Raw genomic sequence first — 57,671 nt, forward strand, 5'->3', positions numbered from 1 at the left:
CGCTTTCGTGTCATCCACTGCTTGGGCAGGGATGTGGCTTTTGGCCAAACGTAAGCTGGAAAACTGGATTTGCCTCAATATCTCCAATCTCGTTGCAATTCCTTTGCTGTATTCCAAGCAATTGTACATGTTCTCATTTTTAACCCTTTTTCTCTTTATCGTCGCTGTTTTTGGCTACTTGGATTGGAGAAAAGAACTCGATAGCAAGGATGAAACGCTCCGATCTGTTTGATTCAAGCCATGCCAAAGCCTCCGAAAAGATGGGGCGCCTTTCAGATGAGTGGCTAGAAGTCATTTATGAAAAGAAATGGTTCAAGCTCTTCGTTCCAAAAGAACTGAAAGGATTGGGTCTGGATTTGACAGAAGCGCTTCGTCTCGAGGAGAAGCTGGCTGAACTGGACGGGAGTTTGGGCTGGACGGTGACTCTTTGCGCCGGAGCAGCTTGGTTTGTTGGGTTTTTGGACAAGGAGCTGCCCCAAGAGGTTTTTTCGGATCCCAGGGTTTGTCTTGCCGGAAGCGGCTTCGTGGGAGGGAAGGCAGATTTGGTGGATGGAAAATGGCGGATCTCCGGCAACTGGACTTACGCTTCCGGAGCTTTGCATGCCACACATTTCACGGCTAATTGTGAGATCCTTGAAAACGGCGTTCCACTTTTGGACAATAAGGGAAACCCGGCGGTCAAGGCATTTATCCTCAAAAAAGAAGAGATTGAGATCCTCGACGGCTGGAACTATATGGGGATGATCGCGACAGGAAGCCACGCTTTCAAGGCTGACGGAATTTCTATCCCTAATAATAGGGTTTTTGAGATCCATCCCGATCAAGCTGTACTTGCTGATCCGGTTTTTCGCTATCCTTTTTTACAGTTTGCTGAAGCGACGCTGGCGGTGAATATCTTGGGAATCACACAGCATTTGGCAAGGCTTATCGAGCAGTCTTTTTGGAAGAGGCACGAGTACAGAAAGTACAGCAAAAAGCAGTTGATGTATTTTCAGAAAACTCTGGAAAAGCAGTCTAGAAAGCGCGAGAAATTCAAAAAGGAATTTTATGCCCTAGTCAAGGGATCCTGCGACGAACTGGAGTCAAAAAGAGAAATTTCCAAGTCGCTGCTCAAAAAGATCAGCCAGATCAGCCGAAAGCTGACCCAATTCTGCCGCGAAAGCAATGGTAAACTCTATCCTTTCGCAGGCTTGGAAGCTGCCAAAACCCATACCGAACTCAACCGGGTGTGGCGGGATTTCAATACCGTGAGTCAGCATACGCTTTTGATTTTTCCTTTTTGAAATAGTCAGTTCCCCTTTTTTCGACAATTCTCGTCACATGTTTTTGATTTTCAAATCGTTCTGTTAATATAATAGGAGAGGATTTGACAATTTTATTGACATGGAAGGGGATTATTTCAAAGGGCGGGGAGCGCAGATTCAGTCGGGCAACCGTTTTTTGGGGAGCAGGGTCGTAGCAGAGCATATCGAAGGCTTGGACGAGGAGCTTTTGATTTCTCCCAAAACTGAGGTCCGCGTAGAACACGCCAAGACGATCGTAAATCCAGTGAAAAGTCCGGACCTCGGCTTGATGTTTTCCTTAAATCCCTATCAGGGCTGCGAACATGGGTGCATCTATTGCTATGCCCGAAACTCCCACGAGTACTATGGTTATACAGCGGGCTTGGATTTTGAGACCAAGCTGATGGTCAAACCCAACGCGCCGAGTTTGTTGGAAAAGCACCTGCTGAATCCCAACTGGAAAGTAGCCCCGATCTCGGTGTCGGGAAATACAGACTGCTATCAGCCGCTTGAGAAGGAAAAGGAAATCACCCGAGGGCTGCTGACGGTATTTGCAAAATATCGCCATCCGGTGGGTTTGATCACCAAAAATAGCCTAGTTCTGCGTGATTTGGATTTGCTGCGGGATCTGGCGCAAGACAGACTGGTGCAGGTATACATTTCTATTACCACTCTGGATGAAAGTCTGAGGAGAAAAATGGAGCCAAGGACGGCGAGCGCGGTGAAGCGCTTAAAAACCATTGAAGCTTTGGCAAAGGCTGGAGTGCCTGTCGCGGTTATGAATGCCCCGATTATTCCTGGATTGAATAATCAGGAAATACCCGCGATCCTAAAAGCTGCAGCGGATCACGGTGCGCTGAGCGCCGGGATGACAGTCGTTCGTCTCAACGGTAAGCTGGAAGAGATCTTTTCCGATTGGCTAGAGAAAAACTTCCCGGACCGTTTTCAGAAAATCATGCACCAAATAGCCGAAGTTCACGGGGGACAGGTCAACGACAGCCAGTTTGGAAGGAGGATGAAGGGTGCCGGAGTACTTGCGGAAAGCATCCAGAATCTCTTTCGTTTTGCGCGGAAAACGCATTTTGTCGGGCGCGCCATGCCTCCTTTTGACTTGGCGAAATTCCGGCGTGGGGGCAATCTGAACTTGGAATTTTGAGTTCTCTAAGCGATTGATTGGTCGGAGATATGCTCTTTTTTATACAAGCCATCGAATATTTCGGCCACTTCCTCGGCGGCAAGAGTGGGCAAGAGTGAGGTGTCCGAAATGCCGGAGACTACGCGGGTAATGTCATGGTCCACCTTCCCTTTTTCACTCCATAGGGCCACGGGCGCAGCAGTAATGTACGCGGAAAAAGCATGATGGCCTGAGCCGGGTCTCTCCCCGATGACGTGGATGATACCTTTTTTCTGTTTGGGATCTTTCAGGTTTCCAAAGAGTTCTTCCCCAGTGGCATAGCCCGCCCTGACCCTGCCGTGGGTGAACACGGCATGCTGTGGGGCTAGCCGATAGCCTTTGGATTTGAGCTGGGTGCTAAGATTTTCCAAAAATGGAAACAGATGACCTTCATCTGTCAGCGCCAGCGCGTTTAGTCCGTCGGAGATCACGATCTGAACGTCAGGAGCGTCGTTTTCCCATCCCGCTTGCATGGCTTTTAGCTGTTCTGTCGTCTTTGCGCTTAGCTTTTCGCCTGTCTCAGGATGGTATACGTAGTCCTTGCGGTCTTTGCTTTGGGTGATCAAGGGTAACGCTGCAGGAATTGCTTGGACAAAAGTACTTGGCATTTCTGCCCAGAGACTCACCTTGGCATCCTCATAAAGCTCATGGATTTTCTTGTCCAGTTCGGGGTGCAGATCCCAGACATTCTCGCCAAAGCCCTGCGCAATAGGCACGCCTCTCGCTTCGATTTCTGCGATGGTTTTTCGTCCTTCTGCCAAAATCTCTTCTTTGGTTCGAAGGTCTTTTTTCGCAAGTCGGTATTGATAGTAAACCCATGTCGGATCCCCGAAGTGCTCGGTGGGCCGATTGTCTGCACCGATGACTTCGATCTTTTTGAAAAAGTCCCACATCGCGTCGTTGATCTTGTAGCCAAACTGCTCGCGAATTTTGACGTGGTTATAAAAACCTGTAGTGAGATAGCTCAGCATGGGGTCATTTTTGGTTGGCAAAGCCATTAAATAGGCTGGGTTTGCCGGCATTATCTGTTCTATGCACCAGTCCAACTCATCAAGTGATACGTCCATATGGAGGGTGGAGCAGACATCCAATCCGATGGTAAGTCCGTGAAGTTTTCCCATGACGGTGTCTTCCAGGCAACACCTGACTAATTGTTCTTTGGTTTTGAAAACTTCCGGGCCAATAAAGCCCGCTACGTCATTTACATGCACCCAGGGAGCTTCCTCGGGACTTTTTCCCCGGGAAAGCTGGCTTTGAAGCGCACGTACGAAGCCGTACTTCCTTGACTCGTGCACGAGCATGTCAAAGCCTTCACCGTGTCCATTGGTGAAGTCGGCTCCTTGTCCAGTTTCTGCATACAAACCAAACTGGCCCGTGCGGCTTTCCATGTGGGCTTGCATTTTTGGGATCGAGACGTCAAAGGTTTGGTTGGCCTTGACTGTGCCCGCGATGCTTTGGAACCAGATGCCCGTGGTACCCGGGTGGATTTTCTCCGCCTCGGCTTGCACGTCGATATGGGAAAGCACACAGTTGGAGATGGTTTTTTCCAAGCCAAAAGTTGTGATTAGATCGTAAAGTGCTTTTTCGATCTCAGCCACCGACTTGGGATCACTGGAGACGGGATTGGTGCCCAGGACCAAGTCTCCGACCCCATAGGACCATGCGTCGAAAACCTGCCAGACGATGTCCGTCGGGTTATCGGTTGGAGAGTTGGGTTGAACTCGGGCGCTTAGATATCCTTTGCTGCCGATTTGCGTACCCGGAATTGGGTTGAAGACTTTTTGTCCAACTTGGATCAGTTCTTCGTTGCTCATCATCTTGACCAGACAAGCGATCACGTCGCTGCTCAGCGCGGGCATGATCGCTTTGATTTCTGCCTCGGGCTGGCTTAGAACGAATTCTTTCAGTTCTCCCAAAGTCCAAGTATCCAGTTCCTCGTTTTGTGCTGTATTCTCCGCAATCAGCTCGTAGATCTCATCGGTAAATAGGCTGTGTGACTTCAAGTCCCTAATCCGGGTATTTGCCAGAAGCGCCCTGGCGTTTATCCTGGATTGCTCGGATTCGGCAGCAATGCCTAGCGTGAGATCGCCTTCTTTAAATTCATTGGCTGCGCCGACGATTTGCCTATAGAGTGTCAGATCGTGATCGCCGTGTTTCCTCTTGATATAGGCGAAAATATCCTCCGAGTCGGCAGGTTCTGCAATGACCGGGCTGACGCCCATGACTCCTTTGTTGGCGGACTTGAAATCGCAGGCTTGAAACAGGAATGCGGAAGTGCCCAATACGCCCACTTGGGTTAAAAATTCCTTTCGGCTGATCTTTTGGAGCATGGTGATTTCTGAGGGTTTGTTTCTGAAATCTTGGGTCTATTGCCGATATGCGGTTTTGTTCAGGCTTAAGTTAAGGGAAATTTGCCATGATTTTTCGCAATGTGGGTATGTAGGTTGCTTTTGACTAATAATTTTTTAGCGCTTTAAAACCGGATAGGGGACAAACTCCTCCTCGTCGCCAGGTACTTTTTCAAACCCGCCCGCGATCCATCTTTCCTTGGCTGCTTCGATAAGTTCTTTGCTGGAGGAGACGAAGTTCCAGTCTATGAACCGCTCTTCGGGGAAAGCATCGCCTCCAAAAATGTAGATTGTGCTGTTGGCTTGGATCGTAAATTCGCAGAGCGTGCTGTCCTTGGCTACTAGGATTTGTTTTGGGCCGAAGGTGTTTCCTTCGCTTTCGATCCCACCCTCCAAAATGTACAATCCACTTTCGCCAAACAGCTGCTTTCCGATGCTGAGATTTTGTTTTTCGCTGCTTTTGATCTCCAGCATATAGAGTTTGCTGTAGACGGGGACAGGTGATCTGTGTCCCAAGACCTCACCAGCCACCAATTTGAAGTCCACACTTCCTTCGGTCCAAGCAGGGAGCTTTTCAGCTTCGACGTGGAAAAACTCTGGGTCCATTTGCTCCAATTTTTTTGGCAAGGCCACCCAGATCTGCAGTCCATGCATGAATTTGTCTTCGTGACGCATGTGATCTGGAGTGCGCTCGGAGTGAACGATTCCCTTTCCTGCCGTCATCCAATTGACCGCTCCAGGGTTGATTTGAATTTCGTTTCCAAGCGTGTCTCGGTGCATGATGCTGCCTTCGAAAAGGAAAGTGAGCGTGGAGAGTCCAATGTGCGGATGGGGTCGGATGTCCATCTGCTCGCGCTCGTTGAGTTTGACCGGTCCCATGTGGTCGAGGTAGATGAAAGGGCCGATCATCCGTTTTTGGCGAAAGGGTAGTAGTCGGCCCACCAGGAATTTGCCAATATCGGCGGCGCGTTCTTCGATGATGAGGTTGATGTTTGACATGGAAATGGTAGTTGTACCCTTTTGGGAAACGCTGAAAGTCGACAGGAATTTAATGGATATTTGCCGTAAGGACTAGCCAGGAATCTATGAAAAGGGAAGAGGCTGTCTCATAACTGATGTTTGTCACATTGAGCGAAGTCGAAATGCGGCTGTATTCAATTTAAATGGCCTTCGATACGCTACTCCCGTAGCTCCAGTGCTCAGCCTGACACAATCAGGCTTTTTGAGACAGCCTCATTTGCTCAGTTTGTATTTGGGATATTATTCTATCGGAATTCTTTTCGCATTTTTCTTTAGCCATTCTTCGAAGGATTGCAAGTCTGGATTGAGCTCTTTGGCGGCGGCAATGTCCCGCGCGTCCGTAAATTCTTTCTCAAAGACCTCGTAGTACTGAAACATGTTTCCAAGGTCTTCCGCGCCAGGAAATCCAAAACTTCGGAAGACTTCGGCGGGAATGGCATTGTATCTGACTTCTTCCCCCAGGGCTTTGGTCAGCGCTTTGGCCATGTCCTCGCAGGTGATGTGCTCTCCGGCAATTCCGACGGTTTTCCCGACCATCTCCTTTCCTTTCTTGAATATGCCGTAGGCGCATTTGCCGATATCTTCTGCGGCAATGCCGCTCAGTTTATTGCCTCCCATTGGAAAAGTGATCGCCAAAACTCCGTCTTCCCCACGCTTGGGTCCCATGCCGAAATAAATGAGGTTTTCCCAGTAAAACGTGGTGAGCAGGAAAGTCGTCGGCACACCCGCCTCAATGAAAAATTTGTTGGATTCACCCTTTGCGTCAAAATGGGGCACTTTATATTTTCCCATAAGCGTGGGCATGGTGTCGTCGTGCAGCGGTACGAGCAGACGCGTATCTTCCAATGTGGACCAGATGACATGCTGCACACCAGCTGCATTGGCAGCTTCAGCCATGCAATTAGCCTCATCGGCTTCTTTTTCGGGCGAAAAGTGGTCCCAGAAAAAAGTAACGCAAAATGCTCCATAAGCACCTTCCATAGCGGCACGTACCGTTGCAGGATGGGCGAGATCCGCTTCAACTACTTCTGCTCCCAGCTTTTCCAGGGCCTTTGCCTTTTCGGAAGTTTTGTCACGGGTGACGGCCCTGACCGAAAAATCGCTGCCGGGATCGTTCAGGATAGCTCTTGCCAATCCCCCTCCCTGAGCGCCTGTTGCTCCAAACACGGTAATAATCTTTTTTTCAGACATGGATAGTTTATTTATAGGTTAAAAGTTGTTTTTGATTGGACGGGGTAGAGAGTCGATATCCAATTTTTCGGCCTTGGCTTTTTCCTCTTAGTGTAAACTTGCAAAACCCCGTTTGGTTCTTAATGGACTTCCAGTTTCAATGCATGAACAGACAATTTCGCCTAAGTGGCAGATCTCTATGTCGGCTCATCATTTTCATAGTTGAAGTTTTCGATGATCTTGGATCCAGTCAGCAGCCTTTCTTCGGTGAATTTCACTTGGACGAATTCCCTGCCTTCTTTGCAAAATTTGCTTGTCACCAGATACTCTTGCAAAGATTCGCGCTTGCCTTTGATACAGCTCCAAGATCGATCGGGGTTAACGCGGTACCATACTTCGACCAGAAACTCGATATGCTTCTCGCTATTGGAGACACATTCTTTTTCCCAAACCGGATCATACACTTCATCCCAACAGCGCTCAAGGTAAGTGACTTTGAAAAGGCCCTCATTGGGATCGAAGACCGTGCTCACCGCTCCGCCATAAACTACCCTGCTGAACCCCTCTGCTGAGAGCCATTCCTCCGGCGTACTAGAACTGTCCTTGACGGTATTCATGGGTTTGTTTGTTTTTTGTAAAGCCAAGCTGAAGCGAAAGAACAGACCTCTTCTATCCAGGAATCACCTCTACCAAAATTTCATTGCCTGATCTGTCAAAATAGGTGCAAGTCATTTCATCCAGAAACACCGTCCATTTTTCGATGCCTGATCTTGCCGCATCGTAGCAAAAGGTAGCATAGTCTGTTTCTCCCTCTTGGTGCGCTTTTAGATCTATCTCAAATTGGGATTTGTCGGGTGCATTTGCTACGGTGATGGTTTCGTACTGCGCCGGGGTGGAGATGCGGTATTGGTTTGCGCCGAAATAGATCGTATGTCCATCTGCCACAGCCGTCTCATAGTGGCTGACTCCAAGTTCAATCAAGTCTTGGATAAATGCCGGGAAGTCAGCCCCGGACTTTACTTTGTTGTGGGCGGCTTTGATTTGGTTGAGGGAGAACATCGTTGTTTTGGGTTGAAATGGAATGACTCGCTGGCAAAAGTGACTAAACCGGACGATTGAGAATCTCCGCCTCGTACCCTCCTTCCTCATATCTGAGAACCATCCTTTTAAATTCGAAGCTGACGGTTTCCCGCTCGCTAAGATCGGGCATGTCCGTCGAGGCCATTATCTGCTCGATCCTGACGATGCTGGCATCGAAAAGTTCTACTGAGTAGTCAAGCGCAAACACGCCCGAAGATTTGGGTCTGTAGTAGCCCAATTTAAACTGGCTGATTCTATCGTTGAGCCTCCAGCAGAGAAAAAGCATGGGGCTGGTTTTGTCTATTTTTTTGTGGATGACAAACGGACCAACCGAAAATGCGGACCGCGACCTTCCTGTGCTGGCCTGCACTTTTTCCACTTCATGATGGGTGCTGTTGATGGGGATTTGGTCTTCGAAACCTCTTTGCTTAGCCGTCCCCGGAAATTCTCCGTGACTGGCCGAGCTTAGTTTTAGATAGATGTGGCTGGACATTCCTGGGATGTTTAAAGTGTGAAAAAATCTTAGGAATATAAAGAAAATCAAGGTGTTTAGCCAGCGTTTTTCTGCCTCGACACTTCTCTATTTTGGGATTACATAAGAAACGATGGCCTTCACTTTTCTAGATCCCGCACTTGTAAACTCATAGAAGTCCGCAAATCCATAGTTTTTTCCATCCTGCATTTTCATCGCCCCGTGCACCGCGACAAACTTCCCATGGCTGAGGATCTGATATATCCTAAGTTCTTCGGCCTTGTTGTCGCTCATCTCGCCGAGGGTTAACAGAAATTGGTCTTTTCCAGCGATGGGAGTGTCGCCTACCAGCGTCCAGACTACATCCTCAGCCAAATGCTTTCCTATTTCATCTAGATCATAGGATGCAAAAGCTTTGGTGAGGCTTAGAACCAACTCCTTTTTGGGTGCGTTTCCGCTGTCAGATGGGGCAAAAGTTTTCATGGTATTTGACTTTTTTGATTTTCAATCGTCAATGGCTTCGATGCCTTGCTCATTAAGTCGCTGCAGGTGATCCTTCATGGCTTGAAGTTTATCGGGAGCATGACCTTGCCATTCTTCGACTTCCCCAACTACCTTCAATGCTTCCCGCGTACGGTAAGATTTGGTGGGATTGCCTGGGAATTTTTTGTCGGTGAGATTGGGATCATCTTCAAATTTTCCCTTGGGTTCCACGATATAGATTCGTTCCCTTCCTTCCCCTTGAGCCAATTCTGCTCCCCAAGTTGCGGCGTCTAGCGTGGCGGAGAAATAAACAAACTTGGCTTTGCGTTGCGAACCGTAATTGGATGAGAAGCCTGGCTCGATAAGGCTTCCGATCTCCAAATCCACTTTGGTTCCATGGTAAAAGACCGTCTCTATTTGGTCGGTATCCTCTTTCATCCTCATATCAAGTTTGAAATTAATCAATACAAATTGCTCAAAGTGCCCGAGAAAACACAGCGAAAGCCTTTTTCTTCATGCTTTATACTCGGGTAATTACCAAGGCGCCGGGCAATTCTTGTGATCGTGGGAGTGGTGTCAAAAGCTCCTCCCCGGAGCACCTTTCGAGTGCCAGCCTCAGGGCCTTTGGGGTTGATCGAAAGACTGTCTGTTGGGTAGCTTTCACTGTACCAATCGTCGCACCATTCCAGTACATTTCCCGCCATGTCATACAGCCCAAAGGCGTTAGGAGGATAGGCTTTGGCCGGCGATGCGGTAGCGTATCCGTCACTATACTGATCGAATCCATGGAAATTTGGATGGTCATAGTATCTCGATTCCAAAAATGTTTTGTCGGCAAGGTTGGCGATAGACGTGGAGGGAAGTTGGTCGCCCCAAGTGAACACGGTGCGTGGATTTCCTCTCAAGCCGGTATTCCCAGCTCTTGCGGCATATTCCCATTCCGCTTCTGTAGGAAGTCTACCACCTTGGCACTCACAGTAAAAGCTAGCTTCCTCCCATGTGACATTTACGATCGGATTGTCATCTTTCCAACCGTAGGAAGGAGGCTCAGGTAAAGAAAAGTTTTTGGATTGGGCGAAAGCGCGATACTGGGCTACACTCACCAAAGTGCTATACATCCAAAATCCATCCAAACGAACCCGATGCGCGGGTCGCTCTGATCGGGTAAAGTCCAGTTCCTCAGGGTTCCAGTCAAATTTTTTCCAGATTTGCGCCAGTTCGGCTGAGTCACTACCCATGATAAATTCTCCGGATGGAATGTAGACCAGCTCGGTGCTATCCAGTGGATTGAAACGGATCACGCTTGGGGATTTGTCCTGAGCTCCAGCCTCCATGACTACGAAACAAGTCAATGTCAACAACCACGAGATAAACGTCCAGTTGCGAATTTGTGGATTGCTTGAAAACTCAGAGTATAGGCGCATGGGTTTAGTTTTCTTGGGTCGAGTCCTGCCAAGTCCTTCTCAATTTGATTACATTCTGAAAATCCAAAGCTGGTTGATTTTCAGAAACGCGAGAAATGAAAAGGTACAGACAGTTCCTCCTAAGCTAATAAGGTTGACATATTTGCAGATCTTTTCCCTGTTTTTAAACACAGATACCGTCCCTTTAAATATTGTCCAGCCGATTATTCCTCCGAGGGAATTGTTGATGATGTCTGTGACATCAAAAGCGCCAATTCCCAAAATGTACTGGGTCGCTTCCAAAATAAAACTGCTAAGGATAAAAAGCGCAAGAGCTTTTGAAAAGCCCCATTTTTCAAAAAGTGTGGCCAAATAAAGTCCGAATGGAATGAATATCAGAACGTTCAAGAGGATTTCGCCATAGCTCACTTTACCATTCAAAACCAAGGGTCTTTGGTAGGGGATTAGATTGAACTCATCACGCTGTTCGGTGTAAGTGATCTCGATGCCAAACTTGAAAACGATGATCCAAACCAAGGCTGCTGCATAAACCGCAAAAAGGGCAAGCGTAAGATGCTTTGACTCAAAAAAAGACGAAACAGGGACTGGTTTTTCGGAGCTATATTTTCTCATATTGAAGCAAAATAATGCCGCTTGGGAAAGTGATGGACGTGATCAGCTTTAGTCGTTGCCAGTCGACCAGATTATCAAAAAGAGCAGTGCCATGCCCGATGGCAATGGGATTGATGTAGAGGTGAAACTCATCCACCAATCCAGCCTTGACCAGATTGGCTACGAAGGAACTTCCACCATACACGATCATGTCTTTGCCTTCTTGCTGTTTCAATTGCCTGACCTCTTCTGCAAGGTCGCCCTTTGCCAAAGTCGTGCTTTCCCAGATTGACTCATCTTTGGTCTGTGTAAAAACCACTTTCTTTTGGTCGGCCTTGATCTCCGCAGCCTCGTACATAGGGGAATCTGGCTGGGAGAGAACGTTTTTCCAAAAGGGCAAGTAGTCTTCCGCCAGACTTCTTCCAATCAGCTCCGTATCGCAGGAACGCGCCAGATCCAACACATGGGATTTGATCTCATCCCAGGCCCACGTCACCCATTGTTGTTCATCATTGGGACCGGTGGAATTAAATCCATCAAGGGAAAGCTGCATTTGAAGTTTTAGTTTTCTCATTGGGCGAGTTTTGGGACTTAGTCACAAGAGGTGTTGTGTCCTATTCGGATGATATGACCATCAGGGCATTCTACAAGCATTTCCCGCATATTCCACTCTTTGCTGTCCGGTTGGCTTAGGATATTGGCGCCAGAGTCTTTGATGAGTTCGTAGTATTCATCCACGTTGTCTACCACCAGGGAAATCCACGTGCGGGGATTGCCTTGGTCTTGCTTGCAAAAGAAAATTTCCACTCCATCCCGATAGACGCCTCCAAAGGTCGGCGGACTATCCCATTCCCATTTATTTTCGAATTTTAGTTGCTCGGTAAAATAGGCGATGCTTTTGGCCACATCCGTGGAATAAAGAATCGGGATGGCTTTGTCGATTTTCATGACAGGGACATTTTGGGAGGGATTTATAGTCCTGATTTAGGACGGCTTAGATTCGAGTTTATTTCATTATTCTTTTATTTCCAAAAAACTGGATGAATCAGCGTGCCGCGATTTCACCTTTCGTTCAAGAGGAATATAAGGGTTTTGAAGCTGCCTTTTTAAAAAATCAACAGGGGCGGTTTCCGTAGTTTTCTCATTCCCTGAAAAAGAAAAAGGCGGAGAATCTAGCTCTCCGCCTTTGGTGTGACAAACACTTGCTAGCCCTGGATTAGGAGACAAAGCTCGTGACGGTTTCGGCCATCGGTGTGGTAGGCCTTCCGATCAAGCTGGAAAGCTGTTTGCCATCGTCAAAAAGATCACCCTTGGAAGCAGAAACATCCCATCCGGCAATAGCTGCTGCCAATCCTTCTGGCAGACCAAATTGAGTCAGGGCTTTTGCATACTCCGCTTCTGGAAGGTCCTTGTAAGGGACGCTTTTCCCGCTCTGCTTGCTCACTTCTGCCGCCAAATCTTGGAGGGTATAGGATTCGTCTCCGGCAAGTTCATAGACGTTTCCTTTGTGCTTTTCATCCAAAAGCACCACAGCGGCAGCTTCCGCAAAGTCGGCTCGGGCCGCGGAAGAAATTTTGCCGTCTCTCGCACTTCCTATCATAGCTCCCGCTCCCAGGGCTCCCGGGATGGATCCCGCGTAGTTTTCTGTGTACCATCCATTTCTCAAAATGGTATACTCGATTCCGGATTCTTTCAGGATTTTTTCGGTTGCCAGATGCTCTCCCGCTAAGCTGAGGCTCGAGCGGTCTGCATGAAGCAAACTGGTGTAGATGATCCATTTGACTCCCGCAGACTTGGCAGCATCTATGACATTCCCGTGCTGAATAGCTCTCTTTCCCACTTCAGAACTGGAGATCAAAAGCAGTGTGTCGATACCTTGAAGACTTTTGGCTAGCATATCAGCATTGCTGTAGTCAAACTCCCGGGCTTCGACGCCCAGTTCCGAGGCTTTTTCGACATTCCGAGCCAAGGCTACGACTTGATCGGTAACTCCTCTTTTTTTCAATTCATTTAAAACGATACGTCCCAATTGGCCAGTGGCGCCACTTACTCCGATTTTCATGTAGTTAAACTTTTGGTTATTAAATAATTGGTTGTGTGTTTTTTTGATTATCCGATCTTCACGGAAGTCATGGTCAGCGACCCCCCAAGGGGCTCGTCATTGAAGAGGCTTACGTCTTCTCCCTTGCCCTGTAGGCCTAAGGTGTAGAGCAAAGGGAGGTAATGCTCTGGAGTCGGAATTGCCAGGTCGAAGGCGCGTCCGAGCTGCCGGAAGTTGATCAAGTCCTTATGATTTCCGTTCAGGATATTTTCCTTGATTTTGGTATTGGCTTCGATGGCCCAGTCGTAGCCATAGGGCTCGTTGAGCTTTTGCCAATGGACCATGCGAAGGTTGTGCACGACATTGCCGCTGCCGACGATCAAAATGCCTTTTTCTCTGAGCTTGACTAATTCCCTGGCCAAGTCATAGTGCTCACGTGGCGACTTGCGATAGTCCAAACTAAGCTGGACCACCGGGATATTCGCTTCGGGATACATGTGACGGATGACTGTCCATGCCCCATGGTCCAGTCCCCACTGCTCGTCAAGGTGCACTTCCATGGATTGAACTGTTTGATGTATTTCTTTGGCCAGCTCGGGACTGCCAGGTGCAGGGTATTGAACCTCGAAAAGCGCCTTTGGAAAGCCTCCGAAATCATGGATTGTCGGAGGATTTTGCATGGCGGTCACGCGCGTGCCAGACGTTTCCCAGTGGGCCGACACTACCAAAATGGCCTTCGGAACTTCGATTTCCGTGGAGATTTGTCTGAATCCTCTGACGAATTGGTTGTCCTCGATAGCATTCATGGGACTGCCATGGCCGAGGAATAAAACGGGCATCTTTGGCGTATTTTCCAAAGGTCCCAAAATCGAGTTTAACGTGTTTAGATTCATTGCTCCATAGATTGAAGTTCCCCCAATTCCCAGAATAGAGAGGAAGGATCTTCGGTTCATAGCATAAAGGAAATCGCCCAATTCACAGTTCCTTTTTTGGTCGGATGTCACTTTCTCTGGTTGACGGAACAAAGTTACCGCCGCGAATTGGGGCAAATACTTGATGTATGTTAAGAAAGCTGGGAGCGACGAGCTTGGAGTTGGGGCTATTCCAAAATTCAGCTTTTTTTCTTCCTGATGCGGCTGAGACTTTCGGGAGTGATTCCCAAATAGGAAGCGATATAGGCTTGCGGGACGCGCTGCAGTATGTCGCAGTTTTCCTTAACCATATCCTGGTAGCGTTCTTCCGCGGTCGTCCACATCGTGGAATTCAAACGCTGTAGGGCGTTGATGTAGGCCTTTTGGAACAAAATCCGAAAGTAACGCTCCAACTTGGGAACCTCGGCATAAAGCTGCTCCAGCCTTCCGTTCGAGATCTGTAGGACTAAAGAGGCTTCAAGCGTCTCGATGTAGAATTTCGCAGGATTCTGAGAGAAAAAACTCTCCAAATCACCGATCCAGCCGTTTTCAAGCCGGATCTGGTAAATGTGCTCCACTCCTTTTTCATCTACAAAATACGACCTCAATACGCCCTTCACTATAAAATAGATATGCTTGGATATTTCCCCGGGCTTGAGGACGAGCTTTTTCTTTTCCAATTCCACGGGCTCAAAGGCGCTGAGGATCTTCTCTTCCTCTTCTGGCAAAAGATCGACCCATTTCTGGATATAGGGAATCAGCTTGTGTTCGGGGATTTGCATGGGTGAAATACGCGGGATTATAGAATAATTGGTTTGTACCAACAAAATTTAGCCGGGGCAAGGTTCGGATATCTTCGACTTTTACACAAATAGCCGTCCCAATTGTGATTTTTGCCTTACTTTCCAATCCCAAAAGTACAGATCACCGGTATTTTTGATTTTAGTACTTATTCCAATCCCTATAACTTATGAAGAAAACATTGACGTTTTTTCCGGCTTTGCTTTTTGCCGGAATGCTTATGGCCCAAGAGACCATAGACTTGGCCGCCATCGAAAAAATCAAAAAAGAAGGTCTCGAAAACTCCAAGGTTGAAGAGATTGCCTTTGAGCTGGTGGACAGAGTGGGCCCGAGACTCAGCAATTCTGAAGGCTACGAGCGAGCGACGGAATACACCGTCAAGCAACTGAGCGACTGGGGACTTTCCAATGCCAAAACCGAAGCCTGGGGAGAATTTGGCCGAGGCTGGGAGATGGAGAAAAGCTACGTCGCCATGACCAAACCCTATTACATGCCCTTTATTGCCATCCCAAGGGCCTGGACCGAAAGTACTTTTGGAGAGGTAAAAGGCAAAGTCATATTTCTCGATGTACAGAAAGAGGAGGATTTGGAACAGTACAGGGGCAAACTCAAAGGAGCTATCATCGGGATCAAGCCTACAGGGTCCCAGGCGCCGACCTATCAGGCCGATGCCTTGCGCTTTACCGCGGAGCAGCTGCATGGCATGGAGAATCCCACTCCACAACAAAGCAGCTTTACGCCCGAGATGAGGGCGCAGTTTATGGCAGCAAGGGCTTTGGCGGAAAAGGTCAATGCCTTTCTGGTGAGTGAAGGTGCTGCGCTGATCATCAAAGGGGTGAATGGCCGTCACGGAACCCTTTTCACCTCTAGCCCAAGAGGCTATTTGAAAGATTCGCCAGTTGGAATTCCTGAGTTGGAAACCGCCCCAGAGAACGTCAACCTTCTGGCAAGATTGGCTGAAAACGGAGTTGAGGTGGAAGTCGAGGCCGAGATCCAAGCGAGGTATATCACCGATGACCTGCAAGGCTACAATGTGATTGCCGAAATCCCTGGCACAGATCCAAACCTAAAATCGGAAGTGGTCATGCTCGGTGGCCACTTGGATTCTTGGCACGGAGCCAATGGCGCCACTGACAACGCCGCAGGATGTATCGTGATGATGGAGGCTGTCAGAATACTGAAAGCTACCGATCTACAGCCAAAAAGAACAATCCGAATTGCGCTTTGGGGTGGGGAAGAACAAGGTCTCCACGGCTCTAGAGGCTATGTGAAAAACCATTTTGGCGACCGGGAAACCATGAAAATGACGCCGGAGCATGAAAAAATCTCGGCCTATTACAACATCGACAACGGAACCGGCAAAATCCGTGGGATTTATCTTCAGGGAAATGCAGCGGTAGAACCTATCTTCAATGCATGGTTTGCACCGCTTGACGCGATTGTTCCGGATCGCACCATCACGATCAGCAATACCGGAGGCACCGATCACCAAAGCTTCGACGCGCTTGGGATTCCAGGATTCCAGTTTATCCAAGATCCGATCGAGTATCGCAGTAGAACCCACCATACCAACATGGATACCTTTGAGCGCTTGGAGATGGACGACCTTAAGCAGATGGCCGTGGTGGTGGCCTCTTTTGTGTACAATACCGCCCAGAGAGCGGAAAAACTCCCAAGGAAAGGGCCTGCCAAAACGAATTAATCAGGCTTCACTTTTACAATGAAAGGCTTGCGAATTCCGCGAGCCTTTTTTTATGGCCAGTTCAGATGCTGTGCCTCAGTTTTTAAAAGTGGATTTACTTCGTCTTTTCCCTAATCGGAATCCAGATTTCCTCCTCCGATTCAGGATCGTTGTTTCGGTACTTGCTTCCCAAGACTTCAAAATGAGGTCGCTGATCCAATTCAAAATCGGATTGGGGAAGCCAGCTGCCAAATATATATTGATAGATGGAAGTGTCTGTGGAGGAACCTTTGTACTGAAATACCGCATATTTTCCTCCCGGAAGCCACAAGATCTCCAGACCGTCGGGTATGTTTTCCCAATCGGAGACTTCCACGGATGCCCATTTTTCAAAGCTCCTATTCGGATCGAAATGCCCAAAGTGCTCTGGCTGATAGATGGCTAGGGAGATCGCGTCGGAGTTTACCGGATTTTCGATAGACTTTCTCAAAGGCCTAAAGGCCTGCCAAAGTTGTACGAGCTCAAACTTGGCAAAGCTCATCGTTCGGCACAGACCTACCAGTTTCCGCTCGGTAATCGTTTCTATTCTTGGGATCAGGATTGAATGGTTCAATGGCGTTTCGGTTTTCAGAGTGAAAAAGATATAAATGTTGGGCTACAAAATTTTCTTTTTTGCTATTGCCGCCCGGCCGGGGTGTTTTCCAAAATCAAAACGCTGGGAATTTCCTCTATGCCTTGAATGCGAAGCTTGGTGTATTCCAGTGTGTTGTGCAGATAGGCCCCAAGGACGATATCCGGATCTCCATCCCCGTCCAAATCCCCGATATCCATGGTGAGCCATTTTCCCATGGCTGCTTCCGAAAGGTATTTTGGTGCGAAATTCAGGTTGCCTTGATTTTCAAAAAGCAAGAATTGTTGCTCGGGATTTTGGAGCTCGTCGTAGAAGGCGATTGTCGCCAGATCCAAATCCCCATCCCCATCAAAGTCCAGGGCCATGGCTTTGGCGGCCCCATATTGGGGATAAAACCAGGCTTCTTTAAACCTGCCGTCGCCCTCGTTTTCATAAATGCGAAAGCCATGGTAGGGCTTGCTGACCGATGAATAGTCCCAGTTGTCCCCATTGCTGACCAATAGATCCAGCTTGCCGTCCCCGTTCATGTCCCGCATTTCAAAATAGCTGGAGCCCATGAGCGGAGAAAACCTCAGAAGGATTTTTTCGGAATCGAATTCCCCATTGCCCTTGTTGTAGAAAATTGACAGGCGCTCATTGCCCTGGCAAAACAGCGCGATGATATCCGGCTTACCGTCCCCATTGAGGTCTTGTATTTCCATTTTCCTTGCCCCGGCTCCCCCGAGCTGGATCGGGGTTATGCCTAGGATACCGTCTCGATAGACAGATAGGTTGCCGCCATGGTGGCCATAGTTGCTGATCAGCAGGTCGGGTTTTCCGTCCAGCTCCAGGTCTTCCCAGATTGCATCAACCGGCCTTGGAAGTTGATCCAAAATCTCACTCCAAGAGCTGGAATTCAGGTCCATTTCATAGAGCGCACCTTGGGAGAGGTCACTCGGAGCGATGGAGCCTACGGTGAGGAAATCGTAGACGTTGACTGCCCTTTTCACAAAATGTACCGCGGGACTGCCGATGGGAGGGAGTGTAAACAGCTCGTCGTTGATGTCCTTGGCGTAGAGCTGATTGGTGCTGGCGTCGGAGATCAGGAGCTCAGCCCGTTCTTCGTTTATCGCTACAAGGCTGGTTTTTGGGCTTTGTATCCCTTCAATGAAAAGCCTTTTTGGGCTAAAGCCGACAAGGGGCTGAGGTGCTTCTTTTGTATTCTGGTCAGGAAGCGCTGACGGAGCTTCCGCGGCATAAAAGTCCACGATGGACTTGAAGTCTACCTCGGAGATTTGGCTGGTAGTGGGGTAGACGTTTAGCCTTTTCAGGATGGCGATCTCTGCGGCGCTTTTTTCTTCCCAGACACCCAGACTGTCTTGGGCCTCCTTGACTCCCATGTAGGCAGCCATCTGGGGCAGGACTTTTTTAGTCCAAATTTCCTTGGGCAAAAGGGAAGGAGCCGGGTAGGCGTGGCAGGAGCCACAGTAGCTTTCGGCGATTGTTTTTCCTTTCAATGCGCTTTGGGCATTCGCAAAAAGGCAAACCAGGCTCGCTAGACTGAAAAGAAGGATGGGCTTAAAGTGGTATGACATTAGGCTCCAGGTGAATAATTCTGCCATGAAATCGATCCAAAGCTATGGCATTTCCAGCGCCAAATTTCCTCAAAAATTCCATAGGATAGACAGGTTTGGTGTTTTCGTTTTTTGAATCACAGCTTGGCCTATTTCTGCACCGAAAACAATTCCATCGCCTCATCTTTTCCCCTCAGGTCGTTGAAGCCTTTGGATATTACTTTAAACTCCCCACTTGGCTTAAGCAACTGGAGTAAGTCCGCGGAAATCAGCAGATCTGCTCCATAGGAGTTGCAAAGTCCCTGGATGCGGGCGCAGGTATTGAGTACGTCTCCAGTGAAAAGGATCTCTTTTTTGATGATGCCGATCTCTCCGGCGGTGACTTTGCCGCAATGTATCCCGGCTTTGAAGGCCGGAACTTCCCCATAGAGGTTTTGATAGAAATCCTGCTTCCTTCCCAAGGCTTCCTTCATCCAAAAAAAGCAATGCAGACAGGTCTGGTCTTTTACGCCCTTGTTCAATGGCCAAGACACGATCACCTCATCCCCGGCATACTGGTACACTTCTCCAGCGCTCCGCAAAATAGGGGCAGAGAGATCCTCGTAGTACTTTCGAAGCATGGCAAAATAGCGGCTATGCCCTAGCCTTTCGGCGATACTGGTGGAGGACCGCATATCTAGAAACATAAACACCCGCTCTTCCACAACTGGCTGATGATATTTTCCCGTGAGAAAATGGCTTAGCGCTTTGGGGCCAATGTAGTCGCTGATTTCGAAGTAAAACAGGGAAAGCAGCAAGGAAAAAGAAAGCTGGACCATGGTACTTAGATGGGTAACGCTGGCTAGGTAAGCAGCAAATTTGCTCCAGACCTCGGCGCTGAAAATCGGCTGCCCCAGTTCTATGCCCGCCGCGATGGGAAAGCTGATCAGGATGATGAGGTGAAAGATCAGGCTATAGGCCAGCAGTTTGAAAATGATCCTGAGCACAAAGCGCTGACGGCGGAATAGCCGACTCAAAAAGCGGATCTCCACCCAGCCGGTGAGCAGGCCGAAGACAAACACGGCAAGGCTGGCCATGAGGAATACTGGGAAAGTCACCCGAATGGCAGTGTCGGGTTGATTTTCGAAATTTCCGGTGACAGCGGCTTCCGAAAGCAGAAATACCCAACCCGTGACTAGCCAGATCAGCCCAAACGGGAGCATGTGGCCCCAGATTCTTTTGTTGGCCGGGGAGAGCATCTAGGGGAGAGTTGGATGGAGAGATCTGCGAAAAAGACGGGGAGATCCCTGATTTGGCTTGCGCTGCATGGCAGGATAAGGACCATTCTTTCCCCAACTTAGGCATCCTGTCCGAAAAAGTAAAGGAATAGCGGATAAATGGACTGAGGCTGGGATTGTTGATTGGAGAGCGAACTCCAAAGTATTCTGATCCCTCAGAAGAGCATCATTTCACCTCAGAGCTGAAATTCTTTACTCCGGAGCCAAACTGATTGAGGTCTAGGTTGGCTCAATTCCAGATTGCGTTGCTTTTGGTCAGGATGATCGGTTCACGGTCGGTGATCAGAATGGTGTGCTCGTGCTGAGCCATAAAACCCCCACGGTTACCCACCAAAGTCCAGCCGTCAGCCAGGGTGTCTGCATAGGTTGAATCGGTGGCGATAAAGGTCTCGATGGCTACGACGGAGTTTTTGCGAAATCTCCGCTGATCGTATTTGTTGCGATAATTGAGCAACTCGTCAGGCTGTTCGTGTAGGCTGCGGCCGATGCCATGCCCGCCCAGGTTTTTGATGACTCGATATCCCCGCTTTTTGGCTTCCGTCTCCATCAGATGGCCGACATCGGAGATTTTCACCCCGCCTTTGAGCTGTGCCAAAGTTTTCTTTAGGATCTCCTTGGACGCTTCCACCAAAGGGCGATGTCCGTGAATGTCCTCACCGATGACAAAAGAACCACCATTGTCCGCCCAAAACCCATCCAACTCCGCGGAGACGTCGATATTGATCAGGTCGCCTTCTTGTAAAATCCGCTTGTCCGAGGGGATGCCGTGGCAAAACTCCTCATTGACGCTGATGCAGGTCCAGCCCGGAAAGCCATAAGTCAGAAAAGGGGCTGACTTGGCTCCAAAATCCGCCAAAATCTGGGCGCCGAATAGGTCGAGGTCCTTGGTGCTGATTCCCGGTTTGGCATATCGGGTCATTTCTTTGAGGGCGATGGCCACGGCTTCGCTGGCTTTTTGCATTCCTATCAACTCGGATTCTTTGGAAATGGACATGGTGAAAAGGATAATGTTGAGAGTCTAACTTGGAGAAGGGGAAAGTAGTTCCGGGCTTAAGTATGGAGCAACAATCGGAATTCCAAATTCCTGAAAATATTAGGGTGGAATTACAAACTTCGCCCAGTTGAAAGTTTATTCTGAACTCAGTGGGATGAGTTATGTTACAAACCCAACTGAAAACGATTCGGTCAAAAGCTCTTTGACGGAATCAAATTCCAGTAGAGCGATATTTATTTCTTCCTCTCCATCACCATCACCACCCGATTGGGGATATAGAGATGCAGGTGATGATTGGCATCGGTGGGGTAGTCTATGGATTTGTCCAGTCGCTCGAAACCTCCGAAGTCCTTTTCGTCGGAGTGGAGTAGGATTCGATAGTTGCCTTCTTGGTCGATGTGTATGGGAAATCCGAAAAAGGACTCACTGGGATGAAAGGAAAACACGAAAATAAGTCCGCCCCGCTCATACGCCAGTATTTTCTTGTCTGGATCCAAGTGGAGCTGCTGGGCAGGTGCTGCCGATAGGAGGCGGTACTGGATAGCTAGGTGAATCATCGCCTCGTCCCACGCGCCCATTTGTCGGTAGCGGAGGAGTGGATCGTCCACGAGAGACCACTGCCGACGGGCGTATTGGTAGCTCCAGTCGTTGCCCAGACGGGGGAAGTCCACCCACTCTGGATGCCCAAATTCATTGCCGATAAAGTTCAGGTAGCCTTCCCCGCCTAAGCTCAGCGTGATCATGCGGATCATCTTGTGCAGGGCGATGCCGCGGTCCACCACGAGGTTTTGCTCCAGGACGGTCATCGAAAAATACATCTCCTTGTCCATTAGCCAAAAGGCGATGCTTTTGTCTCCGACCAGTGCCTGGTCGTGACTTTCCGCATAGGCGATGGATTTTTCCTGGGCTGGCCGGTTGGTCAGCTCATGCCAAAGCTCAAACATGTCCCATTGCTCGTCGGGCTTGTGTTTGAGTGTTTTGATCCAGAAGTCGGGAATCCCCATAGCCAGGCGGAAGTCAAAGCCTATCCCCCCGTCTGACACCGTGCGGCTCAGCCCCGGCATCCCACTGACTTCCTCCGCGATGGACAGAGCATTTGGTTTGAAAGAGTGGATCAGCGTATTGGCCAGTTGGAAGTAGAGGAGCGCTTCCTCGTCCACTCCGGCGTCAAAGTATTTCTCGGCGGAGTCAAACGACACATGACCATGGTGGTGGTAGAGCATGGAGGTTGCACCGTCGAACCGGAAGCCATCGAAATGAAATTCTTCCAACCAATAGCGGATGTTGGAGAGCAGGAACTGCTGTACTTCCCATTTGCCGTAGTTGAAGAGCTTGGAGTCCCAACCCTCATGATAGCCCCGGTCTCCGGAATGGAAGTATTGGTCATCCGTCCCGTCAAATTCGTTCAGCCCTTCGTTGACGTTTTTGACCGCGTGGGAGTGGACAATGTCCATAATCACCGCGATGCCCATCCGATGGGCGGCATTGATCAGGGACTTCAGCTCCTCCGGCGTCCCAAATCGGGAAGATGGCGCAAAGAAATTGGAGACGTGATAGCCGAAGGAGCCGTAATAGGGATGCTCCATCACGGCCATCAGTTGGATTGCATTGTAGCCTCCGGCTTTGATACGGGGGAGTATGTTTTCTTCGAATTCTTTGTAGGTGCCGACTCCGAGTTTTTCCTGCGCCATGCCCACATGACATTCGTAAATCAGTGGCATTTCGAAGGTTTTTTGAAGAGAAAAATTCTGGTCAGTCCAGTTGAATTTTTCCTCCGGAAACCAAAGTTGCCCAGAAAAGTCGTGGGTCTCTTCGTCTTGGACTACCCGGGTGATATGGGCTGGAATGCGGTCCAGATCTGTGTCGTTGGCGCCGATGATGCGAACTTTGATCCGGCTTTGGTGGACGAAGTTGTCTTTATAATCAGCATAGGGCAGAAAGATCTCCCAGTCACCCCGGTGGTTTTTGCGCAAGGGATGGGAATTGCGGTCCCACCAGTTGAAGTCTCCCGTGAGGAAAAGCCCCTTGGCCTCAGGCGCCCATTCCCGATAGATCCAGCCATTTCGGAATTTGTCGAAATGGACCCCATAATACTCGTGCATCCGGGCAAACTCCAGGATGTTTCCCGAGAAATCATTGATCGCGTGGAGGGTTGAGCGAAACCTTTCATATCGAGCCTCGATCACCGGGGCGAAGGGTTCGAGCCAGGTGTTGTCCTGAATGAGGGGTAGAGGCTGTTGAGTCACAAAAAGTCAGGTTTTGGAATAGTTGAAATTAGGGAAAAATGGGAGTTCGGCAAGCTCACCCGCCGGAGTTCGACAAGCTCACCCGCCCGAGTTCGACAAGCTGGCCTAGATAAGCTCGGCCACCGGTGAAACTATTTTTACTTTTACTCAGCTTACTTAAAAGATCAAAATCACCATTTATCAATGCATCTTTTTTTGCGTGGGACCAATTTTGAACTTGCTTTTCCCTGAAGAAAGCCTCGTCAATGCGACTGAATTTTTCAAAATAAACCAGCACTACGGGAAGGTGCTTTTTGGTGAAATTAGCACCTTCTCCTTCCTGATGTTGGGTCAATCTTCGATCAAGATCTTTGGTGCTTCCGGTATAATACTGCCCATTGGCGCAAATCAGAATATACATGAAGGCTTCCATACAAAAAATAAGAGTTCAAAAATTGACCTCGGCAAGCTCGGTCACCCAATCACGGCCACCGAGCTTGTCGAAGCTAGTGTTTCTCATACACCATCTCCGGTTCAAGGACTTCTACATTGCCAAAATCATTGATTTGGTCCAATTGAACCACTTTCAACTCATTGATGAGCATGGGGTCATACTTCGCCGCGACGCGGATATAGTTTTCGGTGAAGCCGTGCATTTTGCCATTTTCCACGTCTTCTTCGAAGAGGACGGTGAAGGTCTTTCCTAGATTTTCTTCGTAAAATTTCCTTCTCTTTTTCTCGGAAAGGATGCGCAGCATCTTGGAGCGCTCGTTACGCTTTTTCATCGGCACGACACCATCCATTTCAACTGCACGGGTGTTTGCCCGCTCGGAGTAGGTAAATACGTGTAGGTAGGAGATTTCCAAGTCATTCAGGAAATTGTAGGTTTCCAGAAACAGCTCGTCGGTCTCGCCCGGAAATCCCACGATGACATCCACTCCGATACATGCATGAGGCATAAGCGTCTTGATCTTGGATACGCGGTCTTCATAAAGCTCCCGAAGGTATCGTCGGCCCATTTTTCTCAGGATTGTATTGGAGCCGGATTGAAGTGGAATATGGAAGTGGGGGACAAACCGCTTAGACCTAGAGGCAAATTCGATGATCTCGTTCGTCAAAAGGTTGGGTTCGATGGACGAAATACGGAAGCGGTCAATGCCATCTACTTCATCCAGCGCGAAAACGAGGTCTGCAAAACGTTCGTTTCTTTTTCCGTCGACAATCCCAAAGTCACCGATATTCACTCCGGTAAGGACGATTTCCTTGACATCCGTTGCCGCGATCTCCCTTGCCGAGGCCAAAACGGACTCGATGGTATTGCTTCGGCTTTTTCCCCTTGCCAAGGGAATGGTACAGAAAGCACAGCCGTAGTTGCATCCATCCTGGACTTTGAGAAAAGTCCGGGTTCTGTCGTTGATGGAATAAGCGTTGTTGAAGGATTTGGCTTCGGTGATCTCGCTTGCCAGAACTTTTGTCTCCTGTACTTTGGCAAAATCATCCAAAAGCTCAATCAAACGGAATTTTTCGGCTGCGCCGAGAACGGCATCGACTCCTTCTATCTCCGAGATTTCGGTTGGTTTGAGCTGTGCGTAACAGCCGATGATGGCTACATAAGAATCCGGAGAGATCTTTTTGGCCTCTTTGACGATCTTCTTGCACTTCTTGTCGGCATTCTCGGTGACCGAGCAGGTGTTGATGATGAATATGTCGGGACTTTCCTGAAAATCGACTTTGAGATACCCTTTTTCTTCGAATTGTCTGCCAATGGTGGATGTCTCAGAGAAATTCAGCTTGCAACCGAGCGTATAGAAGGCAACTTTTTTCATGTGATGGTCTTTGATTTTTAATTGCCAAGCGGAATCCCGCATGGCTTTTAAAAACTTTTGTGAAAAACGATGTTATTTCGCCCGATTTCACAAATCTCCGGATTTAGACGGTTTTGCAAAGGTAAGTATTCCACTGCTTTTTTCAATTTTCCAATTTTGGGGATGGAAATACACTTTTTTTGGCCTTTTGGCTTGAAAAACGCCATGAATTTTTGAAAAAAGTGGAATTTTTTTCAAAAATGATCTCAAAAATAGGTCGATCTCTTTTTCGAGTGCATATTTTTCTATTTTTGTGGGTGTAATATTAAACCACTTATTGTAGAAATGGCAACACTTAGACAACAAGCCCTGGGAATGGTTCAGGCGAGACCGCGGGTCAACGTAACCCCACCGTCTTCTAAAATTTCGGATTATTTTGGCACCAACGTCTTTGGATTGGGACAAATGAAAGCCTCTTTGGCGCCTTCTGCCTATAAGAAGGTGATGGAAGCGGTGGACAAAGGAACCAAAATCGATCCTGCGACCGCCGAAGAGGTGGCAACTGCCGTGAAAACCTGGGCGCTTGCTAAGGGAGTCACCCATTTTACGCACTGGTTTCAGCCATTGACCGGCTCTACAGCCGAGAAGCACGATTCATTCTTTGATATGTATGCAGGGATCGAGAAGTTCAAAGCTTCCGCGCTAGTACAGCAAGAACCTGATGCTTCCTCTTTCCCCAACGGTGGTATCCGTTCGACTTTTGAAGCACGAGGCTACACCGCATGGGATCCTTCGTCTCCGATTTTTATCCTCGAAAAGACGCTTTGCATCCCGACCATTTTTGTGTCCTATACTGGCGAAGCACTGGACTACAAGACTCCACTGTTGAAGTCTATGGAAGCTGTCAATGACGCGGCGGTAGAAGTCTGCCAGCTTTTTGATCGCAATGTGAGAAAAGTTTCCCCTTCATTGGGTGTGGAGCAGGAATACTTCGTGGTGGACAAGGCGCTTTTCGCTGCCCGTCCTGATCTCGTGATGGCTGGCCGCTCTGTATTCGGTCACAGCCCGGCTAGAGGGCAGCAGTTGGAAGACCACTACTTCGGTTCTATCCCTACCCGCGTGAAAGATTTCATGATGGATTTTGAGATCGAGGCGCACAAGTTGGGTATTCCTTTGTCAACTCGTCACAATGAAGTGGCTCCAGGCCAGTTTGAAGTGGCTCCTATCTACGAAGAAATCAACAAAGCCATCGACCACAACCAGCTTTTGATGGACGTGATGGACAAGGTGGCTGAAAAGCACGGCCTAAAAGTGTTGTTCCACGAGAAGCCTTTCGCAGGGGTGAACGGTTCCGGTAAGCACAACAACTGGTCTCTGATCACCGACACTGGTGTCAACCTTTTCCAGCCAAGCAACTCTGCCCGTGAAAACCTTCAGTTCCTGACCTTCTTGGTAGCGACTGTTAAGGCGGTGCACGACCACGCTGACCTCCTGAGAGCGAGCATCGCGTCTGCAAGCAACGACTTCCGTCTAGGCGCCAACGAAGCACCTCCAGCTATCATGTCCGTATTCTTGGGCGGCACTTTGACCGACGTATTGGACGAGTTGGAGAAAAACGGCAACATCAAGATCGAGAAAGGCGACAACATGTATATGAAATTGGGTATCTCCAAGATCCCCGAGATCATCCTGGACAACACCGACCGAAACAGAACCTCTCCATTCGCTTTCACTGGAAACAAGTTTGAATTCCGTGCGGTAGGTTCCTCAGCAAACTGCGGCCTTCCAATGACTACACTCAACGTGATCGTGGCCGAAGTACTGAGAGGAATGTACAAGGATATCGAGAAGGAAATGAACGCTGGCAAAGAGAAGAAGATTGCCATCGTCAATGTCCTGAGAAAATACATCAAGGAGTCCAAAAAAGTAAGATTTGAAGGTGATGGCTACTCTGAGGAGTGGGCAAAAGAGGCCGAAAAGAGAGGTCTTTCCAACCTGAAGTCTACCCCTGAGGCATTGGATGTCTATGAAAGGAAAGCTATTAAGGAGCTTTATGAGCGTCATAATGTACTGAACCACATTGAGGTGCACGCCCGACATGAAATCATGCTGGAGGACTACATCAAAAAGGTGCAGATCGAAAGCCGCGTGATGGGTGACCTAGCTTTGAACCACATCATCCCTACCGCGATCCTTTACCAAAACAAACTGATCGAAAACGCAAATGGCTTGAAAGGCCTGGGCTTGGATCATTCTGCGGCAGTAGAGACGATCAAAGACGTAGCGAGACATATCGAATCCGTTAAGTCCAACGTGACCGCCATGGTGGAGGCTCGCAAGAGACTCAACAAGGAGGAGGACATCGTGAAGCGAGCAAAAGGCTACCAGTCAGAGGTGAAAGCAGCTTATTTTGACAAAATCCGCTATGCTGTTGACAAGCTTGAGCTTCTGGTGGACGACGAAAGCTGGCCACTTGTGAAATACCGCGAAATGCTTTTTATCCGCTAGTTCTCAGCGAATAAACTATCTAACAAAACCACCTGAAAGGGTGGTTTTTTTGTGCCCGCATCTGTGTCGGAGAAAGTTGTCAAGCCGGTGCAGATATCCCGTACACTGGCTAGCGCTGCTTTGGTCTACGCTGGCTCGAAGACCCAGCTAGATTTGTCGATAAAGTAACTAATGCGCCAGACCTACTCGCGGGCAGTCTGACTTTATTCAAGCCGTGGCTGCTTCCCACCTATCCACTTAATGAAAGTCGCGGACTTTGCACAGTCCCTTCGAATAGGGGTTTTTTATCGATGTGGATTAATCGCCTCAATCTATGGACATTTTGTATGTTGCCAAGAAAGCGGGGTAGAGGGCGGTGTTATCTCGCGCGCTGATGCTGGTCTAGCAGAGACTGGGCAAGTGTGAATTGAAGTTGAGAAGCTTGTTTGTGCTGATATTTTCAGGGGTGTTTTTTGGATTGCAAACCCTTTCTGGCCCAAACTTTGGGTTTGGAAATAATGGGTTAAATTTGCCATGCCTGAATCATCCCGTTACAATCGGAACTATGCGAAATCTGTTAATCATCCTTTTTCTATTTTTTTTCGGTCATTACTCTATAGCTCAGGGACTTCCTCAGGAATACCTGAACGCTAAGAACATCTTGTTAGCCAAAGATTATTGGGGTGCGATCAATGCCTTCAAACCATTGACTGACTCCGAAAAATATGGGAATTTGGCCAACTATGCCGCTTTTCATTTGGCAGAAGCGGCGCTTGCCGCCAACCAGCCTGCGCAGGCAATCAGTGCCTTACAGCCCATGTATGGTAAAAACTGGAGCAAGTCTGATGAGGCGAAATACCTTTTGGCAGTAGCGTATTTTCAAAACAACCAAAACTCTGAAGCCCTAAGGGTTATCAAGGGCATCAAAAACGAATCGATTCAGAGCAAAGCTTACAACGCCACTTTCGAATACCTGAGCAAGGCTACAGCGAGCTATCTGGTGGCCAACTTGGATGAATTCAAAACCAATGAGGGGTATACTGCTGCTTTGGCCGCTGTACTACAGAAACAGACCATCATGTCGGCAAGCGAGATCGCAGCGCTCAAGCAAATCAAGTCCAGCTCTCCTGCCAAAAACCAGCCCAAGGATGATATTTTAGATCTGGTGGTGATTCTTCCGTTTACCGGATCGGGTACCTCCAGCGTATCCCAAGTGAATCCGTCGGATTTCATCTTCGAGCTTTATCAAGGTATAGCATTTGGAGTGGATCAGCTGCGGTCGGAGGGGAAAAAGGTCAAAATGATCACGTTTGATTCTAAGAGAAACCTCGATCACCTTACCAATCTTTTGAACGATCCGGAGATCAAAAGTGCGGATGCGATCATCGGCCCGATCTACCCCGAGGAGAGTGAATTTGTCAGTGCTTTTGCCGAAAAGGAAGAAATCCCTTTCATCCATCCCCTGTCCAATCTGGGAGAAAGATTTGAGGAAACAGAATTCAGCTACCTGTTTAGGCCATCGGTCATTTCGCTTTCTGCAGGAATTATCTCAAGCCTCAAGTCCCAAAAATGGGGTAACCGCGTAGCGATTGGATATAGCGGAAGCTCCAGGGACGAGAAATTGGGACTTCTCCTTAGTGAGGACCTCCAAAAGGCGGGATTTCAGGTGGCGAAAGTCCAAAAAATCGACCCGAGAAACGCTTCAACCTTTCTCCAGGGAATGGGGGTGAGTAGGGGTAATTCGCCGTCAGTTGATCAAATCATCATCTTGGCAGACGACCCGGCGATAGGCCAATCTGTTTTTTCATTAATGGAAAGCATCACCACTTCTGTCCCCGTTTTAGTCATGGATTCTTGGCTAGGTTTCAACTTTGCCAACTTTGAGATGCTGGAGTTTCCCAACTTTTATTTCATCTCCAATAACACACCGAAGTTTGATTCGGAGTATATGACAAGCTTTAGGAAACAATATTACGAGCAATACCTGGCATACCCGATGATGAATACTGTGTTGGGTGCAGAGCTTGTCAATTGGCTGGGAGCCAACGTTACATCCAGCTATTCTTTTGATCTTCGAAGAGGATTGAACCAGCAGGCTTTCCAGCAAGGCAAGTTGACTTGGGGATATAATTTTCAAAATTCGAACAACAACAGTTATACGCCTGTGTTCAAGCTTGAAGCGGGCGAACTGATTCCTTTACAATAAACCATGCAGATTTCTGAAAGCAAGCGGCTTTTCGCCCATGCAAAGACCGTTATTCCCGGCGGTGTAAACTCTCCCGTTCGTGCATTTCGCGCGGTGGGAGGAGACCCGATATTCATTTCCAAAGCAGACGGAGCCTACCTTTACGATGCCGACGGCAATGCTTACATTGAAATGATCAATAGCTGGGGTCCCATGATCCTGGGGCACAACCATCCCCTGATCCGCGAGGCTGTGATCAAAGCCATGGAAAGCGGAACGTCATTTGGAGCACCTACGGCGAGGGAGGTGGAGATCGCGGCGCTGATTGTGAACATGGTGCCGTCCGTGGAGAAAGTGCGCATGGTCAACTCGGGTACCGAGGCTACCATGTCCGCTATTCGGGTAGCCAGGGGATATACCGGTCGGGATAAATTCATCAAGCTGGAAGGGCACTACCATGGCCATGGAGATTCGTTTTTGATCGCCGCCGGCTCGGGTGCGATTACCATGGGAAATCCAGATTCTCCGGGGGTAACGAGCGGCACGGCCAAAGACACGCTTTTGGCTCCATACAACGACCTTCAGGCAATTGAAAATCTCGTTGTGGCCAATGATGGGGAGATTGCCGCTTTGATCCTGGAGCCTGTGCCGGGAAATATGGGGCTCTGTCTCCCTGACCCCGGATATCTTCAGGGATTGCGGGATATCTGTACGCGAGAGGGAATCGTTTTGATTTTTGACGAAGTGATGACAGGTTTTCGCTTGGCAAAAGGTGGCGCACAGGAGCTTTTTGGAGTGATTCCGGATATGACCACTATGGGCAAAATCATCGGAGGAGGTATGCCGGTGGGTGCCTATGGAGGAAAGAAAGAGATCATGGAATTCGTATCTCCTGCTGGGCCAGTTTACCAAGCGGGGACGCTTTCCGGCAACCCAATTGCCATGGCTGCCGGATTGACCATGCTAGATTACTTGGATACCCATCCGGAGGTCTACAGCCGACTAAACGAGATCGGAATGCAGATCGCATCCGGTATCTCGTCGATCAACCAGAGTCTTGGGCTGGATTTTACGATCAATCAGCTGGGAAGTATGTATTCCCTCTTTTTCACCCAGGAATCGGTGACGGATTTTGAATCTGCGAAGACCTCTGATACGGCCTTGTTTGGCAAATACTTCCAGGCCATGCTGCACCGCGGCGTGTATCTGGCGCCTTCCCAGTTTGAAAGCTTATTCCTTTCCACTGCGCTAAGCGATGACCTAATCGGAAAGATCCTCCAGGCGCACGAGGAGAGCATGAAGGAGATTATTTCTTGATGTCCTAAAATGATGGGAATCCCTCGAAAATACCCTATGGAGGGTATTTTCGAGGGATTTTTTTTGTCTGATCTTGTCGATGAAAACTCAATAGCCTCCCTATGAAAATACGTTTATCCCTTCCGTCTTTTATGCTGATCCTTTTGGGGCTTACTGCTTGTGCCGATACGGAAGATCAGAAGCCTGATGACCAGATACCTTTCGAGTATTATTTTAAATTCAAAGTCGACAATCAGGAGTATTTCTATGGATTCAACGAGATCTGGGATCAATTCAATCCTAAAGAAAAGTATGAAGGAAGCCTCACTGAGAATGTTATCCTCTACAACTCCGGCAATTTGTACGCTAGTGTGCGCGAGGGCTGTGGGGATCAACCTGAAAGAGATTGCATTTGGGGGGTGTTTTCAATCGGCGGAAACTCGCCTGGGACCTATGAGGCAAATCCTGTACAGGTCATTGGAACAAACGAAGTTGTTTATGTGCCATTTTTGAACGGCAATGCCAAGGATGGAAACTTAACTGTCACAATAAAGAAAATCGATCCAATAGGTCGGTATGTAGAGGCTTCTTTTTCAGGTCAGCTATATAGTGAAACCACCAGGGAGGAAGTGCTGAAGACAATCGCTGGCGAGTTCAGAGCCTATTACAATCCGGATTGAGCCAAAGGCAGGCGGTTTCACTGTCCAAATAAGAAAAAAGGAAGATTGAGCTTTCTCCTCCGAACCGTTGCGCCGGTGTCGAAACCGCCTCGATCCATCATTGGCTAGGCAGGTGCTGATTAATTTGAACAAATTGGAAAAATAAGAAAGGACGCGGTATTTTTGCACCTCGTTTATTCGATTGATTAAAACAACAAGCTTAGCATGTCCATTAAAGTATACGGTATCAAGAGCTGCGATACCATGAAGAAGACTTTCAATTTCCTAGAGGAAAAAGGAGTGGATTACGAGTTCACCGACTACAAAAAAGAAGAAATAAGCCCCGAGCTGTTGGAGGATTTTTTGGCAAAAAGCTCACTCGAAGCACTGGTTAACAAGAAGGGGACAACCTATCGCAAGATGGACGATGTCCAGAAAGTAGCGCTGGAAAAGGCGGAGACGGCCATTCCTATCCTGATCGAAAATCCCAGTATGATCAAGCGCCCGTTGATTACGTATCCTGACGGAAGCTTGACTTTGGGCTTCAACGAGGAGAAAATCGCCTCGCATCTCGGCTAATACACGATGGTGTCTGTCGGCAGGGGAGGGAGTTGATAGTTTCCTTTCTCCAAAACGAAGCTGAAGGAAGCGTTGCTTTCCTCGGAACTGGCAGGACTGTCAAATACAAATACCTTGCTCAGACTCGGGTGATTTTGGAGAGGTCGCAATTGTTCCAAGGTCACCTGTGTTTGGTTCAGGTAGAGATTCTTCAAATTGGAAATGGACTGGAGTTCGCCAAGCTTTTCTCCTGAAATGGCCGTTTGGTTGAGCTTGAGCACGGTCAAGTTTGGAAGGGTCTGTATGGAATCCAGAATCTGGTCCGTCACCTGCGTCCCTGAAAGATCCAAAAAGGCAATTTGTTGGCTGGCTATCTTGAGCTTTGCCCAGTCCGATTCCGAAAACTGCGGAAAGTTGACGCATGACACCATGAGCCAAGACGATTCTTTTTCCACCAATTCTGCAAAAAATCCATTGGCTTTGAGCTCTTTGAGTTGCTCTTCGGAAAGGGGAGCTACGGATACATTCGGATAAAATGGGATCTCCACTTTTTCAAAGAAGGGCTCCAAAAGCTCGGCATGGATGTCTGCATCGCCAAGCTTTGAGTCGGTTTTTCCACCTAGGTCGATCCAGGCTTTGATCAGCTCGATTTCTTCTTTCTGCAATTGCCGCTTTTCCTTGGGAGGCATGTGGTCTTCGTCATCTTTTGGAAGTATTAAGCGGGAAAAAAGCGCGCTGGCTTCTGAATTTCCACCCGTAAGTATGCTGCCGTCTTCCCCTCCAGTGAGAAGGGTTTCATAAGAACTGAGGTCCAGATCACCCTTTTTGTTTCTAGGGTTGTGGCAGCTTTTGCAGTTTTGATTCAGGATAGGCTGTACCACCTGCTCAAAATAGGCTAGCTCTTCCCAGCCTTGAACAGGCAAAACTAATCCCTTTGCTTCCTCATTACTATAGCCTAGCAGTTCTTGGATTCCAGTCGGCAGAGGCTCAATCAGGTAGGTTTCTCCATGGGTGATATTTCCGCCGAGATGTCCGGTGAACATGAGAAGGACTACGAGAGCAGACGATTTGAGTCTAAAATGGTCTGGGAATGCAGCATTCTTCCTCAACTCGTAATAAAGCCAGAATGAGGCCGCGGTCGTGGTCAAGCCGAGAATGAAATGGAACTGAACGGAGTCCCAAGCAAAGCCTTCGTATTGATATTGCAGAAATCCCGAAATAGAGGATAAGAGCCCTGCCAATCCACCCAAAAGGAATGCAAGCCGAATGGATTGCAAATGAGCAGTTTCTCGCTTTTTGGAGAGAAAAACCAAAACAACCCCGAAGAGCAAAATACCGATAGGGAGATGGACCAGAATCGGATGAAACCTTCCGAAAAGCGGAAAAACAAAATCAATCATTGCAATCTCGCTTTGATGGCTTTCATGATGTAGAGATTCGCAGCCCATTGGTCTGCAATCGGCTCGTTGGTGAAGGGGACAGTCGGCAAGTAGGGTGGAGGGCCGAACTCCGTGGTGATGGTGAAGACCTCGTCTTTGGAGCTACGGATGATTTTTTCCCAAATCTCGAGGTGGACCTCAACGGCCTTTGCCCACTCCGGCGCTTCGGGATTGTTGATCTGTGGGCCTTCGGCAAAGCCAACTCGGGAGTGGATATGCTGGACGGCAGGAAGTATTTTTTGTAGAAAAGGATCATCTCCGCCTATCAATCGCTCATGCACCACCATCCAATGGCTGATATCAAGTGTCAGTTTCAGCCCGGGGAATTTTTCCAACATTTCCAAAGTCATCGGCAGAGAATAGGAAAATCTAGCACGGTGAGTCTCGTGGACCAAGGGAATTCCCGCTTTCGCCGCCATCTTTTCCCCGACTTCAAGGAAAGCGAAATTCTGCTCCAGTGTCCAAAAATCACTTCCTGTATGGCTATTGACCTTCACCGGATTCCATTTTAGAATTTCTTGCAAGCCAGGTTGATAGGCTTTTAGAGACTCATTGTATGGCAAGCCGTTATTGGTGCCGTGGAGGAAGATCACTTTCAGCCCATATTTCTTGAGGCCTTGTTTGAGCTGGGATTTGGCTTCCTGAGAACCCGGCATCCACACTTCCACACCGTCGTATCCGTCAGCTTTGACTTTGGCGAGAAACTCATCCATCGGAAGCTCATTGCCCCAGTCGGTCTGGAAGAAAAGGATTTTTTGCTGCGCAAAGAGAGAGGTCGATCCAACGAGCAAGAGTATCAAAACCAGTAAAGCGTAATTTTTGGGCATGTTAAGCGATAATTTTTCTAATCAGTTCCCCTTCGACATCCGTAAGTCTGAAAGGTCTACCTTGGAAGTCGTAGGTGAATTTTTCATGGTCAAATCCCATGAGGTGGAGTAGGGTAGCGTGTAGGTCATGGACGGAAGTGCGTTCGTCTATTCCAGAGAATCCAAAGTCGTCCGTAATTCCATAGCTGGCTCCTTTTTTGACCCCGCCGCCAGCGACCCACATGGTGAATGCATCCACATGATGGTCTCGGCCTTTGAAGCCCTGGACTTTGCCTTCGCGGTTTTCTTGCATGGGGGTCCTGCCAAACTCCCCACCCCATACTACCAGCGTGTCTTCAAGCAATCCCCTTTGTTTCAAATCGAGCAGAAGTGCGGACATCGGGCGGTCGATCTTTCGGCATTTGTTGCGCAGTCCCATATCTATCGAACCGTCTTTGTCCGTGCCATGGGTGTCCCAACCCCAATCGTAAAGCTGTACCACTCGGACGCCTTTCTCCACTAGTTTGCGAGCCAAAAGACAGTTGTTGGCAAAGGATTCTTCGCCGGGTTGGGTTCCGTAGAGCTGGTGGATGTAGTCTGGCTCATCGTTGATGTTCATCACCTCAGGCACCTCGATTTGCATGCGATAGGCCATCTCAAACTGGTTGATACGGGCGAGGATTTCGGGGTCGCCGATGGATTCAAAATCTTCCTGATTGGCTTGGTTGATCGCAGAGATGACTTTTTTCTTCAAATCCCGCGACATACCACTTGGATCTTCCAAATATAGAACGGGGTCACCCTTTGACCGGCACTGAACCCCCTGATAAACAGATGGTAAAAAGCCTGATCCCCATACGCTTTTACCTGCGTCGGGAGTCTTGCCTCCAGAAGTCAGGACGACAAAACCCGGCAGGTTTTGGTTAATTGTCCCTAGCCCATAAGTGACCCAGCTGCCAAGGCTTGGGCGACCGAGTCTAGGGGAGCCGGTCTGCATGAATAGCTGTGCGGGACCGTGGTTAAACTGATCCGTGTGCATGGCCTTGAGAAAAGCCACTTCGTCCACCACTTTGGAAAAATGCGGAAGATAGTCCGATACCCAAGCTCCTGATTGCCCATGTTGGTTGAATTTGGCCTGAGGGCCCAGCATCTTCGGCACGCCCCTGATGAAGGCAAATTTTCGCCCTTCCAGCAAGCTTTCAGGGCAATCTTGGTCGTGTAGCTTAGCCAATTCTGGTTTGAAATCAAAGAGCTCCAATTGGGAAGGTGCTCCAGCCATGTGGAGGTAAATGATGGATTTGGCCTTGCCTGCAAAAGGTGGAGGGAGCGGGGCGAGCGGATTGAGGTCGCGTTCGCTGAGGTTTAGCCCATCTTTGGCCTGTCCGTTTTTGCCGATTTCACAGCCAAAGAGCAAAGGAGCTAAGGCCAATCCGCCGACCTTGCTGACACAGTCCATGAGAAAATGCCGTCTGGTCTGGGTTTGCAGTTTTTGCACCTGCAGTTCGCTCAGTAGTTTTTCCAGATTCTTCATTAGGGCTTGGTTAAAAATTCATCCAAATTCATCATTGCGTTGGCGACCACGGCAATAGCCGCCAATTCAGCATCGGCATCGGGGTAAAACTCCATTGTAGCTTCAGGGCTAGCTTCAAATTCTTTTCTTGCCTGGACAAAAAGGTCTGACATGGCTTGTTGCTTTGAAGGGGAGATAGGCTGCAGCGTCAGCGTTTTGTAGATTTCCGCGATGGCTTTGTCAGGTATTTCTCCTGATGACTCCCATTCTTTTTTGCCCAAGACTTGAGCCGCTTCGACGTACACCGGGTCGTTGAGTGTGACCAGGGCTTGCAGGGGAGTATTGGTCACGATCCTTCTGCTAAGACATACCTCGCGACTTCCGGCATCAAACGAGATGAAAGAAGGGTAGGGGCTGGTCCGCTTCAGAAAAGTGTACACGCTGCGTCGGTATTTGTCCTCACCTTCACTTTCTGTCCAGGATTCCCCGTTGTACACGGTCATCCAGATGCCCTCGGGCTGCACGGGTTTGACCGATTTTCCATACATTTTTCTGCTCAGCAAGCCGCTGACCGCTAAAGCTTGGTCTCGGATCTGTTCAGCCGAGAGCCTAAATCTTGGGCCTCGAGCATACCACTGGTTTTTCGGGTCTTTTTGAAAGGCTTCTTGGGTAATGTCGGACGATTGCCGATAAGTGTCTGAAAGGACGATCTCCCTAATCAGGCTTTTCACACTCCATTTGTAGTTATTCATGGTTTTCCAGGCTAGATAATCCAGCAATTCCGGATGGGACGGCGGATCGGATTGGGTACCCATGTCTTCAATGGTAGAAACAATTCCCCTCCCGAATAGCTGATCCCAAACCCTGTTGACCAAGGTTCTCGCAGTAAGGGGATTGTCTTGGGAGGTGAGCCAATAGGCCATTCCGAGTCGGTTTTTGGGCCATTTGTCGTTCCAAGTTCCGAGTTCCAAAGGGGTGGTCGATTCCACCTTTTCTCCCAAAATCATCCAGTTGCCGCGCTCGAATACATGGGTCTCCCGCGCCATGAAAGGAGGATTCTCGATCAGGATGGGCAGGCGTGTTCCGCTGAACTCCAACAGATCATCCCACTGCTCTTTGACTTGGGCAAAGCCGGGTTTGTCTTTTCCTCCCAAAGTGGGAACAAAGGCAAACCACACGATGGTAGAGGTATTTTGTTGGGGTTGTGCCTTTGGGTTATTCGCCTCAATGTAGAGGTCAATCGACTCGTTCAGTACTTTAAAAGCTATTTCGCGGACGATATCGCCTTGGGTCTTGTTCATCACGAAGCTTGCCAAGATTTCCCCCTCAGCGTTGGATCTTCGGATGGTGACCTTGGTGCCGTCAAGGCCCGTTCTGTAGCTCATCAGCATTTGATCGGAGCCTTGGGTGTCGATGTTTTTGTAGACTGCGGACCCGCCAGACCTCAGACCCAGCCATTTGGTGTCGATGAGCTCGGCATTTTGGAAATCCGTGGCTAGGTGGGCGGCATATTTCGGCTCGTAGAATCTCAGGAAGTCGTATCTTAGTTTGGCTGATTTATCGCCCCCATTGGCTGCTACCCAATCTAGGATAGTGTTCATTTTCGCTTGATCCTCTTCGGGGTAAAACCTCAACTTGGGCTCCTCATCGTGGGTGTCTTCATCCCGGGAGTTGTTGAAGAAGGCAAGAGATTGGTAGTACTCTTCGTGGCGAATGGGGTCGTAAGGATGGCTGTGGCATTGGACGCAGGCCATGGTGGTGCTTTGCCACACCTCAAAAGTCGTGTTGACTCGATCCAATACCGCCGCTACTCGAAACTCTTCGTCTTCAGTCCCGCCTTCGTCATTGTTCATCGTATTTCGATGAAAGGCCGTAGCGGTCAATTGATCTTGGCTTGGATCGGGCAAGAGGTCACCCGCCAGTTGCTCTATGGTAAATTGGTCAAAAGGTTTGTCGTCGTTGAACGAGCGGATGACATAGTCCCGATAAGGCCACATGGTGCGGGAAACGTCCCGTTCATAACCCTTGGTGTCCGCGTAGCGCGCCAGGTCCAGCCACCAGCTTGCCCATTTTTCCCCATAGGCCTCGTCTGCCAAAAGAGAATCCACAAGCTCTTCATAGCTGATTTTTCCCGCGCTGAAATCGGACACCAGTTCTTTGGACGGCGGTAATCCAGTCAGATCCATGGAGACTCGACGGAGGAGCTTTAAGGGGTTTTCTGAGGGAGACGCATGCATTCCCACTTCTTCAAGTTTGGTCTGCACGAAGTAGTCTATTGGTTTTTTCGCGGCAGAATTGTCTTTGGAAAAGCCAGCAGTCTGGATTTCGCTTGGCAACTCAGGTTTTGTAAGAGGCTCGTAGGCCCAGTGCTTGCCCCATTGCGCACCCTGTTTGATCCACTTTTTCAATAGCTCAATTTCCTCCTCAGTAAGCGGAGTCCGCTTATAGGGCATGCGAAGTTCGGGATCGGAGTGGGTCAGCCTTCGAATCAATTCGCTGGATCCGGGATCGCCGGGGATGATGGCTGGATGGCCCGATTCGGTTGGAGCGAAAGCCTCATCTTCAAACAAGACGCTGAATCCACCGCTCTTTTTGACCCCGCCGTGGCACGAGATACAATGTTTGTTGAGAATCGGTTTGATCTCGGTGCTGAAATCCACCTTTTCCTCACGGTTCCAAAAAAAATATAGAACCACAACACCAGTTATTAGAGTGATCCATATGCTTAGCTTAGACTTACTCATCGAGGTTTTTTGGGACAGAAGTCCTAAAATATGGAAATCCCCTTTTGAAAGAAAATTTCAAAGTGATGAAGGGTCGAAATAAAAAAAGCCCGAAATCAATCGGGCTTTGGAATGCTTATTTTTTCGGAGGAAAGAAATCCGGAAGATTCTTCAGGATGTCTGCCGTCATGGCATCCAGGTTATAGTCTGGCTTCCAGCCCCAGTCTTGCTGAGCGCGGCTGTCGTCTATGCTGTCTGGCCAAGAGTCGGCGATGGCCTGACGGAAGTCCGGTTGGTATTCGATCTCAAAGCCTGGTACATGCTTTTTAATGCTTTCGAAGATCTCTTTTGGAGAAAAGCTCATGCCTGCGAGGTTATAGCTGGAGCGGATTTTCACGGCTTCCCGGGGAGCGTTCATGAGATCCAAAGTAGCCTTGATCGCGTCCGGCATATACATCATCGGCAGGTAGCTGTCTTCGCGGAGGAAGCAGGTGAATTTTTCCTTAGCCAAAGCCTTGTGGTAGATGTCCACGGCATAGTCGGTGGTGCCGCCGCCAGGAAGCGATTTGTAGCCGATCAGGCCGGGATAGCGAAGACTTCGCACATCCACGCCGTGCTTTTCAAAATAATATTCGCACCACCTTTCGCCTGCCTGCTTGCTGATGCCATAGACTGTGTTGGGTTCCTTGACGCAGAATTGCGGCGTGTTGATCTTCGGAGTGTTTGGCCCAAAGACCGCAATGGAGGATGGCCAGTAGATTTTGTCGAGCTTGAGGTCTTTGGCCAGCTCCAGCACGTAGAGCAAGCTCTCCATATTGAGGTGCCAAGCGAAAAGTGGGTTTTTCTCCCCTGTGGCCGATAGCACCGCGGCCAAATGGTAGATCTGCGTGACGTTTTCTTCCTTGACCAAATCGCGGATGGCCTCTTTGTTCATTGCGTCGAGCACCTCAAATCGACAATAGTCGAAAGCGGCTCTGGCGGAATCCCGGAGATCGGTGGCGATGACTTGCTCTCCGCCATGCTGCTCGGCGAGGGCTTTGGTGAGTTCCGAACCCAGCTGTCCGGCGGCTCCAATGATGAGGATTTTTTCCATGCGGTGATCTTTCAAAAATGCCCAAAAGTCGCCTAATGGGTTTTTGCTTATATTTGGGTTTGCTTGCGCAAAAGTAGTAAAATTCACCTCTCCGCATAGGTTTTTTGATCAGCGGATGTCCCGAAAAAGCCAATCAATTTTAATCTATCCCATATGTACGACCAGTTTAGGCCCAAATTGCAAGAAGAGTTAAAAGGCATCGAAGAAGCCGGACTTTTCAAAAGAGAACGCATCATCACTTCCCCCCAAGCCGCCGAGATCACCGTGGCCGGAGGCCAGCAAGTGCTCAACTTCTGCGCAAACAACTACCTAGGCCTGTCTTCCCATCCCCGTGTGATCGAGGCTGCGAAGGCCGCCATAGACTCTCACGGATTTGGCATGTCTTCCGTGCGCTTCATCTGCGGCACACAGGATATCCACAAGGAGCTGGAGCGAAAGATCTCCGAGTTTTTGGGCACAGAGGATACCATTTTGTATGCTGCGGCATTTGACGCTAATGGAGGCGTGTTTGAACCCCTTCTCGGTCCTGAGGATGCAATCATATCTGATGCGTTGAACCACGCTTCGATTATTGATGGGGTCAGACTTTGCAAGGCGATGCGCTATCGCTACGAACACAACAATATGGCTGATCTTGAAAAGCAGCTGCAGGACGCCGTGGCGGCAGGAGCAAAGCAAAAAATCATTGTAACCGACGGTGCCTTCTCCATGGACGGAACCATTGCGCAGTTGGATAAGATCGTAGAACTGGCTGAAAAATACGAAGCGCTTGTTATGTCCGACGAATGCCACTCGACCGGATTCATCGGGAAAACGGGCCGGGGAGTGCATGAGCACTGCGGCGTGATGGGAAAGATGGACATCATTACCGGAACTTTGGGCAAAGCACTCGGAGGCGCGTCAGGAGGTTTTACGTCAGGAAGAAAAGAGATCATCGAACTTCTTCGTCAGAGATCCAGACCTTATCTCTTTTCGAATACACTCGCTCCATCCATCACCGGCGCCTCGATTGCCGTATTTGATCTACTTTCGGAGACTACGGCCTTGCGGGACAAGCTTGAGGAAAACACCAAGTACTTCCGCGCCAAGATGACTGAGGCGGGATTTGACATCAAGCCGGGCGAACACCCAATAGTCCCCATCATGCTCTATGATGCGGTTCTTTCCCAAAAGATGGCTGAAAAAGTGCTCGAAAAGGGAATTTACGTGATCGGATTCTACTATCCGGTAGTGCCGAAAGGACAGGCGAGAATCCGTGTACAAATCTCGGCTGGCCACGATAGACATCACCTAGACCAAGCTATCGCAGCTTTTGTGGAAGTCGGAAAAGAGCTGGACGTGATCAAGTAAGAAGGTACGTTAAGTAGGAAACAATAAAACCGGCAGGAAATTACTCTCCTGCCGGTTTTTTGCTTCAGAGCGTCCGAATTTTAGGTCTTTCCGGAAATGGCCAAGTTGCGCCTGGTGGTGAGGTCATATTCCGAGAGGTTCTCAAACCGATCATCCAAATCCTCGTTGTTGAGGTAGTCATTGATTATTTCCCTGATTTCCTGGAATGAAAGGTTGTGGAGCACTTTCCCATTTTTCATCATGGAAATCTGACCGGTTTCTTCCGAAACTACCAAAATCAAAGCATCTGTGGCCTCGGACATCCCGATTCCCGCACGGTGCCTAAGTCCGAATTGCGCCGGAACCTCCCGCTCGGTGACTGGCAAGATACAGCGGGCAGCCTTAATGCGGCCTTTATAAACGATCACTGCTCCATCGTGCAGCGGACTGTATTTGTTGAAGATCGAGATGAGCAGACGCTTCGAAAGCTCGGCATCGAGTATGTCCCCACTTTCCGCATAGAATTTTAGCTCAGTGCTACTGGAAATGACCATAAGGGCACCGGTATTACTTCCTGCAAGATTTTTGGCAGCATCGATGATCGGACTGATATTGAAGGAGGTGTTTTCTTTTTTTCTCCAAAAGAAAAGGATGTCCTTTAAGATGTTGTCGTCGGAGAAGATGGAAGAGCGCCCGACAATGAGAAGAAATTTTCTGATCTCAGGAGCAAATATGATAATCGCTGCGATCACACCCACACCCATAAACTGTCCTAAAATAGCGGACAACAATTCCATTCGAATCGCCCTTACGAGAAGGTAAATCAGGTAGAGGGATAGGAATCCCAAGAAGATTTTGATCGCGACGCTTCCTTTGAGCAGCTTATAGACTTGGTATAGGAGCGCCGCAACGAGCGCGATATCTATCATGTTGACGATAGAGATATCCAAAAATCCTATTTTGAAAAGCAGGCTCAAGGGTATAATTGTTCAAATAGTTTAATTGTTTCTTTAGCTTCCTTAACGTCGTGAACTCTCAGGAGGTTCGCGCCCTGAGTGAGCGCAAACATATTCAATGCCGTAGTACCATTGAGTGCTTCAGAGGCTTGGATTGCCAAGTTTTTGTAAATCATTGATTTCCTCGAAATCCCCACCAAAAGCGGTAATTCCAGAACCTCAAAACTCCTAAGATTTTTCAGAAGAAAGTAATTCTGCTCGATCGACTTCGCAAACCCAAACCCGGGATCGATAATTACATCTTTGATGCCAAGTTTTTTAAAAAGATCCACTTTTTCCGAGAAATAATACAGTATTTCTGCTAAAATATCAGAATAATTGGTTTGGTTCTGCATGTTTTTAGGATTTCCACGCATGTGCATGGAAATATAGGGAACTCCTAGCGTGGCGACCATCGGCAGCATGTCATCGTCAAGGTCTCCCGAGGATATATCGTTGATGAGGTCCGCGCCTGCCAAGATGGATTCCTTTGCGACTTTGGATCTAAAGGTGTCAATGGAAATAAGGATCTCCGGAAATTCGGCACGGATAGTCTCTACGGCCGGAACTACGCGATCTAGCTCTTCCTCCACAGAAACTTCCGCCGCTCCTGGCCGTGTGCTGTAGCCTCCCAAATCCAAGAAATCAGCACCGTCTTCTATCATTGCTCTGGCTTTCGATAGAATGCGATCCGGATTGCCATCTAGGCGACTTCTGGCAAAAAATGAATCGGGAGTCAGATTTAAGATCCCCATTATTTGGGGTTTGTCCAGGCCAATTAGCCTTCCCTTGATTTGAATGGAATGTTTTTGGGAAAATAATTTATCTTCGGTCGAAGAAGACGGACTGGATCCGGAGAGCATTAAACTAACTTATTTTGGAGACGAATACCAGCAACGAATATAATCAAGTAATCGACCGATGTAAAGATTTGTTCCGAAAGAAGACCCTAGACTACGGGACAGCCTGGAGGATTCTGAGGCTTCCTTCAATCACCGATCAGATTTTCATCAAAGCCCAGCGTATCCGATCCATCCAGGAAAAAGGCAACCAGAAGGTAAATGATCCAATTGTCGACGAGTTTGTAGGCATTGTGAACTACTGCATCATCGCGCTGATCCAGATTAGCCTGAAGGATGACCTGCGGATGGAAATTCCCTATGCTGAGCTGGAGCCGGTGTATGACCGGTGGGCAAATGCCACAAGAGGCTTGCTTGAAAATAAAAACCACGACTATGGGGAAGCCTGGAGGGATATGCGTGTGAGCTCAATGACGGATATTATCCTGATGAAGCTGTTCCGGGTGAAGCAAATCGAAGACAACCAAGGCAAAACAATCGTCTCAGAAGGCATTGAGGCCAACTATCAAGATATGATCAACTATTCGGTCTTTTGCCTCATCAAACTAGGATATCATGAGTAAAAACACCGTGCTATGGGTGCTCCGGATTTTGGTCGGGGGCCTTTTTATCTTCTCCGGTTTGATCAAGATAAATGATCCTGTGGGAACTGCTATCAAGCTGGAAGAATACTTTGATGTGTTCTCCAATGATATTGCGGGCTTTTTCACGTATTTCAAACCATTTGCCCTGCATATAGGAGTCGTCTTGGTGGTCGCGGAAGTGGTGCTTGGGGTAATGCTGATCTTGGGCGTGAAGCTGAAGCAAACCGTTTGGGCTTTGGCCTTGATGATCTTGTTTTTCACATTCCTCACCTTTTATTCGGCGTACTTCAACAAAGTGACCGATTGTGGGTGCTTCGGCGACGCGATTAAACTGACTCCTTGGGAATCCTTCTACAAGGACATCATTTTGCTGATCATGATTTCGGTCCTTTTGTTTTTCCGCAAAGACCTTCCCGAAGAGACTCCAAAGTGGGCAGCTGTATCGGCACTTGTCGTCTTGGTCCTTTCCTTTGGAATTGCAGTATGGGCGATCCGCAACCTGCCGTTTATTGATTTCAGGGCCTATAAAAATGGGGTCAGTATCCCGACGAACATGCAGCCGTCCTCCCAATTGGAATATACCTATGTGATGAAAAAGGGAGGAGAAACCTTCACTTTTGACCAGTATCCTACGGACGAAAGCTACGAATTTGTCGAGATGGTTCTCAAAAATCCTGAAGCGCTGCCCAAGATCTCCGACTTTGCCGCTTGGAATGCGGAGGGCGACCAGTCCGAGTTTCTTTTCGCAGGGAATAAAGTCATCATCCTCAGTAGCAATATGGCCAAGATGAGCGAGGCGAACCTGGATAAGCTGGCGGTCTTGGTCAAATCCCTCGAAGGAGCTCCCGTGGACGTGGTATTCATGGCTGCGGCTACCCAAGAGGAGATTGATGCCTTTTTGTCCAAGCAAAACTGGAGCGTGATTGGACTTCAGGCGGACGCCACGGTCGTGAAGACCATCATGCGTGCAAACCCCGGGGTCATGATCTTGAAAGATGGTGTGGTGATGGAAAAGTACCATCACAACAATACCCCGGAAGCCACCGATGTCTTGGATCTATTTCTATGAAAAATCTGAAAGTTGTTTTGGTAGGCTTGCCTGGTTCGGGGAAAAGCACCTTTGGGCGACAACTTTCCCATGAGTTGCGATTCCCATTTCTGGACCTCGACCACCAAATTGAAGAAAAGTTCGCCATGAAAATTCCCGAGATTTTTTCAATTCATGGAGAGGGCAAATTTCGGGAGTGGGAGACGGAAACATTGGCGGGGCTACTTCAAAAAGACTCTTCTTTTGTGCTGGCAACAGGCGGCGGTGCGCCTTGCTTCAATGATAATATGGACCTAATCAATGCCTCTTCTATCTCGGTATATTTGGACGTTCCTTTGGATTCCATTTCTGAAAGGCTGAGAGTGTCCAAAGTCCAAAACCGCCCGATGTTCCAAGGACTAGGCCAGGGAGAAATCACACTAAAGTTGAAAAGCCTCCTCGCCGAACGCGATGCGTTTTACAGCCAGGCAAAAATAAAGCTCAGCGGGGAGGATTTTTCCGCTGAGCTGCTGATGTACGAGCTGATCAATCAGCTCAAAAACTAAACCCGACCGTCAACACCCCGGAGGTGATGTTGTTTTCCATTTCGGTCACTGGGCCATAGTTGTTGCCGTTCTCATCTAGGACCTGATAGCTTCTGTAGAGTCCGTTGTATTTTTGGTTGAACAATGCAAAATCAATGGAGAAGGACTGGAGTTTTACACCAATTCCCCCGCTGATTTGCTGCGTGCTTTGGTCAACCCCAGGAGAATCCGCATAAGGATCCCCAAAGTAGGCATATCCCGCCCGCAGTCTCAAGGCATTGAATCTGGCTTCCCCACCGACGCGATAGTTAATCGTGCTGGCATAGATGCTTTGGATGACTTGGTTGTCCGGCCCCTCGTCAAAATCGTTGGAATTAATCCTCCCAGCGCTATAATCCACCCAATCCACGTCAGCTGAAATGAATCCGTTCTTGCCCAGGAAGAAGGTCGCTCCGCCGCCAACTTTCAGCGGAGTATTCAATCCGTAATTGCTGATGACAAGGTCGCTGATTGCTTCTTGGCGGCCCAAAGTGATATCCTCTTGCTCGTAATAGTAGTTGTTGTAGTTGGCTGTCATGCCTGCTTCATACTCTTCATTCAAGGAATACCAAGTCGGTGTCTGGAAGGTAAAGCCAAGGTTCAGGTAGTCGATAGGCTTATAGATCAAACCAAGGTTCAAGTTTACCCCGATTCCGTTGATGTACAGGTTTTCTCTCAAACTGGAATTGGCGAGCGGTTGATCCACGAACTCCTCATTGTAGGTTTTGAAGGAAGAAAACGAGAGCGATCGTATTCCCAGCCCCCCCCCAACAAAAAACTTGTGGTTGAAATTCGCGCCGTAGGAGAAAGACATCTGGTTGGCGCTACCCTCTTGCGTGATGTTTTCATCTTGGAACGGGAAACCCAGAACAAAAGATTCGTAGGTATCAGGATTTGAGATTGGATTCCCTTGTTCGTCGAACGCGATCGGATTGATCTGGTAGGTTTGATATGCCAAGCCTGTCAAGCCGTAATTCTCGATCTGACTTTCCGGGATGCCAAATGCATCCTGCAGATAAAAATCAATGATAGAGCTCTGACCTAGATCGTCGGAGTAATAGCCGAACTCAGTGTTGAAATTGGCGATCCTTTGAAAGCTTATCCCGAAAGCGCCGCCTTTGAAGGCCTTGGATTCCAAATCACTTTTTGGGCTTGCCATTACATAGCTTGCATTGGGTAGGGAGAAATTTGTGGTATTGTAAGTCCTGCTTTGATCCAGATAGCGGGTGTCTACTTTCCAATCCGCATATCCCAAGCTAACGCTTGCCTCTGATGTTCTGAAGAAACCCAAGCCAGCGGGGTTGCCGGCAATATTGGAAACATCCCCGCCCAATGAATATTGCGTTCCGCCGATTCCTATTATTCTTGCTGAACCTGAAGGATTGGATCTGCTGAAGCGATAGGCATCTTCATAGTAACCACTTTGGGCGAAAGCTCCAGCGATGGAGAGTGAACTGAGGGTGAGAAATACTGTCAAAAACCTCATTAAACTGAATGTTTGATTGTAAGAAATAAACGGTTGGAAAGCTTTTTTGTGCTGAATTGTCGAAAAAAAAAGGGGAAATTAATTTCCCCTTCCTCCTCTGGATCCGCCGACGCTACCGCCGGAAGATCCGCCCGAGCTTCTGCTGGGAGAACTCATGCTGCCACCGGAGCTTGACCTACTAGGCGAGCTGAAAGTGGATGAATTGTTGGATCTACTTGGAGTTACCGATCTATTATATGATGGACTCGTGCCCCTGTTATACGACGGAGATGTAGATCTGGTGTTGTACGATGGGGAACTGCTTCTGTTGTATGAAGGGATACTTCCCCTGTTATAAGAAGGGCTTGTAGTTCTTGTGTTATAGCTTGGATTAGAGCTTCTTGACGGACTTCCGTAGTTTCTTGAGCTATTGATCGAGTTGCTATTAATACTTGGTCTAGCAGAGGGAATCGTGCTTCTAGATCGGGTGCTAACAGTTCGATCCGCAGCTGGAGAACTGATATTTCTCGAAGTTGCAACTCGGCTTCTGCTGGAGCTGTAATAGTCGTTTTGGGAGCTGCCAAAATCTCTGGTAGCTACTCTCGAATTACCAGTTGAAACCAGTCTTCTTGCGGAAGGATTGCCAGCGTTGGCACTATTTCTAGCTTGTGCCCTAGCCGTACTCGGCATCACGCCAGCCGTAGAAGGTCTGATTCCGGTGTTGGTGATGGATGAACCTCTGGTTGGTCTTGCGCCATAAACCACTCTTCTGTCACCATATTCCCCTCCTGGGAGTATGTAGGAAGGATAACCGGGATATACAGGATAGCCGTAGCCATACATAGGATATCCCCAACCATAGCCTGGATACATTGGATATCCCCAGCCATAGCTAGGAAACATTGGGTACCCAAAACCGAAGCCAAGTCCTATAGAGAACCCGGGCATAAAGCCCCAACCATAGTTGAAACCCATGTATGGGGACATGCCCCAGCCGAACGGACTGTATCCAAAACCCAGACCAAAGTTGAAATTAACATTTGAGAAACCATTGCCGGTGGAAGTACCATTGCTGGACGCGGTATAGTTGTCATATGCATTGATATTTCCAGTACCAGCTTGAGATTCAGCCGAATCGTCAAAATAAACAACCCCATCTTCACTGGTAGTTGTACTTTCTGTAGCCTGGTATCGGGATATGTATTCTGGGTTCACATTTCTGGAGCTGAAATTCTCCTCTGCCAATGCAGGCTCCTCAGATATGTTTTTGAATGACTGGGGATTGTTATTGGCTACTGCATATTCTGTAGCAATTTTCACATCCGAAGCCATGAAATACAGATTGTCATCCGCACCACTTGCGGCCATTTTATTAGTAGTGCAGGAAGAGATGACAAGGGATCCAACTAGAACTGAAGCGGTAATGAGGGTGAATTTCTTCATAGGAGAAGTTGATTGTTGTCTTGTTATACGAGCTGAGAATCCTTAGGTTATTCTTTTTGGATTATATTTGCGAGCCCTAATTAAGCAAATTTAAAGACATTTTAACATTCTATCCAACCTAATGAGTAAAGGACTTCCAAAACGCAGTGAGGATTATTCCCTGTGGTACAATGAATTGGTGAAAAAGGCCGACCTGGCGGAAAACTCCGCTGTGAGGGGATGTATGGTCATCAAGCCGTATGGGTACTCGATCTGGGAAAAGATGCAGGCGCAGCTTGACAAAATGTTCAAAGAAACCGGCCACACCAATGCCTATTTTCCGCTTTTCATCCCCAAGTCCTATCTCAGTAAGGAAGCAAGTCACGTGGAGGGCTTCGCAAAAGAATGTGCAGTCGTGACCCACTACCGCTTGAAAAATGCCGAGGATGGCTCCGGCGTTATCGTTGATCCTGAGGCGAAGCTGGAAGAGGAGCTCATCGTGCGACCTACCTCCGAGACGGTGATTTGGAGTACCTATAAAAACTGGATTCAGTCTTACCGCGACCTTCCTTTGCTGGTAAATCAGTGGGCGAACGTTGTGCGCTGGGAAATGAGAACCAGACTGTTTTTGAGGACTTCCGAGTTTCTTTGGCAAGAAGGGCACACCGCTCATGCGACTGCAAAGGAAGCGATGGACGAGACCGTTCAGATGATGAATGTCTACGCCCAGTTTGCTGAGGAATACATGGCGGTGCCGGTAGTAAAGGGCAGAAAAACCGAAAACGAAAGATTTGCGGGCGCCGACGAGACCTTTTGCATCGAGGCAATGATGCAGGATGGAAAGGCCTTGCAGGCTGGAACTTCCCATTTTCTGGGACAGAATTTTGCAAAAGCTTTCGATGTAAAATTTGCTACCAAAGAAGGAGGTTTGGAATACGTTTGGGGAACTTCGTGGGGTGTAAGTACCCGATTGATGGGCGCCCTAATCATGGCTCACTCCGACGATAACGGTCTGGTACTTCCTCCGAAACTGGCGCCAATCCAGGTCGTGATCGTACCAATCTATAGAGGTGAGGCTGAACTCGAGGCGATCTCCGTGAAGGCAAAAGAAATTATGGGAGAGCTTCGCAAAGCTGGAGTTTCTGTGAAATTCGACGATCGTGACACGCAGAAGCCGGGTTGGAAGTTTGCTGAGTACGAGCTGAAAGGTGTTCCGGTGAGAATTGCCCTTGGTCCAAGAGACTTGGAAAATGGCACGATCGAAATCGCTAGAAGGGACACATTGACCAAAGAGACCTTTGATCTTTCCTCGCAGCCTATCGTCGATAAAGTGACTGGCTTGCTGGAAACTATTCAAGAGAACATCTATAAAAAAGCCTTCGACTTCAGGGCCTCTGTGACTTCTGAAGTCAACACTTGGGACGAATTTCAGCAAGTGCTAGAAGAAAAAGGCGGATTCGTCTCTGCCCACTGGGACGGAACCTTGGAGACTGAGGAAAAGATCAAGGAACTGACCAAAGCGACAATCCGATGTATTCCTCTGGACAGAAAGGAAGAAGAGGGCGCCTGCATATATTCAGGTAAGCCCTCAGCTGGCCGCGTCTACTTCGCGAAAGCCTACTAAAATCTAAAGCCGGAAATTCACTTCCGGCTTTTTTCTTTTATTCTAATAGGTTTGATCCCCGAAAGCCGTATTTTAGGCCTGATTCTATCTCCCATCGCTCAAGCCATGACTATTTTAATACTGACCAGCTTGCTTTCCATCGGGTTGATTTTAATTCTCATTGAGGTTTTTCTGATTCCCGGGACGACCATCGTGGGGATTTGTGGTTTCTTAGCCAGCCTGTTGGGAGTGTATTATGCCTTTCTGGTTTTTGACAGTGGGACTGCCCTTTGGGTAGCTGGTATTGCTGCGATTGCAAATCTTGCCGCGATCTGGTACGGGTTTACATCGGGAGTTTGGAAGCACTTTTCCTTGAAAGGAACCATGAAGGGAGGAGCCTTCGACGGGCGCACGCTTGGTTTGGCAGCCGGTATGGTTGGGAAAGCAATTTCAGACATTAAGCCCTTTGGCAAAGTTCTCTTTGGAGACCAAGTTTACGAAGTGAAATCCGAGGAGGGTTTTATCGAAGTAGGGAAGACGGTCAATATTATTAAAATTGAAAACAATAAAATTCTAGTCAAATAAAACTTTATGGATCCCAATAGTTCTTTGTTTTTGTTGATTGCGGCGTTTTTAGGCATAGTCGTCCTATTTATCTTCCTGTACTTTGTGCCGGTCGGTCTCTGGATAACGGCTATATTTTCCAATGTACGGGTAGGATTGCTGGAGCTGGTAGGAATGCGGTTTCGAAAAGTACCTCCCAGTGTGATTGTTAACTCCCTCATCACGGCTACCAAGGCTGGGCTGCATCTCACTACCGGAGATTTGGAAACCCACTATTTGGCCGGGGGCAACGTGCCCAATGTTATCAGAGCCTTGATTTCTGCAGACAAAGCCAACATCAGTTTGAGCTTTAAGCAAGCTACTGCGATCGATCTTGCCGGACGTGACGTGTTTGAGGCGGTGCAGATTTCCGTCAATCCCAAGGTGATCAATACCCCCAACGTCGCCGCGGTGGCGGCGGATGGGATACAGCTGATCGCAAAAGCCAGAGTGACGGTACGAGCGAATATTGCCCAATTGGTCGGAGGTGCCGGAGAGGACACCATTCTTGCCCGAGTGGGAGAGGGGATTGTCACTTCGATTGGTTCTGCGGCGACCCACAAGTCCGTGTTGGAGAATCCTGACAAAATATCCAAGCTGGTTCTTCAGCGTGGTTTGGATGCGGGAACAGCTTTCGAAATTCTTTCCATTGATATTGCGGACATCGACGTCGGAGCAAACATTGGTGCGAAACTTCAGATCGATCAGGCATCTGCGGACTTGAAAGTTGCTGAAGCAAAAGCCGAAGAGAGACGTGCTATGGCGGTGGCTTTGGAGCAGGAGATGAAAGCTAGAAATGTGGAGATGCGGGCGAAGGTAATAGAAGCCGAGGCGGAGGTTCCTAAAGCTCTTGCAGAGGCTTTCCGTTCTGGCCAACTTGGTGTGATGGATTACTATCGAATGGAAAACATCAAATCGGACACCTCGATGAGGGACTCGATCGCCAACTCAGATAAGGATTCAAAAGATTCTGGCTCGGGGAAATCCGAGAAGAAATAGAAAAAGGGAACTTTTAAGCTCCCTTTTTTCTTTTTCCGGCTTCAGACTCTATTTCTTGAATCACGACTGGTTTATAGAGTTCTTTAGCCAAAAGCTGGTTGCCTGACCAATCGGTGACGATTTCCTGGTAGTTTACAGGTACGATCACTTCGCCGCTTGGGGTGATAGCGCCTGTGAGGCCGTCTTTTCTTACAATCAGAAAGTCGGTACTTTCGACCTGGATGTACTCAAATTCGATGGGGAGCATCTCGACACCCGAATTGTCCAACAGCCCCTGTTTTCCGGCCTTTTCCACCAAAAAATACCCCTCTTTCAATCTGCAAACCTTGTCAAAACCATTCTCATTTAGCACTTGCCCCTGTTTGTTTAAGAGATGGAATTGCCCGTTGGCTTTTGCTATGGCAATCCCAGCCGAAAAGTCTTTGATATCATCCCATTTGGCTTCGCTGATAATCTTCCCATCGATTCCGATCAAGCCCCAAGCAAGCGTGTTTCGGTATTTGGCGATCTGCTCCGAAAAAGTCCCTGTTTCGGCAAATTGAGGTTCTATTACCCAGGTGCCTGATGAATTGACAAATCCCGTCATTCCCTTCTTTGCCGCCGGAAAGAGCCCTTCGCTACCTGACTTGATCCAGTCCAGGTCGACCGTCGGTTGGACCTCCCAGCCTTTTTTGCCCAATAAACCCAACTTGTTTTCCCTAAACTTAACGTTGTATAGATTGTCCTGCACTAGACTCACGGACTCCATCCCCACGGCGTCGAGCAGGATTCCGTCTTCTTCCATCACGCGGCGGAGCTTGCCGTGGATGTATTCTAGTAGAAGGCCGCCTTCCTTGGTGATCTTGTGATAAGAGTTGTAGGCTACATCGGATTTCACCTCGTCACCCTTGATCAGCAGGTATTGGCTTTCGTCGAATCCGTAAAAATAGTCGCCCCGGTTATGTTCCAGTTCGTCGACAACCGGATCCATCACATAGTCGCCTTCGATATTGATGATTCCGAAACCTGTGGATTCCTTTGCGAGAAGGTAGTTGCCTTTGTTTTCCAAGAGAAGTTGGAAAGGGTGTTCTGGATCTTTGGAGAGCGGGAGATAATAATTTCCGTTTTTCTGGGTGATCAGCATCCCGTGATGGGTTAGTCTGGCATTGTCCAGCCTGCCGAGCGCAGTGGTTTTTCCGTTTCCTTTTTCGAAAAGCCAGTATTCTTGCCCCTTTTTTCCCAAAAGAAAGTTGAAATAGGTCTGGATTTCATCGTATTCGAGCGACATGGCTTGCTGACCGTATTCATGGAATGCGCCGATTCCTTTGGGGCCTTTTACCAAAATCCAAGGAGAAAGGTATTGATAGATTTCGTCGCCTTGGAGGTCGACGACCGGCCTCAGATCTCTTGAGAGCATGGCCAATCCATTTTCATTCTTGCCGATGATCACCGATTCGCTAAGCACTTCGATTTTGTCATAGATAGCCCGGGACTTAAGTTTTCCCTGCAGGTCGTATACTTCCCAAGTTTGGGAATAGACAGGGGGGAGAGTCAGGAATAAAACAAAAACGACAAGCAGGAATCGGACGCGAGGGGAAATCATGGAGGAAATTCAATTTGGCCTAAATATAAAATGACCAAAGGACTCGATGTGGGCCTTTGGTCATTTCTCTGGAAAATATTTTCTTATTTTTCGGTTGTGATCTTTTCCAGGTCGAAGAGGTCGGTAATAATCTCGATCAGCTCCTCTGCCTCGTCTCGCTTGCAAGCGGCCCTGAGCTGTACCACCGGCACTTTCAGTATCTTCTGCATCATGCTTTTGGTGATTTTGTCGATCAGCTCGTATTCCTTTTCGCCGACATTTTTCAGGTGTCTGCTCAGTTCTTCCTGACGAATTTGTTCCAGGGACTGCTTGAGTTTGTTGATGGTAGGGAACACCATCATCTCTTTTTTCCAGCTGTAAAACTCGACGATGCTTTCTTCTATGATGGCTTCCACCTTTGGTACTGCTGAAAGTCTTTTCTCCAGGGCTTCAGAGGCCTTGCTACGGATATTGTCCACGTTGTAGAGTACGACGCCTGACACGTCTTCTACTGATGTCTCTATGCTTCGAGGCACCGACAGATCGACCAGTAGCTTGTAGCTTTGAATGTCAAACTGCTTAACGAGCTCCTTGGTGATGAAGGGTTCGTTTTTCATGATGGAGCAGACGATCACATCGGCTTCATTCATTGCTTCTCTGCAATTCTCAAAAGGAACCACTTCAAAGCCCAACTCCGCCGCGATCTGTTCAGCCTTGGATTGGGTGCGGTTGGTGATCTTTACTTTTGCGTCAGGCAGGTGAACCATGTTTTTGGCCACATCCTCACCGATTTCACCAACGCCGATCAAGAGAATCCTAGGTTGGAAAATATTAGAGGTGAGGCTGTCTATGAGTTCAATAGCCGCATAGGAAAGGGATGCCGCACCATCGCGGAAGCTTGTCTCTTGTACGATTCTTTTGTTGGTGAAAAAGATCGTATGCATCAGGCGGTGCAGGAAGGGCCCGGCCATATCCAAGTCGGCCGCCGTCTGATAGGCTCTTTTTACCTGATTTGAGATCTGGATGTCTCCGACTACTTGCGCTTCCAAGCCCATTGAAACCCGGAACAAATGGGAAATTGCCTCCCTGTCCTCATTGAATATTTCAAAATATTCCAGGTAGTTGACCACATCTGCCAGCCCTTTTTCCATCCCGACGAGCTTAATGATCTCGGTGCCCAAGTCCAGCGCGTGGCTATAGTAGACCTCGGTCCTATTGCAGGTAGAAAGAATCAGGACATCTCCGGGATTGAAAAACTCTTTGATTTTCAGGAGAATGCTGTGAATCGACTCTTCATCCAGAGAAATCATTTCCCGGATCTGTACAGGTGCGGTTTTGTGTGATAAACTTATAGCCCGAAACTTGGTGTGCATTTTTACAAGTTTTGCATTGCAAATTTAACAGACTCTTGCCCCTCAAAGGTTTCTTTCTTGTAAATGCCGGTTAATTTAGAATTCATCTAAATAAAATAATCGGGTCACACTCTAAAAACATGTCATAGGAATTCGCAGGCAATAGTATTAACTTATACGTTGTTTAATTTTTTAGCCATGAAGGAACGTGTTTTTTATTGGATGAAGTTCTACTTGGGCTTTTCGGGCAAGGAATCCCGAGGCTTTCTAGTTCTGATTCCGGTGTTGCTTGTTTTCGGGCTTTTGCCAAATGCCATAAGGTATTACAAAGACAAACAGGCTTCCGGCATCCTCACAGACTACCGATTCTCGCTGGATAGCATGGAAAATCTCGACTTTAAGCTGACTGCTTCTCCACTTCCCACTTTCAATCCAATGGATACCGTCAAGTCCTCCCGTAATCAGAGACAGCTGGAGAATATCAACCGGATACCCTTTTCGCAAGCGGACTCGGTCACCCTGCAAATCGTGCCCGGGATTGGCCCTGGCACAGCATCCAGGATAATCAAATACCGGCAGCAGTTAGGGGGATTCCACAGTCAGGAGCAATTGTTGGAAGTGTATGGCCTCACCGAAGATTTAGCTTCGACTCTTTGGGAGTTTTTTGAATTTGATAGTTTGATTTTCAAAAAAATCCCAGCCAACAGTGCTACAATCGAAGAGTTTTCCGCTCACCCTTATATCAGCTACGGGGAGGCCAAAGTGTTGGTGGCCTATAGGAAGCAACACGGCGAATTTCTCAACACTGACGAATTATTGAATATCAAGATCTTCAAACTGGAATGGGTACAAAAGATCAAACCCTATCTGGATCTGAGCGGGAATTAGCTACTTGGTTTTCCAAGAGATGTTAGTGCTGACTGATGGAGTGCCTAGGATTGGCCTATTTATTTCCATGTCGCCCTGCGTTTTGTCTGTTGTCCGAAGATGTTTTTTTTGCACATCTTTGAAGCATGACTCGTCCCCAGGAGCAAAAGATTAAACTTCCCGGATTGAATCTTCCGCATTTTGAACCCGTCTTGAAAAAAGCGGAGGATAAACTTTGGATTTTTGACTCGTTGCGGAAAAAGTATCTGGTGTTGACTCCCGAGGAATGGGTTCGACAGCATTGGGTTAATTTTTTGATCTACCACCACGACTATCCGCAGGGCCTATTTTCATTGGAAAGAGGACTAACCTACAACCAGCTGAGCAAGAGAACTGATTTAATTGTTTTTGACCGTGAGGGTTCCCATTATTTGCTCATCGAATGCAAGGCTCCCAGTGTCAGAATAGATGAAAAAACCTTGCGTCAGGCGATGGTTTATAACCAACAGCTAGATTGTCAGAACCTTGTGCTATCCAATGGATTAAGCCATGTTTACCTTGCCTATTCCGAAAACGATGGCAAGTTCATCCAAACAAAAAATCTTCCAGGACCTCCGAAATAACAAGTTTATTTATATGATATAAATCAGATTTTCTATAAATTCAACAAGCGATTTTTACCGATATATGATGACTAATCATCCATCCAACACCCCCTGTGCCGCTTGTACGAGCAGAAAGTTTTCACTTTTCTCTGATTTGCCTGAATCCCAGATATGCGTCATTTCAGATCATAAAAATCTGATTTCCCACCGTAAGGGACAGATCCTTTATTATGAAGGAACTAAGCCTTTGGGAATATTCTGCATCAATTCTGGAGTGGTCAAGATTTATAAAACTGCCTCTAATGGCAAAGAGCAAATTATTCACCTGGCCCAAAAAGGAGACTTTTTGGGCTATGCTGCACTCTTGGGCGAGGAAAACTATTCCAACTCGTCCATGATCATCGAGGACGCCAAAATCTGCTTTGTGCCCAAGGATGTTTTTTTGAGCTCTTTGCTCCGCAACTCCGAGTTTTTCCGCAAGGTGGCCAAGTCCCTCAGCCATGAAATCGGCGTGATGGAGGAGAAGTTGACCAATGCCACCCAAAAGAGTATCCGTGAGCGACTCGCTTATGTTTTGCTTCAGCTTGGAAACACCTATGGAGTAGAAGGTGGAGGCAGCCAAAAAATCGACGTGACACTGAGTAGAGAAGAGCTAGCCGGTATAGTCGGCACAGCGACCGAATCCGTGATCCGTCTGCTCTCGGAGTTCAAAAAAGACAAACTGATCGAACTTGAAGGAAAAAAAATCATCATCAAAGACCGAAGGGGCCTAGCTCGGCTGTCGGATTTTTACGGAGGTTAGTTGGATAATGTTCATACAATACCCGACCTTTGGAACGTGAGTTGTCCTCGGTTTGTACATTCAGTCTTTCGCCTAGTGCTTTTTTTCATCCCTTACTATTTCATTGCAACTCCTTCTTTTTCGCAAAATCTGGCCTTCGAAAAGCTGCTGGAAAGTCTTTATGACGAGAGCTTTCCCATCGTGATGCCTAGTCAAATAGCCGAATTGTCAAACTATCAGGTCCTGGATACCAGGGAAAAAAGCGAGTTTGAAGTAAGCCATCTTCCCGGCGCGCAATGGGTTGGCTATGACACCTTCAAACTTTCCAGCCTCTCAAAGTTAGAAAAGGAAATGCCCATCCTCGTCTATTGCACGGTCGGTGTGAGATCGGAGGATATCGGCAAGAAGCTCCGTGAGGCGGGTTTTACGCGCGTGTACAATTTGTACGGAGGCATCATCAACTGGGCAAATGCGGGAAAGGAACTCGAGGCCAAAGGCCAGGCGACAGAGCGAGTCCATACCTATTCCATGGCTTGGGGGATTTGGCTCGAGCAGGGAGAAAAGGTCTATTAGGCCTCCAAATGTCTTTTTGCAGACAAAACGCCAATTTCATTTACCCTTTCTTGGACCCACTTCGTTTATGCATACCAAATAAGATCTTATGAAATTACTTCAATCGCATCTTTTCGGGCTCATTTCGCTGGTGCTTTTTTCCTGCCAAAATCCAAGCTTGGGTCTCGCCGGAACCACACCGCCCAGTCATCTGCTTTGGGATCAACTGGTCAAGGCCCATGTGAAATCCAATGGAACGGTCGACTACAAAGGCTTCGTCCGGGATAAAGCCAAACTTGACCAATACCTGAAACTCATCTCAACGAACGCTCCTGACCGGAGAGCCTGGTCAAAAAATGAGCAGTTGGCCTATTGGATCAACGCATACAATGCCTTTACGGTCAAACTTATCGTCGACAACTATCCGGTGAAAAGTATTCGAGATTTGGGACCAAGCCTGAAGATTCCTGGATTCAAGGATGTATGGCATTACGAATTCTTCCAGATTGGGGGAGCGGACGCGAGTTTGGATGAGATCGAACATGGGATTTTGAGAAAGGAGTTTGATGAACCTCGGATACATTTTGCGATCAACTGCGCTTCGGTTTCCTGTCCGCCTTTGTTGAACGAAGCTTTTGTTCCCGAAAAATTGGACAGCCAGCTGAACAAAGTGGCGGTGGCCTTCGTCAATGATCCTTTGCGAAACAAGATTTCGGCGGATCAGGCTCAAGTTTCCTCCATCTTTTCCTGGTTCAAAGAGGA

Annotated in this window: 54 protein-coding genes (2 of these 54 cut by a window edge); 21 read left to right on the forward strand and 33 right to left on the reverse strand. The window is 48.3% G+C overall.

Annotated elements, in window-relative coordinates; genetic code table 11:
* The 3 genes from pnuC to J0A67_RS02420 form a co-directional block, all read left to right on the forward strand.
* Window positions 1-232: the final stretch of a nicotinamide riboside transporter PnuC gene (gene pnuC, locus J0A67_RS02410; protein WP_206567674.1), read on the forward strand. 395 nt of this gene lie to the left of the window's left edge; the window shows 232 of its 627 coding nt (coding positions 396-627); the start codon falls outside the window, past its left edge; its stop codon occupies window positions 230-232.
* Window positions 210-1,283, forward strand: coding sequence for an acyl-CoA dehydrogenase family protein (locus J0A67_RS02415; RefSeq protein WP_206567675.1), 1,074 nt, complete (start codon window positions 210-212; stop codon window positions 1,281-1,283). Before pnuC ends, J0A67_RS02415 begins: the two co-directional genes overlap by 23 nt.
* A gap of 100 nt (window positions 1,284-1,383) precedes the next feature.
* Window positions 1,384-2,439, forward strand: coding sequence for a PA0069 family radical SAM protein (locus J0A67_RS02420; protein ID WP_206567676.1), 1,056 nt, complete (start codon window positions 1,384-1,386; stop codon window positions 2,437-2,439).
* Window positions 2,440-2,444: 5 nt separating this feature from the next.
* On the opposite strand, the gene eutB is transcribed toward J0A67_RS02420, so the two are convergent.
* The 15 genes from eutB to J0A67_RS02495 form a co-directional block, all read right to left on the reverse strand.
* The gene (eutB, locus tag J0A67_RS02425; RefSeq protein WP_241265041.1) at window positions 2,445-4,787 is read right to left on the reverse strand and encodes an ethanolamine ammonia-lyase subunit EutB; all 2,343 of its coding nucleotides are present in this window, start codon (window positions 4,785-4,787) and stop codon (window positions 2,445-2,447) included.
* Between the two features lie 135 nt (window positions 4,788-4,922).
* The gene (locus J0A67_RS02430; RefSeq protein WP_206567677.1) at window positions 4,923-5,804 is read right to left on the reverse strand and encodes a pirin family protein; all 882 of its coding nucleotides are present in this window, start codon (window positions 5,802-5,804) and stop codon (window positions 4,923-4,925) included.
* Window positions 5,805-6,065: 261 nt separating this feature from the next.
* Complete coding sequence (locus tag J0A67_RS02435) at window positions 6,066-7,016, reverse strand: NmrA/HSCARG family protein (RefSeq protein ID WP_206567678.1); 951 nt, start codon at window positions 7,014-7,016, stop codon at window positions 6,066-6,068.
* 176 nt (window positions 7,017-7,192) lie between these two features.
* The gene (locus tag J0A67_RS02440; RefSeq protein ID WP_206567679.1) at window positions 7,193-7,612 is read right to left on the reverse strand and encodes a hypothetical protein; all 420 of its coding nucleotides are present in this window, start codon (window positions 7,610-7,612) and stop codon (window positions 7,193-7,195) included.
* A 52-nt stretch (window positions 7,613-7,664) separates the two neighbouring features.
* Entirely contained in the window at window positions 7,665-8,054 is a 390-nt protein-coding gene (locus tag J0A67_RS02445) for a DUF1398 domain-containing protein (RefSeq protein ID WP_206567680.1), read from the reverse strand.
* A gap of 43 nt (window positions 8,055-8,097) precedes the next feature.
* A complete protein-coding gene (tssD, locus tag J0A67_RS02450) occupies window positions 8,098-8,568 on the reverse strand; it encodes a type VI secretion system tube protein TssD (protein WP_206567681.1) in 471 nt (156 codons plus the stop codon).
* A gap of 87 nt (window positions 8,569-8,655) precedes the next feature.
* Complete coding sequence (locus tag J0A67_RS02455) at window positions 8,656-9,030, reverse strand: nuclear transport factor 2 family protein (protein WP_206567682.1); 375 nt, start codon at window positions 9,028-9,030, stop codon at window positions 8,656-8,658.
* A 21-nt stretch (window positions 9,031-9,051) separates the two neighbouring features.
* Window positions 9,052-9,468 carry an NAD(+)--rifampin ADP-ribosyltransferase gene (arr, locus tag J0A67_RS02460; RefSeq protein WP_241265042.1) on the reverse strand — a complete coding sequence of 139 codons (417 nt, stop codon included), beginning with the start codon at window positions 9,466-9,468 and terminating at the stop codon, window positions 9,052-9,054.
* A gap of 23 nt (window positions 9,469-9,491) precedes the next feature.
* Window positions 9,492-10,454: a formylglycine-generating enzyme family protein gene (locus J0A67_RS02465; protein WP_206567684.1), complete on the reverse strand. Its 963-nt coding sequence runs from the start codon at window positions 10,452-10,454 to the stop codon at window positions 9,492-9,494.
* Window positions 10,455-10,502: 48 nt separating this feature from the next.
* Complete coding sequence (locus J0A67_RS02470) at window positions 10,503-11,066, reverse strand: VanZ family protein (RefSeq protein ID WP_206567685.1); 564 nt, start codon at window positions 11,064-11,066, stop codon at window positions 10,503-10,505.
* Window positions 11,053-11,619 carry a dihydrofolate reductase family protein gene (locus J0A67_RS02475; protein ID WP_206567686.1) on the reverse strand — a complete coding sequence of 189 codons (567 nt, stop codon included), beginning with the start codon at window positions 11,617-11,619 and terminating at the stop codon, window positions 11,053-11,055. Before J0A67_RS02475 ends, J0A67_RS02470 begins: the two co-directional genes overlap by 14 nt.
* A 17-nt stretch (window positions 11,620-11,636) precedes the next feature.
* Entirely contained in the window at window positions 11,637-11,993 is a 357-nt protein-coding gene (locus tag J0A67_RS02480; protein WP_206567687.1) for a VOC family protein, read from the reverse strand.
* A 268-nt stretch (window positions 11,994-12,261) separates the two neighbouring features.
* Window positions 12,262-13,107: an SDR family oxidoreductase gene (locus tag J0A67_RS02485; protein ID WP_206567688.1), complete on the reverse strand. Its 846-nt coding sequence runs from the start codon at window positions 13,105-13,107 to the stop codon at window positions 12,262-12,264.
* A gap of 47 nt (window positions 13,108-13,154) precedes the next feature.
* Entirely contained in the window at window positions 13,155-13,979 is an 825-nt protein-coding gene (gene ygiD / locus J0A67_RS02490) for a 4,5-DOPA-extradiol-dioxygenase (protein WP_241265094.1), read from the reverse strand.
* Between the two features lie 218 nt (window positions 13,980-14,197).
* Entirely contained in the window at window positions 14,198-14,779 is a 582-nt protein-coding gene (locus J0A67_RS02495) for a Crp/Fnr family transcriptional regulator (RefSeq protein WP_206567690.1), read from the reverse strand.
* A 188-nt stretch (window positions 14,780-14,967) separates the two neighbouring features.
* Between J0A67_RS02495 and J0A67_RS02500 the strand changes: the two genes are divergently transcribed.
* Complete coding sequence (locus J0A67_RS02500) at window positions 14,968-16,500, forward strand: M20/M25/M40 family metallo-hydrolase (protein ID WP_206567691.1); 1,533 nt, start codon at window positions 14,968-14,970, stop codon at window positions 16,498-16,500.
* 94 nt (window positions 16,501-16,594) lie between these two features.
* On the opposite strand, the gene J0A67_RS02505 is transcribed toward J0A67_RS02500, so the two are convergent.
* The 7 genes from J0A67_RS02505 to mtaB form a co-directional block, all read right to left on the reverse strand.
* Window positions 16,595-17,092 carry a GyrI-like domain-containing protein gene (locus J0A67_RS02505; RefSeq protein WP_241265043.1) on the reverse strand — a complete coding sequence of 166 codons (498 nt, stop codon included), beginning with the start codon at window positions 17,090-17,092 and terminating at the stop codon, window positions 16,595-16,597.
* Between the two features lie 62 nt (window positions 17,093-17,154).
* Window positions 17,155-18,684 carry an FG-GAP repeat domain-containing protein gene (locus J0A67_RS02510; RefSeq protein WP_206567692.1) on the reverse strand — a complete coding sequence of 510 codons (1,530 nt, stop codon included), beginning with the start codon at window positions 18,682-18,684 and terminating at the stop codon, window positions 17,155-17,157.
* 128 nt (window positions 18,685-18,812) lie between these two features.
* The gene (locus J0A67_RS02515; RefSeq protein ID WP_206567693.1) at window positions 18,813-19,901 is read right to left on the reverse strand and encodes an adenylate/guanylate cyclase domain-containing protein; all 1,089 of its coding nucleotides are present in this window, start codon (window positions 19,899-19,901) and stop codon (window positions 18,813-18,815) included.
* 268 nt (window positions 19,902-20,169) lie between these two features.
* On the reverse strand, window positions 20,170-20,934 hold the full coding sequence (map, locus tag J0A67_RS02520) for a type I methionyl aminopeptidase (RefSeq protein WP_206567694.1): 765 nt from the start codon (window positions 20,932-20,934) through the stop codon (window positions 20,170-20,172).
* A gap of 233 nt (window positions 20,935-21,167) precedes the next feature.
* The gene (locus tag J0A67_RS02525; RefSeq protein WP_206567695.1) at window positions 21,168-23,180 is read right to left on the reverse strand and encodes an alpha-amylase family glycosyl hydrolase; all 2,013 of its coding nucleotides are present in this window, start codon (window positions 23,178-23,180) and stop codon (window positions 21,168-21,170) included.
* A 55-nt stretch (window positions 23,181-23,235) separates the two neighbouring features.
* Window positions 23,236-23,592, reverse strand: a complete 357-nt coding sequence (locus J0A67_RS02530) for a GIY-YIG nuclease family protein (RefSeq protein ID WP_206567696.1) — start codon at window positions 23,590-23,592, stop codon at window positions 23,236-23,238.
* A gap of 73 nt (window positions 23,593-23,665) precedes the next feature.
* A complete protein-coding gene (gene mtaB, locus J0A67_RS02535) occupies window positions 23,666-24,985 on the reverse strand; it encodes a tRNA (N(6)-L-threonylcarbamoyladenosine(37)-C(2))-methylthiotransferase MtaB (RefSeq protein ID WP_206567697.1) in 1,320 nt (439 codons plus the stop codon).
* Window positions 24,986-25,309: 324 nt separating this feature from the next.
* Between mtaB and J0A67_RS02540 the strand changes: the two genes are divergently transcribed.
* The 5 genes from J0A67_RS02540 (at window position 25,310) to J0A67_RS02560 (ending at window position 32,170) form a co-directional block, all read left to right on the forward strand.
* Complete coding sequence (locus J0A67_RS02540) at window positions 25,310-27,472, forward strand: glutamine synthetase III family protein (RefSeq protein WP_206567698.1); 2,163 nt, start codon at window positions 25,310-25,312, stop codon at window positions 27,470-27,472.
* 544 nt (window positions 27,473-28,016) lie between these two features.
* Window positions 28,017-29,657 carry a tetratricopeptide repeat protein gene (locus J0A67_RS02545; RefSeq protein ID WP_206567699.1) on the forward strand — a complete coding sequence of 547 codons (1,641 nt, stop codon included), beginning with the start codon at window positions 28,017-28,019 and terminating at the stop codon, window positions 29,655-29,657.
* 3 nt (window positions 29,658-29,660) lie between these two features.
* Window positions 29,661-30,953, forward strand: a complete 1,293-nt coding sequence (gene hemL / locus J0A67_RS02550; protein WP_206567700.1) for a glutamate-1-semialdehyde 2,1-aminomutase — start codon at window positions 29,661-29,663, stop codon at window positions 30,951-30,953.
* Window positions 30,954-31,054: 101 nt separating this feature from the next.
* Window positions 31,055-31,612, forward strand: coding sequence for a hypothetical protein (locus J0A67_RS02555; RefSeq protein WP_206567701.1), 558 nt, complete (start codon window positions 31,055-31,057; stop codon window positions 31,610-31,612).
* A gap of 204 nt (window positions 31,613-31,816) precedes the next feature.
* Complete coding sequence (locus J0A67_RS02560) at window positions 31,817-32,170, forward strand: Spx/MgsR family RNA polymerase-binding regulatory protein (RefSeq protein ID WP_206567702.1); 354 nt, start codon at window positions 31,817-31,819, stop codon at window positions 32,168-32,170.
* Here J0A67_RS02560 and J0A67_RS02565 read toward each other — a convergent pair.
* From J0A67_RS02565 to J0A67_RS02585, 5 genes are all read right to left on the reverse strand, one after another.
* Window positions 32,167-33,549: a c-type cytochrome domain-containing protein gene (locus tag J0A67_RS02565; RefSeq protein ID WP_206567703.1), complete on the reverse strand. Its 1,383-nt coding sequence runs from the start codon at window positions 33,547-33,549 to the stop codon at window positions 32,167-32,169. The genes J0A67_RS02560 and J0A67_RS02565 overlap by 4 nt on opposite strands.
* Window positions 33,546-34,415, reverse strand: coding sequence for a sugar phosphate isomerase/epimerase family protein (locus J0A67_RS02570; RefSeq protein WP_206567704.1), 870 nt, complete (start codon window positions 34,413-34,415; stop codon window positions 33,546-33,548). Before J0A67_RS02570 ends, J0A67_RS02565 begins: the two co-directional genes overlap by 4 nt.
* A gap of 1 nt (window position 34,416) precedes the next feature.
* On the reverse strand, window positions 34,417-35,925 hold the full coding sequence (locus J0A67_RS02575) for a DUF1501 domain-containing protein (RefSeq protein ID WP_206567705.1): 1,509 nt from the start codon (window positions 35,923-35,925) through the stop codon (window positions 34,417-34,419).
* Complete coding sequence (locus J0A67_RS02580) at window positions 35,925-38,600, reverse strand: PSD1 and planctomycete cytochrome C domain-containing protein (RefSeq protein WP_317195033.1); 2,676 nt, start codon at window positions 38,598-38,600, stop codon at window positions 35,925-35,927. The genes J0A67_RS02575 and J0A67_RS02580 overlap by 1 nt, the downstream gene beginning before the upstream one ends.
* 163 nt (window positions 38,601-38,763) lie before the next feature.
* Entirely contained in the window at window positions 38,764-39,720 is a 957-nt protein-coding gene (locus tag J0A67_RS02585) for an NAD-dependent epimerase/dehydratase family protein (protein WP_206567707.1), read from the reverse strand.
* 153 nt (window positions 39,721-39,873) lie between these two features.
* Between J0A67_RS02585 and kbl the strand changes: the two genes are divergently transcribed.
* Window positions 39,874-41,070 (forward strand): glycine C-acetyltransferase, encoded by a 1,197-nt coding sequence (kbl, locus tag J0A67_RS02590; RefSeq protein WP_206567708.1) that lies wholly within the window; start codon window positions 39,874-39,876, stop codon window positions 41,068-41,070.
* Between the two features lie 80 nt (window positions 41,071-41,150).
* Here kbl and cdaA read toward each other — a convergent pair whose 3' ends face one another.
* Complete coding sequence (cdaA, locus tag J0A67_RS02595; protein ID WP_206567709.1) at window positions 41,151-42,026, reverse strand: diadenylate cyclase CdaA; 876 nt, start codon at window positions 42,024-42,026, stop codon at window positions 41,151-41,153.
* Window positions 42,023-42,799, reverse strand: coding sequence for a dihydropteroate synthase (gene folP, locus J0A67_RS02600; RefSeq protein ID WP_317195034.1), 777 nt, complete (start codon window positions 42,797-42,799; stop codon window positions 42,023-42,025). The genes cdaA and folP overlap by 4 nt, the downstream gene beginning before the upstream one ends.
* Before the next feature lie 122 nt (window positions 42,800-42,921).
* Between folP and J0A67_RS02605 the strand changes: the two genes are divergently transcribed.
* Genes J0A67_RS02605 through J0A67_RS02615 form a run of 3 tightly spaced genes read left to right on the forward strand, consistent with a single transcriptional unit; the run spans window position 42,922 to window position 45,081 of the window.
* Complete coding sequence (locus tag J0A67_RS02605; protein WP_206567711.1) at window positions 42,922-43,467, forward strand: DUF1599 domain-containing protein; 546 nt, start codon at window positions 42,922-42,924, stop codon at window positions 43,465-43,467.
* Complete coding sequence (locus J0A67_RS02610) at window positions 43,460-44,557, forward strand: BT_3928 family protein (RefSeq protein ID WP_206567712.1); 1,098 nt, start codon at window positions 43,460-43,462, stop codon at window positions 44,555-44,557. The genes J0A67_RS02605 and J0A67_RS02610 overlap by 8 nt, the downstream gene beginning before the upstream one ends.
* A complete protein-coding gene (locus J0A67_RS02615) occupies window positions 44,554-45,081 on the forward strand; it encodes a shikimate kinase (RefSeq protein ID WP_206567713.1) in 528 nt (175 codons plus the stop codon). Before J0A67_RS02610 ends, J0A67_RS02615 begins: the two co-directional genes overlap by 4 nt.
* On the opposite strand, the gene J0A67_RS02620 is transcribed toward J0A67_RS02615, so the two are convergent.
* Together J0A67_RS02620 and J0A67_RS02625 are read right to left on the reverse strand one after the other, a co-directional pair.
* Window positions 45,071-46,585: an OmpP1/FadL family transporter gene (locus J0A67_RS02620; RefSeq protein ID WP_206567714.1), complete on the reverse strand. Its 1,515-nt coding sequence runs from the start codon at window positions 46,583-46,585 to the stop codon at window positions 45,071-45,073. The genes J0A67_RS02615 and J0A67_RS02620 overlap by 11 nt on opposite strands.
* A 78-nt stretch (window positions 46,586-46,663) precedes the next feature.
* Complete coding sequence (locus tag J0A67_RS02625) at window positions 46,664-48,007, reverse strand: hypothetical protein (RefSeq protein WP_206567715.1); 1,344 nt, start codon at window positions 48,005-48,007, stop codon at window positions 46,664-46,666.
* Window positions 48,008-48,128: 121 nt separating this feature from the next.
* Between J0A67_RS02625 and proS the strand changes: the two genes are divergently transcribed.
* From proS to floA, 3 genes are all read left to right on the forward strand, one after another.
* Window positions 48,129-49,610 carry a proline--tRNA ligase gene (proS, locus tag J0A67_RS02630; RefSeq protein WP_206567716.1) on the forward strand — a complete coding sequence of 494 codons (1,482 nt, stop codon included), beginning with the start codon at window positions 48,129-48,131 and terminating at the stop codon, window positions 49,608-49,610.
* Window positions 49,611-49,715: 105 nt separating this feature from the next.
* Window positions 49,716-50,174, forward strand: coding sequence for an NfeD family protein (locus J0A67_RS02635; protein WP_206567717.1), 459 nt, complete (start codon window positions 49,716-49,718; stop codon window positions 50,172-50,174).
* Between the two features lie 6 nt (window positions 50,175-50,180).
* Window positions 50,181-51,191, forward strand: a complete 1,011-nt coding sequence (gene floA, locus J0A67_RS02640) for a flotillin-like protein FloA (protein WP_206567718.1) — start codon at window positions 50,181-50,183, stop codon at window positions 51,189-51,191.
* Window positions 51,192-51,204: 13 nt separating this feature from the next.
* Here the strand turns inward: floA and J0A67_RS02645 are convergent, their stop codons facing one another.
* Window positions 51,205-52,773, reverse strand: a complete 1,569-nt coding sequence (locus J0A67_RS02645; protein ID WP_206567719.1) for a WG repeat-containing protein — start codon at window positions 52,771-52,773, stop codon at window positions 51,205-51,207.
* 83 nt (window positions 52,774-52,856) lie between these two features.
* The gene (gene hemA / locus J0A67_RS02650; RefSeq protein ID WP_206567720.1) at window positions 52,857-54,125 is read right to left on the reverse strand and encodes a glutamyl-tRNA reductase; all 1,269 of its coding nucleotides are present in this window, start codon (window positions 54,123-54,125) and stop codon (window positions 52,857-52,859) included.
* A 177-nt stretch (window positions 54,126-54,302) separates the two neighbouring features.
* Between hemA and J0A67_RS02655 the strand changes: the two genes are divergently transcribed.
* The 5 genes from J0A67_RS02655 to J0A67_RS02675 all read left to right on the forward strand — a co-directional run.
* On the forward strand, window positions 54,303-54,992 hold the full coding sequence (locus tag J0A67_RS02655) for a ComEA family DNA-binding protein (protein WP_206567721.1): 690 nt from the start codon (window positions 54,303-54,305) through the stop codon (window positions 54,990-54,992).
* Between the two features lie 125 nt (window positions 54,993-55,117).
* The gene (locus J0A67_RS02660) at window positions 55,118-55,594 is read left to right on the forward strand and encodes a type I restriction enzyme HsdR N-terminal domain-containing protein (RefSeq protein ID WP_206567722.1); all 477 of its coding nucleotides are present in this window, start codon (window positions 55,118-55,120) and stop codon (window positions 55,592-55,594) included.
* A 67-nt stretch (window positions 55,595-55,661) separates the two neighbouring features.
* On the forward strand, window positions 55,662-56,378 hold the full coding sequence (locus J0A67_RS02665) for a Crp/Fnr family transcriptional regulator (protein ID WP_206567723.1): 717 nt from the start codon (window positions 55,662-55,664) through the stop codon (window positions 56,376-56,378).
* A 75-nt stretch (window positions 56,379-56,453) separates the two neighbouring features.
* Window positions 56,454-56,930 (forward strand): rhodanese-like domain-containing protein, encoded by a 477-nt coding sequence (locus tag J0A67_RS02670; protein ID WP_317195035.1) that lies wholly within the window; start codon window positions 56,454-56,456, stop codon window positions 56,928-56,930.
* A gap of 88 nt (window positions 56,931-57,018) precedes the next feature.
* On the forward strand, window positions 57,019-57,671 hold the 5' portion of the coding sequence (locus tag J0A67_RS02675) for a DUF547 domain-containing protein (protein WP_206567724.1). It continues 112 nt past the right edge of the window; the window shows 653 of its 765 coding nt (coding positions 1-653); its start codon is at window positions 57,019-57,021; its stop codon lies beyond the right edge, outside the window.

It is taken from the genome of Algoriphagus aestuariicola (genome assembly GCF_017254835.1).
GTDB classification, from domain to species: domain Bacteria; phylum Bacteroidota; class Bacteroidia; order Cytophagales; family Cyclobacteriaceae; genus Algoriphagus; species Algoriphagus aestuariicola.

Coding starts and splice junctions, on each gene's coding strand:
- J0A67_RS02415 (WP_206567675.1), top strand. CDS start 210: ATGAAACGCTCCGATCTGTTTGATTCAAGCCATGCCAAAGCCTCCGAA.
- J0A67_RS02420 (WP_206567676.1), top strand. CDS start 1,384: ATGGAAGGGGATTATTTCAAAGGGCGGGGAGCGCAGATTCAGTCGGGC.
- eutB (WP_241265041.1), bottom strand. CDS start 4,787: ATGCTCCAAAAGATCAGCCGAAAGGAATTTTTAACCCAAGTGGGCGTA.
- J0A67_RS02430 (WP_206567677.1), bottom strand. CDS start 5,804: ATGTCAAACATCAACCTCATCATCGAAGAACGCGCCGCCGATATTGGC.
- J0A67_RS02435 (WP_206567678.1), bottom strand. CDS start 7,016: ATGTCTGAAAAAAAGATTATTACCGTGTTTGGAGCAACAGGCGCTCAG.
- J0A67_RS02440 (WP_206567679.1), bottom strand. CDS start 7,612: ATGAATACCGTCAAGGACAGTTCTAGTACGCCGGAGGAATGGCTCTCA.
- J0A67_RS02445 (WP_206567680.1), bottom strand. CDS start 8,054: ATGTTCTCCCTCAACCAAATCAAAGCCGCCCACAACAAAGTAAAGTCC.
- tssD (WP_206567681.1), bottom strand. CDS start 8,568: ATGTCCAGCCACATCTATCTAAAACTAAGCTCGGCCAGTCACGGAGAA.
- J0A67_RS02455 (WP_206567682.1), bottom strand. CDS start 9,030: ATGAAAACTTTTGCCCCATCTGACAGCGGAAACGCACCCAAAAAGGAG.
- arr (WP_241265042.1), bottom strand. CDS start 9,468: ATGAAAGAGGATACCGACCAAATAGAGACGGTCTTTTACCATGGAACC.
- J0A67_RS02465 (WP_206567684.1), bottom strand. CDS start 10,454: ATGCGCCTATACTCTGAGTTTTCAAGCAATCCACAAATTCGCAACTGG.
- J0A67_RS02470 (WP_206567685.1), bottom strand. CDS start 11,066: ATGAGAAAATATAGCTCCGAAAAACCAGTCCCTGTTTCGTCTTTTTTT.
- J0A67_RS02475 (WP_206567686.1), bottom strand. CDS start 11,619: ATGAGAAAACTAAAACTTCAAATGCAGCTTTCCCTTGATGGATTTAAT.
- J0A67_RS02480 (WP_206567687.1), bottom strand. CDS start 11,993: ATGAAAATCGACAAAGCCATCCCGATTCTTTATTCCACGGATGTGGCC.
- J0A67_RS02485 (WP_206567688.1), bottom strand. CDS start 13,107: ATGAAAATCGGAGTAAGTGGCGCCACTGGCCAATTGGGACGTATCGTT.
- ygiD (WP_241265094.1), bottom strand. CDS start 13,979: ATGAATCTAAACACGTTAAACTCGATTTTGGGACCTTTGGAAAATACG.
- J0A67_RS02495 (WP_206567690.1), bottom strand. CDS start 14,779: ATGCAAATCCCCGAACACAAGCTGATTCCCTATATCCAGAAATGGGTC.
- J0A67_RS02500 (WP_206567691.1), top strand. CDS start 14,968: ATGAAGAAAACATTGACGTTTTTTCCGGCTTTGCTTTTTGCCGGAATG.
- J0A67_RS02510 (WP_206567692.1), bottom strand. CDS start 18,684: ATGTCATACCACTTTAAGCCCATCCTTCTTTTCAGTCTAGCGAGCCTG.
- J0A67_RS02515 (WP_206567693.1), bottom strand. CDS start 19,901: ATGCTCTCCCCGGCCAACAAAAGAATCTGGGGCCACATGCTCCCGTTT.
- map (WP_206567694.1), bottom strand. CDS start 20,934: ATGTCCATTTCCAAAGAATCCGAGTTGATAGGAATGCAAAAAGCCAGC.
- J0A67_RS02530 (WP_206567696.1), bottom strand. CDS start 23,592: ATGGAAGCCTTCATGTATATTCTGATTTGCGCCAATGGGCAGTATTAT.
- mtaB (WP_206567697.1), bottom strand. CDS start 24,985: ATGAAAAAAGTTGCCTTCTATACGCTCGGTTGCAAGCTGAATTTCTCT.
- J0A67_RS02540 (WP_206567698.1), top strand. CDS start 25,310: ATGGCAACACTTAGACAACAAGCCCTGGGAATGGTTCAGGCGAGACCG.
- J0A67_RS02545 (WP_206567699.1), top strand. CDS start 28,017: ATGCGAAATCTGTTAATCATCCTTTTTCTATTTTTTTTCGGTCATTAC.
- hemL (WP_206567700.1), top strand. CDS start 29,661: ATGCAGATTTCTGAAAGCAAGCGGCTTTTCGCCCATGCAAAGACCGTT.
- J0A67_RS02555 (WP_206567701.1), top strand. CDS start 31,055: ATGAAAATACGTTTATCCCTTCCGTCTTTTATGCTGATCCTTTTGGGG.
- J0A67_RS02560 (WP_206567702.1), top strand. CDS start 31,817: ATGTCCATTAAAGTATACGGTATCAAGAGCTGCGATACCATGAAGAAG.
- J0A67_RS02565 (WP_206567703.1), bottom strand. CDS start 33,549: ATGATTGATTTTGTTTTTCCGCTTTTCGGAAGGTTTCATCCGATTCTG.
- J0A67_RS02570 (WP_206567704.1), bottom strand. CDS start 34,415: ATGCCCAAAAATTACGCTTTACTGGTTTTGATACTCTTGCTCGTTGGA.
- J0A67_RS02575 (WP_206567705.1), bottom strand. CDS start 35,925: ATGAAGAATCTGGAAAAACTACTGAGCGAACTGCAGGTGCAAAAACTG.
- J0A67_RS02585 (WP_206567707.1), bottom strand. CDS start 39,720: ATGGAAAAAATCCTCATCATTGGAGCCGCCGGACAGCTGGGTTCGGAA.
- kbl (WP_206567708.1), top strand. CDS start 39,874: ATGTACGACCAGTTTAGGCCCAAATTGCAAGAAGAGTTAAAAGGCATC.
- folP (WP_317195034.1), bottom strand. CDS start 42,799: ATGGGGATCTTAAATCTGACTCCCGATTCATTTTTTGCCAGAAGTCGC.
- J0A67_RS02610 (WP_206567712.1), top strand. CDS start 43,460: ATGAGTAAAAACACCGTGCTATGGGTGCTCCGGATTTTGGTCGGGGGC.
- J0A67_RS02615 (WP_206567713.1), top strand. CDS start 44,554: ATGAAAAATCTGAAAGTTGTTTTGGTAGGCTTGCCTGGTTCGGGGAAA.
- J0A67_RS02620 (WP_206567714.1), bottom strand. CDS start 46,585: ATGAGGTTTTTGACAGTATTTCTCACCCTCAGTTCACTCTCCATCGCT.
- J0A67_RS02625 (WP_206567715.1), bottom strand. CDS start 48,007: ATGAAGAAATTCACCCTCATTACCGCTTCAGTTCTAGTTGGATCCCTT.
- proS (WP_206567716.1), top strand. CDS start 48,129: ATGAGTAAAGGACTTCCAAAACGCAGTGAGGATTATTCCCTGTGGTAC.
- J0A67_RS02635 (WP_206567717.1), top strand. CDS start 49,716: ATGACTATTTTAATACTGACCAGCTTGCTTTCCATCGGGTTGATTTTA.
- floA (WP_206567718.1), top strand. CDS start 50,181: ATGGATCCCAATAGTTCTTTGTTTTTGTTGATTGCGGCGTTTTTAGGC.
- J0A67_RS02645 (WP_206567719.1), bottom strand. CDS start 52,773: ATGATTTCCCCTCGCGTCCGATTCCTGCTTGTCGTTTTTGTTTTATTC.
- hemA (WP_206567720.1), bottom strand. CDS start 54,125: ATGCACACCAAGTTTCGGGCTATAAGTTTATCACACAAAACCGCACCT.
- J0A67_RS02655 (WP_206567721.1), top strand. CDS start 54,303: ATGAAGGAACGTGTTTTTTATTGGATGAAGTTCTACTTGGGCTTTTCG.
- J0A67_RS02660 (WP_206567722.1), top strand. CDS start 55,118: ATGACTCGTCCCCAGGAGCAAAAGATTAAACTTCCCGGATTGAATCTT.
- J0A67_RS02665 (WP_206567723.1), top strand. CDS start 55,662: ATGACTAATCATCCATCCAACACCCCCTGTGCCGCTTGTACGAGCAGA.